15 protein-coding genes and 1 pseudogene (1 of these 16 running past the window's edge) are annotated in these 57,671 nt (G+C 63.6%); 12 read left to right on the forward strand and 4 right to left on the reverse strand.

Going from position 1 to position 57,671, the window contains the following annotated elements:
* The 7 genes and pseudogenes from AC4ELH_RS30520 to AC4ELH_RS30550 form a co-directional block, all read left to right on the forward strand.
* Positions 1-9,117, forward strand: a 9,117-nt coding sequence (locus tag AC4ELH_RS30520; protein ID WP_498888524.1) for an amino acid adenylation domain-containing protein, incomplete at its 5' end; no start/stop codon positions are given.
* Positions 9,118-9,308: 191 nt separating this feature from the next.
* The gene (locus tag AC4ELH_RS30525; protein ID WP_498889488.1) at positions 9,309-21,362 is read left to right on the forward strand and encodes a non-ribosomal peptide synthetase; all 12,054 of its coding nucleotides are present in this window, start codon (positions 9,309-9,311) and stop codon (positions 21,360-21,362) included.
* A 119-nt stretch (positions 21,363-21,481) separates the two neighbouring features.
* On the forward strand, positions 21,482-22,822 hold the full coding sequence (locus AC4ELH_RS30530) for a wax ester/triacylglycerol synthase domain-containing protein (RefSeq protein WP_448449162.1): 1,341 nt from the start codon (positions 21,482-21,484) through the stop codon (positions 22,820-22,822).
* 28 nt (positions 22,823-22,850) lie between these two features.
* On the forward strand, positions 22,851-23,525 hold the full coding sequence (locus AC4ELH_RS30535; RefSeq protein ID WP_448449161.1) for a methyltransferase family protein: 675 nt from the start codon (positions 22,851-22,853) through the stop codon (positions 23,523-23,525).
* Between the two features lie 1,053 nt (positions 23,526-24,578).
* Entirely contained in the window at positions 24,579-24,707 is a 129-nt protein-coding gene (locus tag AC4ELH_RS30540; protein WP_269085853.1) for a hypothetical protein, read from the forward strand.
* Positions 24,708-24,835: 128 nt separating this feature from the next.
* Positions 24,836-36,949, forward strand: a pseudogene (locus AC4ELH_RS30545) (non-ribosomal peptide synthetase); the annotation flags it as partial.
* A 40-nt stretch (positions 36,950-36,989) separates the two neighbouring features.
* A complete protein-coding gene (locus AC4ELH_RS30550) occupies positions 36,990-37,655 on the forward strand; it encodes a methyltransferase family protein (RefSeq protein ID WP_064884550.1) in 666 nt (221 codons plus the stop codon).
* A gap of 16 nt (positions 37,656-37,671) precedes the next feature.
* Here AC4ELH_RS30550 and AC4ELH_RS30555 read toward each other — a convergent pair whose 3' ends face one another.
* The 4 genes from AC4ELH_RS30555 to pks2 form a co-directional block, all read right to left on the reverse strand.
* Complete coding sequence (locus AC4ELH_RS30555; protein WP_498888527.1) at positions 37,672-39,006, reverse strand: WS/DGAT/MGAT family O-acyltransferase; 1,335 nt, start codon at positions 39,004-39,006, stop codon at positions 37,672-37,674.
* Positions 39,007-39,086: 80 nt separating this feature from the next.
* On the reverse strand, positions 39,087-41,039 hold the full coding sequence (gene htpG / locus AC4ELH_RS30560) for a molecular chaperone HtpG (RefSeq protein ID WP_498888529.1): 1,953 nt from the start codon (positions 41,037-41,039) through the stop codon (positions 39,087-39,089).
* Positions 41,040-41,106: 67 nt separating this feature from the next.
* On the reverse strand, positions 41,107-41,925 hold the full coding sequence (locus tag AC4ELH_RS30565; protein WP_064884556.1) for a GAP family protein: 819 nt from the start codon (positions 41,923-41,925) through the stop codon (positions 41,107-41,109).
* A 453-nt stretch (positions 41,926-42,378) separates the two neighbouring features.
* Positions 42,379-48,651, reverse strand: coding sequence for a sulfolipid-1 biosynthesis phthioceranic/hydroxyphthioceranic acid synthase (gene pks2, locus AC4ELH_RS30570; protein ID WP_498889490.1), 6,273 nt, complete (start codon positions 48,649-48,651; stop codon positions 42,379-42,381).
* Between the two features lie 461 nt (positions 48,652-49,112).
* Here pks2 and AC4ELH_RS30575 point away from each other — a divergent pair, with 461 nt between their 5' ends.
* From AC4ELH_RS30575 to AC4ELH_RS30595, 5 genes are all read left to right on the forward strand, one after another.
* Positions 49,113-50,849, forward strand: coding sequence for an AMP-binding protein (locus AC4ELH_RS30575; RefSeq protein WP_498888532.1), 1,737 nt, complete (start codon positions 49,113-49,115; stop codon positions 50,847-50,849).
* Positions 50,850-50,871: 22 nt separating this feature from the next.
* Positions 50,872-51,669: an alpha/beta fold hydrolase gene (locus AC4ELH_RS30580; protein ID WP_498888534.1), complete on the forward strand. Its 798-nt coding sequence runs from the start codon at positions 50,872-50,874 to the stop codon at positions 51,667-51,669.
* Between the two features lie 363 nt (positions 51,670-52,032).
* Positions 52,033-52,452 carry an MmpS family transport accessory protein gene (locus AC4ELH_RS30585; protein ID WP_064884913.1) on the forward strand — a complete coding sequence of 140 codons (420 nt, stop codon included), beginning with the start codon at positions 52,033-52,035 and terminating at the stop codon, positions 52,450-52,452.
* Positions 52,449-55,367, forward strand: coding sequence for an MMPL/RND family transporter (locus tag AC4ELH_RS30590; RefSeq protein WP_064884562.1), 2,919 nt, complete (start codon positions 52,449-52,451; stop codon positions 55,365-55,367). The genes AC4ELH_RS30585 and AC4ELH_RS30590 overlap by 4 nt, the downstream gene beginning before the upstream one ends.
* A gap of 35 nt (positions 55,368-55,402) precedes the next feature.
* On the forward strand, positions 55,403-57,671 hold the 5' portion of the coding sequence (locus tag AC4ELH_RS30595) for an MMPL/RND family transporter (protein ID WP_064884564.1). 566 nt of this gene lie beyond the right edge of the window; only the first 2,269 of its 2,835 coding nucleotides appear in the window; its start codon is at positions 55,403-55,405; its stop codon lies beyond the right edge, outside the window.

A 57,671-nucleotide genomic window follows, 5' to 3' on the forward strand; every position in this document is an offset into this window, starting at 1 on the left:
ATCTACGCCCAGGTCCTCGGGTTGGAACGGGTCGGCATCGACGACTCCTTCTTCGACCTCGGCGGCGACTCCCTGACGGCGATGCGACTGATCGCAGCCGTCAACGCCGGCTTCGACGCCGAAGTCAGTGTCCGTACCTTGTTCGACGCGCCCACCATCGCCCAACTCGCACCGCACATCAAGGCGGGCTCGAGCGGACGTCAGCGGTTGGTCGCCCAACAGCGACCGGACGTCATTCCGCTGTCCTACGCGCAACAGCGGTTGTGGTTCTTGGAGCAGTTGCAGGGGCCGTCGTCGATCTACAACATGGCGGTGGCATTGCGGCTCGACGGCAACCTGGACGCGGCTGCGCTGGGACAGGCATTGGCCGATGTGGTGGGGCGGCACGAGAGCCTGCGCACGAAGTTCGGGGTCGCCGACGGGATTCCTCAGCAGTTGGTCGTGCCGGCCGCACAAGCAGAACTGGGCTGGCAGGTTGTCGACGCCACCGGGTGGTCGGCGGATCGGTTGGAGGAGGCGGCAGGAGTTGTCGGGCGGCGGCACTTTGACCTCACGCAGGAAATCCCATTGCGGGCAACGCTCTTCCGGATAGCTGAGGATCAACACGTTCTGGTGGCGGTGGTCCACCACATCGCTGCCGATGGTTGGTCGATCACGCCATTCGTGGCGGATCTGGGCTCGGCCTACGGAAGCCGCTGTGCCGGCCGGGCCCCGGAGTGGGCGCCGTTGTCGGTGCAGTACGCCGATTACACGTTGTGGCAGCACGATTGGCTGGGGTCGGCATCTGATCCGGACAGTGTGATTGCCACACAGCTGGCCTATTGGGAACAAGAACTGACCGATCTGCCTGAGCGTCTCGAGCTGCCGACTGATCGGCCGTATCCGCCGGTGGCCGACTACCAGGGTTCCAGTGTGGTGGTGGATTGGCCTGCCGAACTGCAGCAACAGGTGGCACGCGTCGCCCGCGAGCACAACTCGACGAGCTTCATGGTGGTCCAGGCCGCGCTGGCAGCGCTGCTCTCAGAGCTGAGTGCCAGTTCCGATGTGGCGGTGGGAATCGCAACTGCCGGCCGAAGCGATCCGGGCCTCGATGAGCTGGTCGGCTTCTTCGTCAACACTCTCGTGCTACGGCTGGACCTGGGCGGTGACCCCACAGTTTCTGATCTGTTGGACCAGGTACGCCAACGCGGGTTGGCAGCGTTCGAGCATCAGGACGTGCCGTTCGAGGCACTTGTCGAGCGACTCAACCCGACCCGGAGCCTGACCCACCACCCACTCGTGCAGGTGATGGTGTCATGGCAGAACTTCGCCGCCGAGCAAGCTTCTAGTCTGAACCTGGGTGACGTGCGAGCCACACCGATGGATGCAGAAACCCGAACCGCCCGTATGGATCTGGTGTTCTCGCTGGCTGAACGCTTCAACGACGCGGGCGCCCCGGCCGGCATCGGCGGCGTGGTGGAGTTCCGCACCGACGTATTCGACGCGGCGAGCGTTCGCACACTCGTCAAGAGGCTGCAACGTGTATTGGCGGCGATCACGGCTGACACTGCTCAGCGGTTGTCGGCTGTGGGTGTGCTTGATGCTGCTGACTGTGCTCGGTTGGATGAGGTTGGTCATCGGGCGGTGTTGATGCGGCCGGTGGTGGAGTCTTCGATTCCGGCAGTGTTCGCAGCCCGTGTGCAGAGCGCACCCGACGCGGTGGCGGTGCGTTTCGAGGGTCGCGCGTTGTCGTATCGCGAGTTGGATGAGGCGTCGAATCGGTTGGCACGCTTGCTGACCGAGTATGGTGCTGGGCCCGGTGAGTGTGTTGCCTTGATGCTGGAACGCTCGGCGCAGGCTGTGGTGGCGATCTTGGCAGTGCTCAAGTCTGGTGCGGCGTATTTGCCGATTGATCCGGCGCATCCTGATGCTCGGGTTGAGTTCATGCTGGCTGATGCGGGGCCGGTGGCTGTGCTGACCACGGCTGTGTTGGCGGGGCGGCTTGGCGGATCCGGTGTCGCGGTGGTCGAGGTCGACGATCGGCGTATCGATGCGCAGTCCTCAGGCGCGTTGCCGGGTACATCTGCTGATGATGTGGCGCACATCATTTACACGTCGGGCACCACGGGGACGCCGAAAGGTGTTGCGGTTACGCATCAGAACGTGACGCGGTTGTTCGACGGTATGGATGTGGGTGTCGAGTTGGGGCCGCAGCAGGTGTGGTCGCAGTGTTCGTCGTTGGCTTTTGATTATTCGGTGTGGGAGATCTGGGGTGCGCTGTTGCATGGTGGGCGTCTGGTGGTGGTGCCTGAGCAGACCACGCGTTCGCCGCGGGATTTGGAGGCGTTGGTTGTTGCTGAGGGCGTGACGGTGTTGAGTCAGACGCCTTCTGCGGTCGGAATGCTCTCACCGGAGAAGCTGAAGTCGGTGTCGGCGTTGATGGTGGCGGCTGAGGCGTGTCCGGCCGATGTGGTGGATCGGTGGGCGCCGGGTCGGGTGTTGATCAATGGGTATGGTCCGACCGAGACGACGGTGTATGCCACGATCAGTGCCCCGTTGCAGCCCGGTTCAGGGGTCGTCCCGGTGGGTGTGCCGGTGCCCGGCGCTGGTTTGTTCGTTCTGGACCGGTCGCTTCGTCCGGTTGCTCCTGGCGTGGTGGGAGAACTTTATGTGGCCGGTCGCGGTGTAGGTATCGGCTATGTACGGCGTGCGGGCCTGACCGCCGCTAGGTTCGTGGCGTGCCCGTTCGGCGCACCCGGTGCTCGGATGTATCGGACCGGGGACCTGGTCTCGTGGGGTCCGGATGGGCAGTTGCGGTATTCCGGGCGTGCCGATGAGCAGGTCAAGATCCGCGGCTACCGCATCGAACTCGGCGAAATTCAAACGGCGCTGGCCGGTCTCGATGATGTGCAGCAAGCCGTGGTGATCGTCCGCGAGGACCGTCCCGGGGACAAGCGGTTGGTCGGCTACATCACCGGTTCAGCTGATCCCGTGGTGGTCCGCGCACAGCTGTCGCAGCGGCTGCCGGCCTACATGGTGCCCGCGGCCGTGGTGGCTCTTGATGCGTTGCCGTTGACGGTCAACGGCAAGCTGGACAAGCGGGCCCTGCCCGCGCCGGAATACACCGGCACCGATCACTATCGGGCTCCGAGCACGGCTACCGAGGAAATCCTGGCCGGTATCTACGCCCAGGTCCTCGGGTTGGAACGGGTCGGCATCGACGACTCCTTCTTCGACCTCGGCGGCGACTCCCTGTCTGCCATGCGGTTACTCGCCGCGGTGAACAGTCACCTTGACGTCGATATGGGTGTGCGTACCTTGTTCGACGCACCGACCGTCGCCCAACTCGCGCTGCGCCTCGTTTCGGGCTCGAGCGGACGTCGGCCGCTCGTGCCTCAACAGCGCCCGGACATCATCCCGTTGTCGTATGCGCAACAACGCCTGTGGTTCCTCAACCGGTTCGAGGGCGGGGTGGCGACATACAACATGCCGATCGCGTTCCGGATCAACGGAGCGGTGGATCTCGGGGCGCTCGAATCGGCTCTCGACGACGTGATCGATCGCCACGAGTCGCTGCGCACGGTGTTCCCCGACATCGACGGTGTGCCCTCACAAAAGGTTCTGCCCGCACAACCGGGGTTGTGGCGACGCGGAGGACCGGCAGTGGTGAAGGTGGCTGCGGACCAAGAAGCTGCCGTCATGGGCGAGTTGGTCGCCTTGGCGGGGTATCGGTTCGATCTGGCAACCGAGATCCCGATCCGGGCCCAGATCTACTCCGTCGGCCCCGAACAGTACGTCCTGGGAATCGTCCTGCACCACATCGCCTTCGACGGATGGTCGATGGCTCCCATGGTCAAGGATGTCGGTGCCGCGTACGCGGCCCGCTGCGCGGGAAAGGTTCCGGCCTGGACGCCGCTGCCGGTGCAGTACGCCGATTACTCGCTGTGGCAGCGCGAGCATCTGGGCGACCTGGAGGATCCGGGCAGCCGGATCGCAGAGCAGTTGTCCTATTGGCGTAAAGAGCTGGCGGGTCTGCCAGAGGTGGTATCGCTGCCCACCGATCGGCCCCGTCCTCCGGCGCCGAGCTACCGCGGCGACGGCGTCGATCTGCGCATCGATCCCGATACCTGGGCGGGTATCAAAGCGGTTGCCGCAGAACACAACGTCACTACCTCGATGGTCTTGCAGGCCGTCATGTCCGTCGTACTGCACCGGGCCGGTGTCGGTGAGGACATCGCATTGGGGACACCGATCGCCGGACGCAACGATCAGGCCCTACAGGAGCTGGTCGGGTTCTTCGTCAACACCTGGGTGTTGCGGGTCGGGCTGAACTCGCAGCAGAGGTTCAGCGATGTTCTCGATCAGGTGCGGCAGAAAGCGCTGGACGGTTACAGCAATCAGGACGTGCCCTTCGAGTTGCTGGTCGAGCAACTCAACCCGACCCGGTCCACATCGCACCACCCACTGTTCCAGGTGGCCCTGGTGTTCCAGAACAACGTGCGTCCCGAGGTGGCCTTGGAAGGCGCCGGCATCGAGCCGATGTCGATGGTCACCCGCACCGCCAAGTTCGACCTCGACGTGGACATCAGGGAGGTTCCCGACGAGCTTTCGGGTGCCCCGATGGCTGCAGGTGTGCTGACCTACGCGACCGACCTGTTCGACCGGTCCACCATCGAGCGTCTGGTGGGCTGGTTCGGCAAGGTGGTTTCAGCCGTGGCGGCTGACTCGTCGGTCGTGGTCGGCGAGGTGGGCTTGCTCGATGGCGCCGAGCGTGATCTGGTGCTGCACCGGTGGTCTGGTGCCAGTGTCGACGCGCAGGTGGGCCTGGCTCCGGAGTTGTTGGCGACGGCCGTCGCGGCGGATCCTGACGCTCTGGCAGTGGTGGACCACCCGCGGGAGTACACGTATCGCCAACTCGACGAGATCTCCAACCGGCTGGCACGGGTATTGATCGAGGCGGGCGTTGGCCCCGAGCGCGCGGTCGGCGTGGCGTTGGGCCGATCTGCCGAGTTGGTGATCGCCTGGTGGGCGGTCCTCAAGGCCGGTGGAGTGTATGTGCCGGTCGATCGAACCCACCCTGCTGAGCGGATCGCCACGGTACTGGACACCGTCGAAGCCGTGTGTGTGCTGGCTCGTGGTGATGATCCTGTGGCCGGAACGGGGACGCGGCCGGTAATCGATATCGACGCGCTGGATCTTTCGAGCAGCTCCGCAGAGCCGGTCACCGACGCTGACCGCTTGGCGCCGTTGAGTGTTGACGATGCCGCGTACGCGATCTTCACCTCAGGATCCACCGGTACGCCGAAGGGGGTGGCGATCAGCCACGCCGGTGTTCTGGGAGTGGCTGCAGCTCATCGTGAGTTGTTCGGTGTGACGCCGGGGGCTCGAGTGCTGATGGTGGCCGCGCCGACGTTCGATGCCTCGGTCTTCGAATGGCTGTGGGCAGTGGCCTCGAGGGCGGCGCTGGTGGTGGCTCCGCCGGATTCCTACGCTGGCGACGCGCTGGCGGCCGTGATCGAGGAACAGCAGGTCGAGGCCGCATTGATCACCCCGACCGTGGTGGCCACTCTGGACCGGAGCCGTCTGTCCGGATTGACGACGCTGGTGACCGGTGGCGAGGCGTGCCCGGCTGAGTTGGTGGCCGCGTGGGCCCCCGGGCGGCGGATGTTCAATGCCTATGGGCCGACCGAGGTGACGATCTGGGCCACCTGGAGTGCGCTGTCGGCCGGACAGCCTGTGCGCATCGGCGCCCCGGTGCCGGGCACGTGCGCGTTGGTGTTGGATGCCCGGCTGAACCCGACGCCGGTCGGAGTGGTTGGCGAGCTCTACCTGGCCGGACCGGTGCTGGCTCGGGGTTATGTGGGACGGCCCGATCTGACTGCGGATCGCTTCGTGGCCAATCCTTTTGGGGTTCCGGGGACGCGGTTGTACCGCACCGGTGACCTGGTGCGCTGGACCGAATCGGGCAGCCTGGAATACCTCGGACGCGCGGACGCGCAGGTCAAGCTGCGTGGCCAGCGCCTGGAACTGGGCGAGATCGAGAACACCCTATTGGCCTGCCCGCAAGTCAATCGGGCTGCCGCCGCGGTATTCCACACCGATGCGGCGGATCACCTGGTCGCGTATGTCGCATTGGAGCGGGCCAGCAACGCTGACCACGATGCGGAAGTCGTCGATCAGTGGCAACACGTCTACGACGAGCTCTACGACGCCGACCTCGACGTGGTTGAATTCGGAAGCGATTTCCGAGGCTGGAACAGCAGCTACACCGGCGACCCCATTCCGCTGGATCAGATGGAGGAGTGGCGCTCTGCGGCGGTGAACCGGATTCTGTCACTGCGGCCACAGCGGGTGCTGGAGCTCGGCGTCGGTTCGGGTCTCGTACTTTCACAGATCGCTCCCAAGTGCGGGGAGTACTGGGGCACAGACTTCTCCGCGCCGACCATACGGACGCTCGAATCGGCAGTGGCCGGACAACCGTGGGGAGACCGGGTCCGGTTGCGGGTGCAGGCCGCAGACGTGGTCGACGGGCTGCCTGCCGGGTACTTCGACACGATCATCATCAACTCGGTCATCCAGTACTTCCCGAATTCGGCGTACCTCACCGAGGTGATGGACAACGCCATGGGCCTGTTGGCCCCCGGCGGAACACTGTTTGTCGGTGACGTGCGAAATCACAGCCTGCAGGGCGCCTTCCAGACCGGTATCGCGTTGGCGCGCATCGGGTCCGATACCGACACCGACGATCTTCGTCAGCGAGTTCAACGCGCAGTCCTCGGTGAGCCGGAGTTGCTGCTGGCCCCCGAGTTCTTCACGATCTGGGCAGCTGAGAACCCCGCGGTGGGCGGGATAAGCGTCCAGGTCAAGCGCGGTGAAGCCGACAACGAGCTGACCCGTTACCGCTATGACGTCACCGTCCACAGGTCATCCGACGGAGTCCTTTCTCTCGAGGAGGTGCCCACCTGGGATTGGGCCGAGTGCGCGGGGCTGAGCGGATTGCACGCCGAGTTGACGGCCCAGCGGCCGGCAACCGTACGGGTCACCGCGATCCCGCGTGCGGGTGTGATGGCCGATGTGATCGTCGAACAAGCTCTTGCCGACGGACATTCGGTGACCGATGCGTTGGTAGAGGCGGAGATTGCGGCCAACCCCGCGAACGTCGTCACACCCGAGGTGCTGTACCGGCTCGGTGAGGACGCGGGGTACCGGGTGGCGGTCACCTGGGGGCCCGACCCCGGCACTGTGGACGCAGTGTTCGTTGCCGGCACTGAGGACGGGGAGATTCCGGTACTGACCGATCTGTATCTGCCCCCGGCCGGTTCACACAAGCGCAGCGCTTACGCCAATGATCCCGATACCAACAGCAAGGTGAGCGAGGTGCGCCAATGGTTGGCCGCGCGTTTGCCCGAATACATGGTGCCGAGCCAGATCGTGGTGCTCGACGAGTTCCCGCTGACTTCCTCTGGCAAGACCGACCGCAAGGCCCTTCCAGAGCCGGTGTTCACGGCGACCACGTTCCGGTCACCTCAGACGCCGACGGAGAAGACGGTCGCCGAGGTCTTCGCCGAGGTTCTGGGTCTCGATCAGGTCGGGCTCGACGACGATTTCTTTGCCCTCGGCGGCGACTCGCTCATCGCGATCCGCGTCAGCGCACGCCTTCAGTCTGCGCTCGGCAAGGATGTCCCGGTCCGCTACCTGTTCGATGCGCCGACCGTAGGGCGGCTGGCTGTCTGCCTGGACCGGCAGCAGGGCGACGCAGCCCGCCCGCCTCTGCAGGTGATGCCACGTCCGCAGACCATCCCCCTGTCGTACGCCCAGCAGCGGCTGTGGTTCTTCGACCAATTGAACGGCCCTTCACCGGTTTACAACCTGGCCGTGGGATTGCGTCTGAGCGGAGATCTCGACACCGCTGCGCTCGGCCAGGCGTTGGTCGATGTGGTGGGTCGACACGAAAGCCTGCGCACACTGTTCACCCTCGCCGGTGAGGCACCCCAGCAGTTTGTGGTACCGGCTGAGGACGCCCGCATGTCCTGGGAGGTGGTGGATGCAGTTGGTTGGGCAGCCGACCGCCTGGCCGATGCAGCCGGCGCGGTAGCGCGTCATTCGTTCGATCTGTCGACGGAATTGCCTTTGAGGGCAAGCTTGTTCCGCGTTGCAGAGAACGAGCATGTGCTGGTGGCCGTGGTACACCACATCGCTGCCGATGGCTGGTCGGTGACCCCGCTCGTGGCCGACCTCGGCGCCGCCTACGCCAGGCGCAGCGAGGGCGAAGCACCTGATTGGTCACCTTTGCCCGTGCAGTACGCGGACTACACACTTTGGCAGCGTTCGTATCTGGGTGATCTCACAGACCGCGACAGCCGCATCTCCGGGCAACTGGCGTATTGGGAAGAGGCGTTGGCCGGACTGCCGGAGCGGTTGGAGTTGCCGACAGATCGGCCGTACCCGCCGGTCGCCGACTACCGGGGCGCGAGCCTGGTGGTGGATTGGCCGGCCGACCTGCAGCAGCGCATCGCCCGGCTGGCTCGGCTGCAGAACGCGACCAGTTTCATGGTGGTACAAGCCGGGTTGGCGCTGCTGCTGTCGAAGCTAGGCGCGACTTCGGATGTCGCGGTAGGTATTTCGATCGCCGGTCGCAATGACCCCGCGTTGGACGACCTGGTGGGATTCTTCGTCAACACCCTGGTGCTGCGGGTCGACTTCTCCGGAGATCCGACCATTGGTGAGCTGCTTGAGCAGGTAAGACAACGAGGTCTGGCAGCCTTCGAGCACCAGGATGTGCCGTTCGAGCTTGTGGTGGACCGGCTCAACCCGACTCGCAGCCTGACCCATCACCCGTTGGTGCAGATCATGTTGTCCTGGCAGAACCTGGCCTGGCAGCACAGCGCGGACACCGCAGGCGGTCTGACGCTGGGCGACGTCCGGGTGACACCGCTGCCCGCGCAGACCCACACCGCACGTACAGATCTGACCTTTGCGTTGGGAGAACGCTGGACTGAGACCGGCGAGCCGGCCGGGATTGGAGGGACTGTGGAATTTCGCACCGACGTTTATGACGAGGCCACCGTTGTGCGGTTGATCGATCGGTTGCGAAAAGTCTTGGTGGCGATGACGGCCGAGGTGGAGGCCTCATCGTGACTGCCGACCTGAGCCGGCGGTTGTCGTCGATGGATTTCCTCGATGAGGACGAGCACGTTCAGCTGTATGCATGGGGCAATCGCGCGGTACTGAACGAACCGGTGGCGGTGTCGGCGTCGATTCCTGGGTTGTTCGCGGTGCAGGTGGCCCGTGCACCGGAGGCGGTGGCGGTGGTCTTCAAAGGCCGATCGATGACCTATGCGGAACTTGACGAGGCATCGAACCGCCTGGCACAGAGGTTGGTCACTCTCGGGGTGGGCCCGGGTGAGCGGGTGGCGTTGTTGTTCCCTCGCTCCATCGAAGCGATCGTTTCCATTGTCGCGGTGTTGAAGTCGGGGGCTGCCTATCTGCCGATCGACCCGATGCATCCCGATGCGCGCATTCAGTTCATGCTCGCCGACGCCGAACCTGCCGTGGCGATCACGAACACGGGCTTGATGGACCGATTTGCAGAGTGCGATCTGGAGGTCCTTGATTTCGACGATGTACATCAGCACAACGGGGAGAGGCAGGAACTGCCCGCACCGACGGCTGACGGCGTCGCGTATTTGATCTACACGTCGGGGACGACGGGCCGCCCGAAGGGTGTGGCGATCACTCACTCCAATGTGGTGCGGTTGCTGGAGACGCTGGACGCGGAGGTCGGCCTGGCGGGTCAGGTGTGGACGCAGTGTCATTCGTTGGCTTTTGACTACTCGGTCTGGGAGATCTGGGGGGCGTTGCTGTATGGCGGCCGGTTGATCGTGGTGCCGGAGTCCGTGACGCAGGCACCAGAAGATCTATATGCGCTGCTGGTTGCCGAGCAGGTCACCATGTTCAGCCAGACGCCGTCGGCGTTCTACGCGTTGCAGGCTGCGGATGCGTTGCAACCGGAGCCGGGTGGTCAGTTGAAGCTGGAGACGGTGGTCTTCGGTGGGGAAGCTCTTGAGCCACAGCGGCTTCGGGGGTGGTTGGATCGTCATCCGAGTTCGCCGCGGTTGATCAACATGTATGGCATCACCGAGACGACGGTGCACGCGTCGTTCCGGGAGATCGTCTCCGGTGATGCTGAGGGCAGTGTCAGCCCGATCGGTGTGCCGTTGGCTCATCTAGGGTTCTTTGTGCTGGATTCGTCGCTGCAACCGGTGCCGGTGGGTGTGGTGGGTGAGTTGTATGTGGTCGGCGCGGGTTTGGGATGCGGTTATTGGCGCCGTGGTGGACTGAGTGCGACAAGGTTTGTGGCGTGCCCGTTTGGTGGGGCGGGTGCGCGGATGTATCGGACCGGCGATCTGGCGTCGTGGGGTCCCGATGGCCAGTTGCGGTATGGCGGGCGTGCTGATGAGCAGGTCAAGATTCGTGGCTATCGAATCGAGTTGGGGGAGATCCAAACCGCGTTGGCGGAGGTCGACGGGGTAGGCCAGGCGGCGGTGATCGCCCGGGAAGACCGCCCCGGCGATAAACGTCTGGTCGGCTACATCACCGGCAGCGCAGACCCGGTCGAGGTTCGTGCGGCCCTGTCGGAGCGGTTGCCCGGCTACATGGTGCCCACCGCGGTGGTGGTACTGGACACCTTGCCGCTGACGGTCAACGGCAAGCTCGACCGCCGCGCGCTACCGGCACCTGAGTACGTCGATGTCGATCGGTACCGGGCTCCGAGTACACCCACCGAGGAAATCCTGGTCGGGATCTACGCGCAGGTATTGGGTCTGGAGCAGGTCGGGGTTGATGACTCGTTTTTCGACCTGGGTGGGGATTCGCTGTCGGCGGCGCGGTTGATCAATGCCATCAACGCCAGTTTGGATGCTGAGCTGGCGGTGCGGGCGGTGTTCGAGACCCCGACCGTGGCCGGGCTTGCGGCGCGTGTAGGTGAGAGTTCGGGTGGGCGTGAACCGTTGGTGGCCCAGCTACGCCCCGCAGTCATTCCGCTGTCGTATGCCCAGCAGCGGCTGTGGTTCCTCGACCAACTAGAGGGTCCATCACCGATCTACAACATGGCGGTGGCACTACAGATCACCGGACAGCTGAACACTGACGCACTCGGTGCGGCGCTGGCCGATGTGGTGGAGCGCCACGAGTCTCTGCGCACGGTGTTCCGGTCGACCAAGGGCATCCCGGAGCAGGTGGTGATACCGGCAGAGGAAGCCGATTGCGGTTGGCGAGTGGTCGACGCCGGCGGGTGGTCGGTGACCGAATTGCGTGAAGCCATCGGCGAGATGGCAGGCCACGCCTTCGATCTGGGCAGCGAGGCACCTTTGCGGGCCGCGCTTCTAAGGGTGAACGAGGACGAGCACGTCCTGGTCGCCGTGGTGCACCACATCGCTGCCGACGGCTGGTCCGTGGCCCCGCTTATCGCCGACCTGCAAATGGCGTATGCCTGCCGGTCCGCGGGACAAGCGCCGGGCTGGACGCCGTTGCCGGTGCAATATGTCGACTACTCCCTATGGCAACGCGCGTATCTGGGCGACCTGAGCGACACCGACAGCCGCATCTCGGGGCAGGTGGCGTATTGGGAAAACGCGTTGGCCGGGCTTCCCGAACGCCTGGAACTTCCCACCGACCGCCCCTACCCGCCGGTGGCCGATCACCGCGGCGCCAGCATGCCGGTGTCATTGCCGGCTGAATTGCACAAGCGGATACGTCAAGTTGCGCGGGAACACAATGCCACGACGTACATGGTGGTCCAGGCCGCGCTGACGACGTTGTTGTCGAAGCTCAGTGCGACTTCTGATGTGGCCGTGGGAGTTCCGATCGCAGGTCGTGGCGATGCGGCGCTCGATCAGTTGGTGGGATTCTTCGTCAACACGCTGGTGCTGCGAGTGGACCTGTCCGATGACCCGACTGCTGCCGAGTTGCTGGCCCAGGTGCGCCAACGCAGCCTGGCCACGCTTGAGCATCAAGACGTGCCGTTCGAAGTACTCGTTGATCGGCTCAAGCCGACCCGGTCGCTGGCCCATCACCCGCTGGTCCAGGTGGCGCTGGCCTGGCAGAACTTCACCACCGACACCGCGACCGAAGCCACTCTGGGGGAGGCGCAGGTCAGTCCGCTGCCGGTGGACACCCACGTGGCCCGGATGGACCTCACGTTCTCCTTGGCTGAACGGTGGGACGACGCCGGCAACCCCGCAGGGATCGGCGGCACGGTGGAGTTCCGGACCGACGTGTTCGACGCGGCCGGTATCGAGACCATGATCGAGCGGCTGGCGCGCGTCGCAGAGGCGCTGATCGATGATCCGACGCGGCGGCTGTCGTCGGTCGATGTGCTGGATGTCGTCGAACATGCTCGCCTCGACGAGGTCGGTAACCGCGCCGTATTGGCCGAGTCCCCGGTCCCTGTGCTGTCGATTCCGGGGCTGTTCGCCGCTCAGGTCGCCCGCGCACCTGAGGCGGTGGCCGTGAGTTTCGATGGTCGTTCGATGACCTATCGCGAGCTCGACGAAGCGTCGAACCGGCTGGCGCACTGGCTGGTTGACTTTGGCGCCGGTCCGGGTGAATGTGTGGCGGTATTGGTGCCACGGTCGGTTGAGGCGATCGTCGCGATTCTGGGAGCGTTGAAGTCGGGGGCGGCATACGTGCCGGTCGATCCGATGCATCCCGATACGCGAATCCAGTTCATGCTTGGCGATGCGGCTCCGATTGTCGCGGTGACCACCGCCGGATTGCGGGCGCGGCTGGAAGGAATCGACCTGACCGTCGTAGACGTTGCCGACCCAGCGATCGATGCGCAATCCAGTACCGCACTGCGGGGACCGGTTTCAGATGATGTCGCGTATTTGATCTACACCTCGGGGACGACCGGTGTTCCCAAGGGCGTGGCGATCAGCCATCGGAATGTGGCTCGGTTGTTGGGGACCTTGGACGCCGAGTTGGGGCTGGCGGGTCAGGTATGGACGCAGTGCCATTCGTTGGCATTCGACTATTCGGTGTGGGAGATCTGGGGAGCGCTGCTGTTCGGCGGCCGGCTGGTCGTGGTGTCAGAGTCGGTGACACGATCTCCGGAGGACTTGCTCAGCTTGCTTGTTGCCGAACAGGTGACGGTATTGAGTCAGACACCGTCGGCGTTCTATGCCTTGCAGTCGGTAGACACGTTGCAGCCTGAACTGGGCCGTCAGTTGAAGTTGGAGACGGTGATCTTCGGTGGGGAAGCGCTTGAACCACAGCGCCTTCGACCGTGGTTCGAGGGACATTCAGGTTCCACTCGGCTGATCAACATGTATGGCATCACCGAGACGACCGTGCACGCCTCGTTCCGGGAGATCGTGGCCAGTGACGTCGAGGGCAGCGCGAGCCCGATCGGTGTGCCGTTGGACCACCTCGGGTTCTTCGTGCTGGATTCGTCGCTGCAACCGGTGCCGGTGGGTGTGGTGGGTGAGTTGTACGTCGTCGGCGCCGGGCTGGGATTCGGTTACTGGCGCCGCGGCGGACTGAGCGCGACGAGATTCATGGCGTGCCCGTTCGGCGGGACAGGAACCCGGATGTATCGGACCGGCGATCTCGCCTCGTGGGGCCCTGACGGCCAGTTGCGCTATCTGGGGCGTGCTGATGAGCAGGTCAAGATTCGCGGTTACCGCATCGAACTGGGCGAAATCCAATCTGCCCTGGAAGATCTGGACGGGGTGAGACAAGCCGAGGTCATAGCCCGAGAAGACCGCCCCGGCGACAAGCGCCTCGTCGGCTACATCACCGGGAGCGCGGACCCGGTCGCGGTTCGTGCGGCATTGTCGGAGCGGTTGCCCGGCTACATGGTGCCCGCGGCGGTGGTGGTACTCGAGGCGTTGCCCTTGACGGTAAACGGCAAACTCGACAAACGCGCTCTGCCGGCCCCCGACTACGCCAACGGTCAGGAGTACCGCGCTCCGGCAACTCCCGTCGAGGAACTGCTCGCCGGAATCTATGCGCAGGTGCTCGGTCTGGAACGGGTCGGGGCGGATGACTCCTTCTTCGACCTGGGCGGTGACTCGCTGTCGGCGATGCGGTTGATCAATGCGGTCAATGCCGGTCTGGAAACAGATCTCGCAGTTCGGGCAGTGTTCGAGGCGCCCACGGTGGCACAGCTTGCGTCGCGTGCAGGCCAAAGTTCGGGGCGGCGTGAACCGCTGGTGGCCCGACAACGCCCCGAAGCCCTCCCGCTGTCATTTGCCCAGCAGCGACTGTGGTTCCTCGACCAGCTCGAGGGACCGTCACCGATCTACAACATGCCGACCGCGTACCGGATCACCGGCGGACTCGACGTTGATGCGCTCGCTGCGGCACTGACCGATGTGGTCGAGCGCCACGAGGCTCTGCGCACGGTGTTCCCGGCGGTCGACGGTGTGCCTCGACAGGTCGTGGTGCCGGCGGGACAGGCCGATCCGGGATGGCAGTTCGTCGATGCGGAGGACTGGTCCGCGGATCAGCTCCACGACGCGATTCGTGCGACCGTCGGATACAACTTCGACCTGTCCGCTGAGATCCCGTTGAGAGCAACCCTTTTCCGCACGGGCGAGGGCGAACATGTGCTGGTTGCGGTGGTCCATCACATTGCCGGGGATGGCTGGTCGATCGGGCCGCTCGTGCGTGACATCGGGATGGCCTACGCGAGCCGGTGTGCGGGACTGGCTCCCGACTGGGCGCCGTTACCGGTGCAATATGCGGATTACACGCTGTGGCAGCGGTCGTATCTGGGTGATCTGACTGATCCGGACAGCCGGATTTCTGGTCAGTTGGCCTATTGGGAGCAGGCATTGGCCGGGCTGCCCGAGCGTCTGGAGCTGCCCACCGACCGGCCGTATCCGCCGGTGGCCAACTACCACGGGGCCAGTCTCGCGATGGAGTGGCCGGTCGAGTTACAGCAGCAGATAGCGCGGGTGGCGGCCGAGCACAATGCCACCAGCTTCATGGTGGTACAGGCTGCCCTGGCTGTGCTGTTGTCAACTCTCAGCGGGAATTCGGATGTTGCAGTGGGATTCCCCATTGCAGGGCGTACCGATCCAGCATTGGATGAGTTGGTCGGCGTCTTTGTCAACACACTGGTGTTACGTGTCGAACTCGACGGTGATCCGTCCGTCGGTGACTTGTTGGCCGAGGTACGGAAACGTAGCCTGGCTGCCTACGAGCACCAGGATGTGCCCTTCGAGATGGTTGTCGACCGGCTCAACCCGTCTCGCAGTTTGACCCACCACCCACTGGTCCAGGTGATGATGGCCTGGCAGAACCTGACCGAGCAGGACGGCGACCGCGCAGCGTCGACGAGCTTGGGCGGCATGCAGGCCACCCCGCTGGAAGCGGACACTCAGACGGCCCGCATGGATCTGATGATCTCGTTGGCAGAACGCTGGAGCGCCGGTGAGCCCGCCGGCATCACCGGGGCCGTGGAGTTCCGCACCGATGTGTTCGATACCGCCACCATTCAGCGCTTCGCCGAGCGACTGACCCGTGCGGTCCAAGCCCTGACGGCCGATCCATCAGCGACGTTGTCGTCAGTGAACTTGCTCGAGGCAGGTGACCACGCCCACCTCGACGAATGGGGCAACCGGGCGGTGCTGTCCGAGTCGGTGGTCGCCAGGTCGATTCCGGCAATGTTCGCCGAACAGGTGGCACGGGACCCCGCCGCAGTCGCGGTGGTGTGCGGCGAGAGTTCGTGGACGTATCGCGAGCTCGACCAGGCGTCGAATCGCCTGGCACACCTGCTTGTTGGCCATGGTGCCGGCTCGGGCGAATGTGTGGCGCTGCTGCTCAACCATTCGGCCGAGGCGATCGTCGCGATCCTGGCAGTGCTCAAGTCGGGGGCAGCGTACCTGCCCATCGACCCGATGGTGCCGGACGCGCGGGTCGAATTCATGCTGACCGACGCCGGCCCGGTCGCGGCGGTCACCACATCCGAGTTGCGGACACGGTTGGATGGGTGTGACCTGAGTGTCATCGACATCGCGGACGCGCGGATCGAGACGCAACCAGACACAGCGTTGCGAGGACCGAAGGCAGATGACCTCGCCTACCTGATCTATACCTCGGGAACCACCGGCGTTCCGAAGGGCGTGGCGATCACTCACCAGAATGTGACGCAGTTCCTCGGCGCCGTGGACCCGGCCCTGGTCGGTCCTGGAACCGTTTGGTCGCAATGGCATTCGCTGGTGTTCGACGTCTCCGTGTGGGACATCTTCTGCGCCCTGCTGCACGGCGGCCGGTTGGTGGTGGTGCCGGAGGAGGTGGCCCGTTCGCCGCAGGACTTGCACGACTTGTTGGTGAGCCAGAAGGTCAGCGTGTTGAGTCAGACACCGTCGGCGGCGGGGATGCTCTCACCGGACGGCTTGGAGGCCACCACGTTGGTGGTCGCCGGGGAAGCCTGCCCGACCGAGTTGGTGCAACGTTGGGCACCGGGACGGGTGCTGATCAACGCGTATGGGCCAACCGAGGCCACGGTGTACGCCGCGATCAGTGCGCCCTTGAAAGCCGAAGGGGCGGTGCCGAACATCGTTCCGATCGGTTCGCCGGCACCCGGCGCCGCGTTGTTCGTCCTTGATCGCTGGCTGCGGGAGGTGCCCCCAGGCGTTGTGGGGGAGTTGTATGTGGCCGGCCGTGGCGTCGGGGTGGGTTACGTCGGTCGGGCCGGGTTGACCGCATCGCGTTTCGTCGCTTGCCCGTTCGGCGGCGCGGGGACGCGGATGTACCGGACCGGCGATCTGGTGCGCTGGGGCAGTGACGGGCAGATGCAGTATCTCGGTCGCGCCGATGAGCAGGTAAAGATCCGCGGCTACCGGATCGAACTAGGCGAAATCCAGGTCGCACTGGCTGATCTGGTTGGCGTGGAACAGGCTGTCGTCGTCGCCCGCGAGGATCACCCCGGCGAGAAGCGACTCGTCGGCTACGTGACAGAGACGGCGCCGGGACTGGTCGACCCGGCTCAGGCCCGAGCCGAGCTGGCTGAGCACCTTCCGACTTACATGGTGCCTGCCGCCGTGGTGGTGGTCGACGCAATACCGTTGACCGTCAACGGCAAATTGGACAGGCGCGCGCTGCCGGCACCGGAATACATCGATGCCGACAGCTATCGTGCCCCGACCACCCCGGCCGAGGAGATCCTGGCCGGTATATTCGCTCAAGTATTGGGTTTGGATCGGGTCGGAGTCGACGACTCGTTCTTCGATCTCGGCGGTGACTCCTTGTCAGCCATCCGGCTGATCAATGCCGTCAACACCGCATTCGACACTGATCTGGCAGTCCGCGCGGTATTCGACGCGCCGGCCGTCGCGCAGCTCGAACCGCGAATCGCCATGGGTGTGGGAGGACGGACGCCGTTGGCCCCCGTGCCTCGGCCTGCTGTGGTGCCGTTGTCGTATGCCCAGCAGCGGTTGTGGTTCTTGGACCAATTGCACGGTCCTTCCCCGATTTACAACATGCCGATGATGTACCGGGTCACCGGATTGGACGTCGATGCGCTCCACCTTGCCCTGGCCGATGTGGCGGCCCGGCATGAGAGTCTGCGTACGGTCTTCCCCGAGGTCGACGGTGTCCCCCGGCAGGTGGTCATTCCAGCCGACCAGGCCGATTTCGGGTGGCAGGAGGTTGACGCCGCGGATTGGCCCGCGAAGGAGCTCGCAACCGCCATCGATGCGGCGATACGGCACCCCTTCGATCTGAACAACGAGATCCCGATCTGGGCAAGGCTTTTCCGCGTCTCTCACGATGAGCATGTGCTGGTTGCGGTGGTGCACCACATTGCCGGGGACGCTTGGTCGTTCGCACCGCTGGCCCGTGATGTCGCCGTCGCCTACGCCTCGCGCTGCAGCGGCCAGGCGCCGGAGTGGTCTCCTCTGCCGGTGCAGTACGTGGATTACACACTGTGGCAGCGGGAGCAGCTCGGTGACCTGTCCGACCCCGAGAGCCGCATCAGGGGGCAACTGGCCTACTGGCAGGACGCGCTGGCCGGCCTGCCTGACCGCCTCGAGTTGCCTACGGACCGCCCGTACCCGGCGGTCGCCGATCACAGCGGAGCTGTCGTCGAAGTGGAGTGGCCGGCGGAACTGCAGCAGCGGGTGGCTGCGGTTGCGAGGGAGCACAACGCGACCAGCTTCATGGTGGTGCAGGCTGCGTTGGCGGTGCTGTTGTCGAGTTTGAGTGCCAGTTCCGATGTGGCGGTCGGTTTCCCGATTGCGGGGCGTAATGATCCCGCCTTGAATGATCTGGTCGGGTTCTTCGTGAACACTTTGGTGCTGCGGGTCGACCTGGCCGACGACCCCACCGTAGGCGAACTGCTGGGGCAGGTACGTCAGCGCAGCCTGGCAGCGTATGAGCATCAGGACGTGCCGTTCGAGGTGTTGGTAGACCGGCTCAACCCGAGCCGCAGCCTGAGCCATCACCCACTGATCCAGGTGATGTTGGCCTGGCAGAACCCGGCGAATGCGTCCGGTTCCGAGCCGGCGGTGGGTGATGTGCAGGCTGCGGCACAGATGGCCGAAACCCATACCGCACGTATGGATCTGGTTTTTGCTCTCGGAGAAAGGTACGACGCGGAGGACGCCTGGGCCGGGATCGGTGGTTCGGTCGAGTTCCGCACTGATGTGTTCGACGCCGGCACGATCGAGGTGATCGTGGGGCGGTTGGAGCGGATTCTGGCGGCGATGACGGCCGATCCGGACCAGCGCTTGTCGTCCATCGATGTGTTGGACACCGACGAGCATGCCCGTCTCGATGAGCTCGGAAACCTGGCCGCGCTGACCGCACCGGCGAGGATCGCGGGCTCGATTCCGGAGGTGTTCGCCCATCAGGTGGCTCGGGTGCCGGATGCCGCAGCCGTCACCTTCGAGGGCAGGTCCATGTCGTATCGAGAACTCGACGAAGCCTCGAATCGGCTGGCGCACCTCCTTACCGGTCATGGTGCCGGCCCCGGTGAGTGTGTGGCGTTGGTGCTGAATCGTTCGGTTGACGCGATTGTGGCGATCTTGGCGGTGTTGAAGACAGGTGCGGCGTACTTGCCGTTGGATCCGGCGTACCCAGACGCACGGATCGCCGTGGTGGTCGGTGATGCCCGGCCGGTGGCCGCGGTCACTGCAGGTGCGTTGGCGGCGCGGCTGGACCAGCTGGGTGTGGCCGTTGTCGATGTGGCGGACCGGCGGATCGTCATGCAACCGAGCAGCGCGCTGTCAATGCCGGCTGCCGATGATGTGGCGTACGTGATCTACACGTCGGGCACGACGGGTGTGCCGAAGGGAGTGGCCGTCCCGCACAGCAACGTCACCGGGTTGCTGACGTCGTTGGATGTGGGGTTGCCGACCGCGGGGGTGTGGTCACAGTGGCACTCGTATGCCTTTGACGTGTCGGTGTGGGAGATCTTCGGTGCGCTGCTGAGCGGTGGCCGATTGGTGGTGGTGCCTGATGCGCTGGTGGGTTCACCGGATGAGTTGCACGACTTGCTGGTTGCAGAGCAAGTGACGGTGCTGAACCAGACGCCGTCGGCTGCCGCGGCGCTGTCGTCGGAGAGTTTGGAGTCTGCGGCGTTGGTGGTGGCCGGTGAGGCGTGCCCGGCCGAGTTGGTGGATCGGTGGGCACTGGGCCGGTTGATGATCAACGGTTACGGCCCGACGGAGACGTGGTACACGTCGTTCAGTGCCCCGTTGGCGGCAGGGTCGGGTGTGGTGCCGATCGGAAGGCCGGTGCCGGGTGCGGCGTTCTTCGTGTTGGACCGGTGGTTGCGTCCGGTGCCCGCCGGTGTCGTCGGGGAGTTGTATGTGGCCGGGTCCGGCCTGGCCGCCGGGTACCAGCGTCGGGGTGGGTTGACGGGGTCGCGATTCGTCGCGTGTCCGTTCGCCGCGGGGGAGCGGATGTATCGCACCGGAGATCTGGTGCGTTGGGGTGTCGACGGTCAGTTGCAGTATCTGGGCCGGGCTGATGAGCAGGTCAAGATTCGCGGGTATCGCATCGAGTTGGGTGACGTGCGCGCGGTGCTGGCCGGTCTGGAGGGGGTGGAGCAGGCGGCCGTCATCGCTCGAGAAGATCGCCCCGGCGACAAGCGGCTGTTCGGGTACATCACCGGTAAGGCAGACCCGGCCGAAATCCGGGCTGCCATGGCGACACGGTTACCGGCCTATATGGTGCCTGCGGCGGTAATGGCGGTCGACAGTTTGCCGTTGACGGTCAACGGGAAGTTGGATCGTCGCGCCCTCCCGGTGCCGGAGTATGTCGATGCTCGGCAGTACCGTGCCCCGGAAACGCTCACCGAGGAGATCCTGGCCGGCATCTACGCCGAAGTCCTGGGCCTGGAGCGAGTCGGGGTCGACGATTCGTTTTTCAACCTCGGAGGGGACTCGCTGTCGGCGATGCGGGTGATCGCGGCCGCCAACACCAGCCTCGACGCCGAGTTGGCGGTGCGGGTCATGTTCGATGCGCCGACGGTGCGTGGTTTGGCCCAGCAAGTGGGTCGCGCCGAGAGTTCGCGGGAAGTGGTCCCGGTCGAGGTGCTCAAGCCGGGCAATGGCGTGCCGTTGTGTTGCGTGCATGACGGATTCGGGTTGAGTTGGTCGTACCGGGCGTTGGGCCAGTACGTGGAGGGCCCGATCGTCGGAATCAACCGGGCGCCGGCCGATGGCGAATCCGAGGCACAGTCGATCCACGCCATGGCGGAGAGCTACGCCGATCGGCTTCAGAAGCTGTATCCGGTTGGGCCATACCGGATTCTGGGCTGGTCGTTTGGTGGAGTGGTGGCTCATGCGTTGGCCGTCGAGCTTCAGCGGCGGGGGTGTGAGGTTCAGCGTCTGGTGCTGCTCGATGGCTTGTTGAACCCGAACAGGTTCTGGAAACGCATCACCAGGAGGATCGCGAAGAATCAGGCAGTGGCTGAAGGATGGGTGCTGGATTACATCCTGCGGACCAACAAGGTCCGGGTGCCTGTGCATTTCGGGCTGCTGTCCTATTCGCGGGTGGCCGACATCATTGCCCGGCACGGGGCCAGTCCTCCGTCCCGGCAGTTGGTGAAGTTCATGGCCCGCAGCGTGAGTGCGGGGCAGTTGTTCCTTCTCGATCATCAGCCCGAACTTTTTGACGGTGACGTCGTGATGTTCTCGGCTGCCCGACCTCGATGCGAGGAGGCCGACGGGAACGGAATCATGCCGAGGTTGGCGCGTCTGCGTAACCGCAGGGCAGCCGGAGCGCTGCTGCACAGTTGGCGCCCTTATGTTTCCGGGAGGATCACGGTGCGACCGGTTGGCTGCACCCACTTCGAAATGTTCACCCCCGAAGCACTGGGTGAATATGTCGAACAGCTGAGGTCTGTCCTGGAAAGTGATTCGGACTAGATACGTGACGATGCTCTTGCGCACCAGCGTTGAGCGGCTGACGTGGGGACGGTGATCACCAAATGGGTACCACTTACAAGCACGAGGCGCGCGAATCCGACACGGATACGGTTCCGAAAATGAGCAACGTCCTCGACGTGCTCGATCAGCGTACGTTCGATCTCGGGTTGGCGATCGGGGTCAACAGTCTCCTGCAGAGCGCCTGGATATATGACCGCCCGGTCGATATCGAAGGTCTTCGCCAGTTCCACGACCATCTTCGGCGGGGACGGTTGTCCCGCGTCATCGAGCGTTCACCACTGCCCTTCGGCCGACACCGCTGGGTGGCGTCGGACAATTCGTCCGAGCTCGAGATCGTCGAGACACCCAGACCGCGTGAAGAATTCGATGACTGGCTCAGCGAGCAGATCAACACTCCTCTCGATTGCGAGGGTGGACCCGGCTGGCACCTCGCAGTGCTCCCGTTCACCGATGGCGGCTCAGGCGTGAGCTTGGTCGTCTCACATTGCCTCATCGACGGAGTCGGTCTCTGTGAGGCGCTGGCTGATGCCGCACTCGGCCGTGACGATCCGATCAGCTGGCCTGCTGCCGAATCGCGCGGTCGTTGGCGAGCTGTGAGTCAGGACGCCTGGCAAACCGTGCGCGACATTCCCGCCATGGCGCGGGGTGTTGTCGCCGCGATTCGGCTGGCCCGGCGCAGTCAGGAAGGGGCAGCAGCTGCAACCCCGGCCACTTCGCCGACCACCGACTCACCTGCGCCGGCCGCTCTCTCCGGCGAATCGGTACCGGTCCCGATGGCAACGGTCCTCGTCGATGCCGACGAATGGGATTCTCGCGCAGAGGCGCTCGGCGGGACCAGTAACACCCTTCTTGTGGGATTGGCGGCTCGGCTGGCCCATCGCGCAGGACGCGTCGGCGCAGACGGGTCGGTGGTCGTCATGATGCCGGTGAACCAGCGCGCCGACGGAGATACCCGTGCCAACGCGCGAAGTAGCGTCGCCGTCACGGTTGATCCCGCACTGGCGACCACGGATCTGCGGGAGATCCGGGCTGCGGTCAAAGAAGCGCTGACCCGTCACGGGCAGGTGCCTGATGAGGAACACGCAGTGAATGCCATCATCCCCCTGCTGCCGAAGCGGTTCCTCGGAGCCACATCTCGTGTCGGTTCACCCAACCAGGTCGGTTCGTCCAACCTCGGTGTGGTCAACCCGGCCGCCAGCCGGGTGGATGGTACGGACGCCGACCACTTCGCCGTAAAAGTTCTCCCGTACCTGGGGCTGACAGAGGCGATGCTCCATCGGTTCGGCGGGACCCAGTCATTTTTGTCCGGGAGGGCGAACGGACAGGTGTTCGTATCGGCGCATTCCTACCTCCCTGGCGGTACCAACTCGAATGAGTGCTTGCAGCAGAACCTTTCGAGTGCGTTGAGCGACTTCTCCCTTATCGGAACACTTTTCTGAACACTGGATCAACTTTCAGGAGGATGGCATGAGCACCGATCTTCGGGTGGCGATTCAATCTGTACTCGGTCTGGCCGTGTTGGGCGCGCTGCTGTTCATACCGGCGGGGACCCTCGACTACTGGCAGGCGTGGGTTTTCCTGTCGGTGTATGCGGTACTGGCAATCGCCTCCACCGTCTTCCTGCTGAGGAAAGACAAGGCGATCGTCGAGCGGCGCATGCGGGTCGGACAGAAGGCCGAATCACGACCGGTGCAAAAGGTCGTGGTGCTCGTCATCGTGAACCTGTCCATCGCGCTGCCGGTGTTCTGCGCCCTGGACCACCGCTTCGGCTGGTCTCCGGTGCCCACCGGGGTATCGCTGATCGGTAACGCGATGTTCGCCGTCGGCCTCGGCATCACGATGTTCACCATGCTCCAAAACAGCTATGCGTCAGCCAACATCACCGTGGAGTCGGAGCAGAAACTGGTCTCCACCGGGCTCTACGGGCTTGTGCGACACCCCATGTACATGGGGGCGCTGATCATGGTGGCGGGGATGCCACTGGCCCTCGGATCATGGTGGGGCCTGGCCTTTCTCATTCCCGTACTGGCCCTTTACGCCTTCCGCATCCACGACGAGGAGGAGCTGCTGGGACAGCAACTCGCGGGATACGGCGAGTACATGCAAAAGGTGCACTATCGGTTGGTGCCGCTCGTTTGGTGACGATCCCAGCTGATCGTCACCGCGGCTGACTCTTCCTAGACCGCCAACTGTTGAGAACTACCGCACCGAACTGGGTCCAGCCGGTGCGGTAGTTCTCTGTTTCTGGCCGGTCTGCACGCGGACCCGTTCACAGAATCCGCTTTCCGGCCAGCGACAGGATCCGGTGACCGCCGTTGCAATCGCACCGGCGGTCGTTGTCGTTCGGATGCGTTTTTCGCAAGATCTTGAAAATTCGCTACTCATTGCAATCGCAAACTAATAGGCCTTGACCGGAGACTGATTACCCTCTAGTTCGGTGGGTATGACCAGGAGTCATTCCTCGTCACCTCACACGCGGGCGTGCCGTGCGGAGCGGTTTCGCAAGATCATTTGCTGAAATTGCAAATACCTTGCGTTGTCGGTCCTTGCCATCTCATGCCAACGGAGTGCGGTCCTGTGATTCTCGGTATCGGCGCGGTTTACTTCGCTGGAGTGAACTACATCAGCGTCATGCGTCAGTGGGCGTCCACCGCCGGATCGATACTGCTTCTAAGCGCAGACTTGCTGATCAGAGCACTGTGACGGTTCTCGTGACGGCGGCAAGGGTGTGGGTTCCGCCAGGCGGGAGTCGCCGGGGTCGGCCAGGGGAGTCCGCCGGTCGTCATGCTGTCCGAGTTTGCCAATGACATTTGCTGAAACTGGTGATTACGGCCACCGTGGTGCGACGTCGCCGGACCGCGGTCGGTTCTAATTCCTGGATTCACAATTTATGCGTCCACTCGACGCCAAGTGGATATGCTGACTTTCTGCAATTACTCAATCCATAGCTGGAGTAGGCCACAGGAAACAGATCGCATGGGGCAGGTCGCGGGGGGATGGGCCCTGCTCCGGATTCCTGAACGTTTTTCACTGGGTCGACTCGACGATGGGGGGCCGGGTGAACGTTGACGGACAACGCAGCCTGTCGGTGACCGCCGCCGGGATCCCGCAGGGCGGGCAACCGGCCAACCTGTCGAGATCCTGTCAGCCGGGCGGACACAGGGTCAGCAGTACGCCACGCGGTGGGAGATTCCAATGAAGATCGATGAACAGTCACTGCCGGTCGAACGCGTGCAGCTCGACAAGTACCACTCGGCCAAGAGCCGCCACCGCATCGGTTTGTCGGTCGGCGTGCCGACGGCGCTGGGGGAGGCGTCGTCGTGACTGCACACCTGACTCGACGCTTGTCGTCGATCGACTTCCTGGATGAGGATGAGCACGCTGAGCTGTTCGACTGGGGCAATCGGCCTGTTCTGACCCGCCCGGCGCGCGCGTCGGCTCCTGTTACGGATTTGTTCGCCGGCCAAGTGGTCCGTTCGCCGGAGGCGGTGGCCGTGGTATTCGAAGGTCGGCAGATGTCGTATGCCGAACTCGATGAAATGTCGAATCGTTTGGCGCACCACCTGGTTGGCCTTGGTGCTGGGCCGGGGCAGTGTGTCGCGGTGTTGTTGCCGCGATCGGCTGACTCCATCGTGGCTGTCCTGGGTGTGTTGAAGTCGGGGGCGGCCTATCTGCCGATCGACCCGTTGCATCCCGATGCGCGGGTTCAGTTCATGCTTGCTGATGCTGAACCGGCTGTGGCAGTGACGACTACGGAATTGGCGGATCGATTGGCCGGTTGCGACATCCACGTCGTTGGTCTCGGGGAGGTGAGTCAGCACAGCGGGCAGACTGCCGCTCTGCCTGTGCCGTCTGCTGATGATGTGGCGTATTTGATTTATACCTCGGGGACGACGGGTCGTCCGAAGGGTGTGGCGGTGACGCACGCCAATGTGGTTCGGCTGTTGGAGACGTTGGATGCGGAGTTGGGTCTGGCGGGTCAGGTGTGGACGCAGTGTCATTCGTTGGCGTTTGACTATTCGGTGTGGGAGATCTGGGGTGCGTTGCTGTTCGGCGGCCGGTTGGTGGTGGTGCCGGAGGCGGTGACGCGGGCTCCGGAAGACCTGCTGGCCTTGCTGGTTGCCGAGCAGGTGACCATGTTCAGTCAGACCCCATCGGCGTTCTATGCTCTGCAAGCTGTCACAGGGTTGCACCCTGAGCTGGATCGCCGGCTCAGTTTGGATACGGTGGTATTCGGCGGGGAAGCGCTTGAGCCGCAGCGGCTTCAACCGTGGTTGGACAGCCATTCGGATTCCCCGCGGTTGGTCAACATGTACGGGATCACCGAGACGACGGTGCATGCCTCGTTCCGGGAGATCACCGCACGCGACGTACAAGGAAACATCAGCCCGATCGGTGTGCCGCTAGGTCACCTCGGGTTCTTTGTGTTGGATGCGTCGCTGCATCCCGCCCCGGTAGGCGTGGTCGGTGAGTTGTATGTAGTCGGTTTCGGGTTGGCATGTGGGTATTGGCGTCGCGGCGGACTGAGTGCGTCACGTTTTGTCGCGTGTCCGTTCGGCGGTGCGGGTGCGCGCATGTATCGGACCGGCGATCTGGCGTCCTGGGATGCTGATGGGCAACTGCGATATGCAGGCCGCGCCGACGAGCAGGTCAAGATCCGCGGATATCGGATCGAACTGGGGGAAATCCGTTCTGTGCTTGCGGAACTGGACGGAGTGAGACAAGCCGAGGTCATAGCGCGCGAGGACCGTCCGGGGGACAAGCGGCTGGTGGGTTATGTGACGGGTTCGGTGGATGCCGGGGTTGTGCGTGCTGCGTTGTCGGAGCGGTTGCCTGGTTATATGGTGCCGGCTGCGATCGTGGTGCTCGACAGTTTGCCGTTGACGGTGAACGGCAAGCTGGACAAGCGTGCTCTGCCGGCTCCGGATTATGTCGAGGGGCAGCAGTATCGGGCTCCGGTCACTGCTGTGGAGGAGGTGTTGGCCGGGATCTATGCGCAGGTGCTGGGCTTGGATCGGGTGGGGATTGACGATTCGTTCTTCGATCTGGGTGGAGACTCCCTTTCTGCGACCCGGCTGGTCAACACGATCAACAGCGACATGGATTCTGCTCTCGCGGTTCGTACGGTGTTCGAGGCGCCGACGGTGGCGGAACTGGCGACGCGCGTCGGTGATGGTCCGGGCCGGCGGGAACCGTTGGTGGCTCAACGGCGGCCGGATGTCATTCCGTTGTCGTATGCCCAGCAGCGGTTGTGGTTCCTGGAGCAACTCCAGGGCCCGTCGCCCATCTACAACATGGCGGTGGCGTTACGGATCAGTGGGAATCTGGACACCGACGCGCTCGGTCAGGCTCTCACCGATGTCGTGGGCCGCCACGAGAGTCTGCGCACCCTGTTTGCGGCACCCGCTGGTGTGCCGCGGCAGGTGGTGGTGCCGGTGGAGGATGTTGACTTCGGTTGGCAGGTTGTCGATGTGAGTGGTTCGTCGGCAGCTGAGGTCGCCGAGATCATTGAAGGTGTGGCGGGTCACGCGTTTGATCTGAGTTGTGAGATCCCGCTGCGGGCGGTGCTTTTGCGCACTGGTGTTGATGAGTTCGTGTTGGCTGCGGTGGTGCATCATATTGCTGCTGATGGTTGGTCGGTGGCTCCGTTGGTGGCGGATTTGCAGTCGGCGTATGCCGCTCGTGCGGTAGGGCGGGAGCCGGAGTGGTCTCCGTTGCCGGTGCAGTATGTCGATTACACGTTGTGGCAGCGTGAGTGTCTGGGTGATCTGACCGACCCGGACAGTCGCATCTCCGGGCAGGTCGCGTACTGGGAGCAGGCGTTGGCGGGGTTGCCTGAGCGCCTTGAATTGCCTACTGATCGTCCTTATCCTTCGGTGGCTGATCATCGGGGTGCCAGCGTCCCGGTGTCGTTGCCCGCCGACCTTCATCGGCTGATCCGCCGGTTGACTCGTGAACACAACGTCACGACGTACATGGTGGTGCAGGCAGCGCTGGCAATGTTGTTGTCGAAGCTGAGCGCGAGTTCTGATGTGGCGGTGGGTGTTCCGATCGCCGGCCGCGGAGACGTGGCTCTGGACCAACTGGTGGGGTTCTTTGTCAACACGTTGGTGTTGCGCGTCGACCTGACCGGCGACCCCACTGCAACCGAGGTTCTGGCACAAGTACGGCAGCGGAGCTTGGCTGCTCTTGAGCATCAGGATGTGCCGTTCGAGGTGTTGGTGGATCGCCTCAACCCGACCCGGTCGCTGGCTCATCATCCGTTGGTCCAGGTCGCCCTGGCCTGGCAGAACTTCACTGCAGACTCGCTGACCGAGTCGGCGTTGGGTGAGGCGCAAGTCAGCCCGCTGACGGTGGATACCCATGTCGCCCGGATGGATCTGACGTTCTCGCTTTCGGAACGCTGGGACGACGCCGGCGAACCCGCAGGCATCGGCGGCACTGTCGAGTTCCGCACCGATGTATTCGACACAGTCGGCATCGAAATGCTGGTGGAGCGGTTGCACCGCGTGTTGGATGCCGTCACCGCTGATCCGCGGCGGCCGTTGTCGTCGATCGATCTGTTGGATGCCGTCGAGCACGCCCGCCTCGACGAAGTGGGTAACCGGGCTGCCTTGGCCGGGCCGACCACCGTGTCGTCGGTTCCGGCGATGTTCGCACAGCAGGTCGTCCGCACCCCGGACGCGGTGGCACTGGTCTGCGGACAGAGTTCGTTGACCTACCGCGAACTAGACGAGGCGTCGAACCGCTTGGCGCACTGGTTGATTGGCCTTGGCGCCGGGCCCGGCCGGTGCGTGGCTCTGTTCCATTCACGTTGTGCCGAAGCGATTATCTCGATCGTCGCGGTCCTGAAGTCCGGAGCCGCGTATGTGCCGATCGACCCCATGCATCCCGATGCGCGGATCCGGTTCATGCTCGACGATGCTGCACCTGTCGCCGTCTTGACCTCGGCGAGTTGGGCCAACCGGCTATCGCGATGCGATGTGCGTGTCGTCGATGTCGGGGATCCGCGTATCGAGACGCAGCCCAGCACCGCATTGCCGACGCCTGCCGCCGATGACATCGCCTACCTGATCTACACATCGGGAACCACCGGTGTCCCGAAGGGCGTCGCAGTCCCACACCGGAACGTCGCACAACTGCTGGTCCCCTTGGACCGAAACTTGTCGCCAGACGTGTGGTCACAATGGCATTCCTATGCCTTCGATGTTTCGGTGTGGGAGGTGTGGGGCGCTCTTCTGCACGGTGGACGACTGGTGGTGGTGCCGGAGACGGTGGCCAGTTCACCGGACGATTTCCATGACCTTCTCGTGGCTGAGAAGGTCAGTGTGCTGAGCCAAACCCCTTCTGCGGTGGGAGTCCTTTCGCCAGAGGGACTGGAATCGACGGCGCTGGTGGTGGCAGGCGAGGCCTGCTCCGTCGAGGTGATGGACCATTGGGCATCCGGTGGACGGGTGATGATCAATGCCTATGGACCGACCGAAGCCACGGTGTATGCCTCGATCAGTGCTCCGTTGCAGGCCGGTTCGAATGTCGTTCCAATAGGCTCGCCGGTCCGGGGCGCCGCGTTGTTCGTGCTGGACAGGCTGCTTCGGCCGGTGCCTGTCGGTGTGGTCGGGGAACTGTATGTTGCCGGTCAGGGCGTGGCCTACGGATACGCCCGTCGTGCGGGGTTGACTGCCTCGCGATTCGTGCCCTGTCCGTTCGGCATGCCGGGCTCGCGGATGTACCGGACCGGAGACCTGGCGTTGTGGGGTCCGGATGGGCAGTTGCGGTATTTGGGGCGTGCTGATGAGCAGGTCAAGATCCGTGGATATCGGATCGAGCTGGGTGAAATCCAAACGGCGTTGGCTGCCCTGGAAGACGTCCAGCAAGCTGCCGTCATAGTGCGGGAAGACAAGCCGGGCGACAAGCGTCTGGTCGGATATGTCACTGGGGCAGCGGATCCCGCGGCTGTCCGGGGGGCGTTGTCCGAACGCTTGCCCGGCTACATGGTCCCGGTAGCGGTGATGTTGGTCGACGCTCTGCCATTGACCGTCAACGGCAAGCTCGACCGGCGAGCGCTACCGGCACCGGAGTACGCCGACGCCAACACCTACCGTGCCCCGAGCATGCCGAAGGAAGAGATCCTGGCCGGGATATACGCCCAAATCCTGGGATTGGAACAGGTAGGGATCGATGACTCGTTCTTCGATCTGGGTGGCGATTCGCTGTCGGCCATGCGACTGATCAATGCGATTCACGCAAGCTTGGATGCCAGTCTTCCAGTTCGCGCCGTCTTCGATGCGCCTACTGTGGCTGAACTGGCGGTGCGTCTCGGTGAGAATGCGGGCGGACGCGATCCATTGGTGCCCCAGCCTCGCCCAGAGGTCCTCCCGTTGTCCTATGCCCAACAACGGTTGTGGTTCCTCGACCATCTGCAGGGACCCTCACCGGTGTACAACATGCCAGTGGCGCTGCGGCTGCGCGGCCATTTGGATACCGATGCGCTCGGCCACGCCCTGATGGACATGGTGGGCAGGCACGAATCGCTGCGCACTGTATTCGCAGAGTCCGACGGGGCGCTTCGACAAGTGATCATCCCCGTGGCGCAGGCTGACTTCGGTTGGCGGGTAGTTGATGCCACCGGTTGGACCAGCGCCGAATTGGCCGAGGCGATCGAACGTGTGACGAGCCACGCCTTCGACCTGGCCAGCGAGATTCCCTTGCGGGCAGAGCTGTTCCACATCGGAGAGGGCGACAACGTCCTGGTAGCGGTGGTGCATCACATTGCGGGTGATGGCGCTTCCGTCGGTCCGCTGTTGGCTGGTCTCGGTGCGGCCTATGCGTGTCGCTGCCAGGGCCTTGCACCGGATTGGTCGCCTTTGCCGGTGCAGTACGTGGATTACGCGTTGTGGCAACGTTCGTATCTGGGTGACCTGGCCGATCGCGACAGCCGGATATCCGGCCAGGTGGCGTACTGGGCAGATATGTTGGCCGGTCTGCCGGAGCGGTTGGAGTTGCCAACGGATCGGCCGTATCCGCTGATTGCCGGTCACGAAGGCGCCCGGGTGCCAGTCTCGTGGCCGGCCGGCCTGCAGCGCCAGATCCGCCGCGTCGCCCGGGAATATCGCGCGACTCCGTTCATGGTGGTCCAGGCCGCCCTGGCTGTTCTGCTGTCGAAACTCAGTGCGAGTGCTGATGTGGCTGTGGGCTTCCCGGTCGCAGACCGGGTGGACCCCGCCTTGGACGAACTGGTCGGTTTCTTCGTCAACACTCTGGTGTTGCGGGTGGATCTGTCCGGCGATCCGACAGTCGGGGAGGTGCTGGAGCAGGTTCGCCATCGCAGCCTCACCGCACTCGAGCATCAGGACGTGCCGTTCGAAGTCTTGGTAGATCGACTCAACCCGACTCGATCGCTGGCCCATCACCCGCTTGTGCAGGTGGAACTGGCCTGGCAGAACTTCGCCAGAACAGAGGGTGCCGAATCGGCGTTGGGTGATGTCGAGGCAGTTCCACTGGAAGCCGAGACCCGAACCGCGCGTATGGATCTGACATTGTCGATGTCGGAGCGGTGGGATGCGACCGGCGAACTCGCCGGAATATCAGGAATGGCGGAATTCCGCACGGACGTCTTCGATACGGACAGCATCGAAACCCTGATCAGTCGGTTGGAGCGCGTGCTCGCGGCGATCACTGCCGATGTGGACCAGCGGCTGTCGTCGATGGACTTCTTGGGCGAGGATGAGCACACGGAGCTGTTGGGATGGGGTAATCGAGCGGTGCTGGACGACTCGGTCGCCGCGTCGGCTTCGATTACGGACTTGTTCGCCGCACAGGTCACGCGCTCACGCGAAGCGGTCGCACTGTCGTTCGACGGCCGTTCGATGTCTTATGCGCAACTCGATGAGTCATCAGACCGTTTGGCCCGCTTGCTGGTAACCAAAGGTGCCCGACCCGGCACGTGCGTCGCGGTGTTGTTGCCGCGATCGGCTGACTCCATCGTGGCGATTCTGGCGATCTTGAAGTCGGGAGCGGCCTATCTGCCGATCGATCCACTGCATCCTGATGCGCGCGTCGAATTCATGCTTGGTGACGCGTCACCTGTTGTCGCGGTGACCACTGCGGGATTGGCGGCCCGGCTGTCCGGCTGTGATTTGGAGCTTGTTGAACTCGATCATGTGCATTCCGTGGGGGACGACGGGGCGACGTTGCCTGTGCCGTCGGCTGATGATGTGGCGTATTTGATTTATACCTCGGGGACGACGGGTCGTCCGAAGGGTGTGGCGGTGACGCACGCCAATGTGGTTCGGCTGTTGGAGACGTTGGATGCGGAGTTGGGTCTGGCGGGTCAGGTGTGGACGCAGTGTCATTCGTTGGCGTTTGACTATTCGGTGTGGGAGATCTGGGGTGCGTTGCTGTTCGGCGGCCGGTTGGTGGTGGTGCCGGAGGCGGTGACGCGGGCTCCGGAAGACCTGCTGGCCTTGCTGGTTGCCGAGCAGGTCACTGTGTTGAGTCAGACGCCATCGGCATTCTATGCATTGCAGTCCGTTGATTCCTTGCTGCCGGGGGCAGGCCGTCAGCTGAAGGTGGAGACGGTGGTGTTCGGCGGGGAAGCGCTTGAGCCGCAGCGGCTTCAACCGTGGTTGGACAGCCATTCGGATTCCCCGCGGTTGGTCAACATGTACGGGATCACCGAGACGACGGTGCATGCCTCGTTCCGGGAGATCGTGGCCGACGATGCTGAGGGCAGCGTCAGCCCGATCGGTGTGCCATTGGCTCATCTCGGGTTCTTTGTGTTGGATGCGTCGCTGCATCCCGCGCCGGCCGGTGTGGTGGGTGAGCTGTATGTGACCGGAGGTGGCCTGGCATATGGCTATTGGCGTCGTGGTGGATTGACCGCGTCGCGTTTTGTCGCGTGTCCGTTCGGCGGTGCGGGTGCGCGCATGTATCGGACCGGTGACCTGGCGTCCTGGGGTGCCGATGGCCAGCTGCGTTATCTGGGGCGTGCCGATGAGCAGGTCAAGATCCGCGGTTACCGCATCGAATTAGGTGAGATCCAAACAGCATTGGCCGATCTTGATGGGGTGGACCAAGCTGCGGTGGTCGCCCGGGAGGACTGTCCGGGGGACAAGCGGCTGGTGGGTTATGTGACGGGTTCGGTGGATGCCGGGGTTGTGCGTGCTGCGTTGTCGGAGCGGTTGCCTGGTTATATGGTGCCGGCTGCGATCGTGGTGCTCGACAGTTTGCCGTTGACGGTGAACGGCAAGCTGGACAAGCGTGCTCTGCCTGCTCCGGATTATGTCGAGGGGCAGCAGTATCGGGCTCCGGTCACTGCTGTGGAGGAGGTGTTGGCCGGGATCTATGCCCAGGTGCTGGGCTTGGATCGGGTGGGGATTGACGATTCGTTCTTCGATCTGGGTGGAGACTCCCTTTCTGCGACGCGGCTGATCAATGCCGTTAATGCCATTCTGGACAGCAATTTTGCGGTTCGTGCGGTGTTCGAGGCACCTACCGTGGCGGCACTCGCTGAGCGGGCCGCGGAAAGTTCAGGACAACGCCGTCCGTTGGTGGCTCAACGGCGGCCGGATGTCATTCCGTTGTCGTATGCCCAGCAGCGGTTGTGGTTCCTGGACCAGCTGCAGGGTCCGTCGCCGATTTACAACATGCCGGCGGTCTATCGGATCAACGGACACCTGGATGCCGATGCCCTGGGGCGCGCGTTGTCCGATGTCGTGGAGCGCCACGAGTCGTTACGAACGGTGTTCAGATCGGTTGATGGTGTGCCGCGGCAGGTGGTGGTGCCGGTGGAGGATGTTGACTTCGGTTGGCAGGTTGTCGATGTGAGTGGTTCCTCGGCAGCTGAGGTCGCCGAGATCATTGAAGGTGTGGCGGGTCACGCGTTTGATCTGAGTTGTGAGATCCCGCTTCGGGCAGTGCTTTTGCGCACTGGTGTTGATGAGTTCGTGTTGGCTGCGGTGGTGCATCATATTGCTGCTGATGGTTGGTCGGTGGCTCCGTTGGTGGCGGATTTGCAGTCGGCGTATGCCGCTCGTGCGGTAGGGCGGGGGCCGGAGTGGTCACCGTTGCCGGTGCAGTATGTCGATTACACGTTGTGGCAGCGTGAGTGTCTGGGTGATCTGACCGACCCGGACAGTCGCATCTCCGGGCAGGTCGCGTACTGGGAGCAGGCGTTGGCGGGGTTGCCTGAGCGCCTTGAATTGCCTACAGATCGTCCTTATCCTTCGGTGGCTGATCATCGGGGTGTCAGCGTCCCGGTGTCGTTGCCCGCCGAACTGCACAAACGCGTCCGTGAAGTCGCGCGGGAGCACAATGTCACCACGTACATGGTGGTGCAGGCAGCACTGACGACGTTGTTGTCGAAGCTGAGCGCGAGTTCTGATGTGGCGGTGGGTGTTCCGATCGCCGGCCGCGGAGACGTGGCTCTGGACCAACTGGTGGGGTTCTTTGTCAACACGTTGGTATTACGGGTCGACTTGGCCGGTGATCTCACTGTCGGTGAGTTGTTGGACCAGGTTCGCCGGCGGAGCTTGGCTGCTCTTGAGCATCAGGATGTGCCGTTCGAGGTGTTGGTGGATCGCCTCAACCCGGCCCGGTCGCTGGCGCATCATCCGTTGGTCCAGGTCGCCCTGGCCTGGCAGAACTTCATCGACGACTCTGCAGCCCGCTCTACCTCGGGTGGCATTCAGGCTGCGCCGTTGGAAACGACGACGCGAACTGCCCGGATGGATCTGACGTTCTTGCTTTCGGAACGCTGGGACGACGCCGGCGAACCCGCAGGCATCGGCGGCACTGTCGAGTTCCGCACCGATGTATTCGACACGGCCAGTATCGAGGTACTGGTCGAACGGTTCAATCGAATGCTGGCAGCGATGGCGGTGGATCCCAACCGCCGCTTGTCTTCTGTGGACTTCCTGGACGAGGACGAATACAACCGGTTGGATGCCATGGGCAACCGATCGGTGCTCGCGGAGTCGGTGGTGCCGGTGTCTGTTCCGGCGGTGTTCTCGCGGCAAGCAGCATGCACACCCGACATGGTGGCGGTGAGTTTTGAAGGCCGCTCGTTGACGTACGGGCAGCTGGATGAGGCGTCGAACAGGCTGGCGCATCTCCTGGTCTCTCAAGGCGCACAGGCTGGGCGATATGTGGGTTTGTTGATGGGCCGTTCTGCTGATGCGATAGTTGCGATCCTTGGTGTGCTCAAGTCTGGAGCGGCGTACTTGCCGATTGATCCGGCGGTACCCGACGACCGGGTGCAGTTCGTCCTGGCTGATGCCGAGCCTGTGGTGATGCTGTCCTCAGGTGGTTCTGTCGGCCGATTGGCCGAATGCGATGTGCCTGTCATAGACGTCTGCGATCCGCGTATTGCTGATCAGCCCTGTACCCCGTTGCCGGCGCCCGCACCTGATGACGTTGCGCACGTCATCTATACGTCGGGAACGACTGGAGTTCCGAAAGGTGTTGCGGTCACCCATCAGAACGTGACGCGGTTGTTCGACGGGCTGGACGTCGGTGTCGAGATGGGGCCCCAGCAGGTGTGGGCCGCGTGTTCTTCTCTGGCATTCGATTATTCGGTGTGGGAGATCTGGGGGGCTCTCCTGCACGGTGGACGGCTGGTGGTGGTGCCCGATTCGGTCACCCGGTCGCCCGAGGAACTGCAGGCGCTGCTTGTTGAACAACAGGTGTCGGTGCTGAGTCAAACACCCTCTGCGGTAGGCATGTTAGATCCGAGTCTGTTGGGTTCAGTGACGGCGTTGATGGTGGCAGCCGAGGCGTGCCCGCCGGATGTGGTGGATCGCTGGGCGCCGGGCCGGGTGATGATCAACGGGTACGGTCCGACGGAGACGACTGTCTATGCCACGATCAGCGCGCCGTTGAAGGAAGCTGGGCCAGCCGGTCCGGCTGTCGTTCCGATCGGGTTCCCGGTTCCCGGTGCGGCATTGTTCGTCTTGGATCGATGGTTGCATCCGGTGCCTCCAGGCGTGATGGGTGAGCTGTACGTGGCCGGTCGTGGTGTGGGTGTGGGTTACGTGCGCCGGCCAGGTTTGACCGCATCGCGGTTTGTGCCATGCCCGTTCGGGGCCCCGGGTTCGCGGATGTACCGGACCGGAGATCTGGTGTCGTGGGGTCCGGATGGGCAGTTGCGGTATGCTGGGCGAGCCGATGAGCAGGTAAAGATCCGCGGTTATCGCATCGAATTGGGCGAGATCCAAACAGCGCTCATCGATCTTGACGGTGTGCGTCAGGCAGCGGTGGTCGTCCGGGAAGATCGGCCGGGCGACAAACGTCTCGTCGGCTACATCACCGGCACGGCAGATCCGGTAGATGCCAGGGCGATCCTGGCAGAGCGATTGCCCGGCTATATGGTGCCGGCCGCGTTGGTGCTGCTCGACTCCCTGCCGCTGACCGTCAACGGCAAGCTGGACAAGCGTGCCCTGCCTGCGCCTGAATACAGCGACAGTGACGGATACCGCGCCCCGACGAATCCTGTCGAAGAGATGCTGGCCGCAATTTACGGCCAGGTGTTGGGGTTGGAGCGCGTTGGTGTCGACGATTCCTTCTTCGATCTGGGTGGCGATTCTCTGTCCGCCATGCGGTTGATCAATGCGATCAACGCCGGCCTCGATGCAGACCTGGCAGTAAGCGCCATATTTGACGCACCGTCGGTGCGGCAGCTCGGCCAACGAGTGGGTAAGGCGAGCAGTGCCGAGCAGGTGGTACCCGTTGAAGTGCTCAAGGAAGGCAGCGGCGTTCCGTTGTGGTGCATCCATGACGGTTATGGCCTGAGTTGGTCCTATCGGGCGTTGGGTGAGTTCGTGGACCGCCCGATTATCGGCGTCAACCAAATTTCCAGAGTCGGTGAAGCCGCAGACTCAACAATTCGGAGTATGGCGGAAAGTTATGCCGACAGGCTCCAGGCCCTTCATGGACGTGGGCCGTATACGCTTCTTGGTTGGTCTTTCGGTGGCATCGTCGCGCATGCATTGGGAGTAGAACTCCAGCGCAGAGGTTGCGAGGTCCGGCGACTGGTGTTGGTAGATGCGGTACTGAGCACAAGCAAATTCAGAGCCAGCGTAGTTCGGGCAATCGCCAATAATCGAAACGCCATCGAGGGCTGGGTTCTGGATTACCTTCTACAGACCAACAATATCGCCGTGCCGTTGCACTGGGGGCCGCTTACATACCGACGGGCTGAAGAACTTGTTCGGCGCCAGAACGCCTCTGGTTTCACCCTGCCGCCGAAGGCGCTGATCGAGTTCATGGCGCAGAGTGTCAGCACTGACCAGATGTGCCTCTTGAAGCACATGCCCGAGGTGTTCCACGGAGATGTGGTCGCCTTCTCTGCACTGCGGCGGGTGAGCCACGGAAACGCGGGTACTCGCTCGCGCTCGGGATGGAGCAGGTTCCGCAGTCGGGCGGCCATTCGGTCCTGTCTGAAGAGTTGGGGACCGTTTGTCGACGGTGATATCGAGGTGACCACTGTCGACTGCACGCATTTCCAGATGTTCAATGCCGAGTCGCTGAGCGAGTATGGCGGGCACCTTTCGACTTCACTGGACTGCTGACGTAGCCGGTCCAAGTCTCGCGTTTAACCCAGGAGGGGTGATGAGGAACATTTTGCGAATGCTGTTCACGGGCACGCTGGGGCTGGTGTCCTACGCACTGTTCGTGTTTGTGCCGGCCGGCACGCCGAACTACTGGCAGGCCTGGGTTCTTTTGGCCGTGATCGCAACCACCGGATGGGTCTCGAGCATCTATTTCCTGCGGACGAATCCCGAGGTCTTGGAGCGACGAATACCGACCGCGGAGACCCGCCCGTTTCAAAAAGTGGTCGTGAGCGGAGTGTTTCTGCTCGGCGCGGCAATGCTGATCGTCAGCGCCCTCGACCACCGATTTGGCTGGTCCGCAGTGCCGACAGCGATGTCCATAGTCGGAAACATCCTGGTCGCAATTGGAATCACCATTGTCCAAGTGGTGCTCGTCCAGAACAGCCATGCCGCGGTCACGGTGCGGGTGGAAGCCGGCCAGCAACTCGTCTCTACCGGTCTCTACGGGCTGGTGCGGCACCCCATGTACACGTGCAACGCATTTCTGCTGGTAGGTGTGCCTCTGGCGCTCGGATCCTACTGGGGGTTGATCTTCATCATCCCGTCTGTACTCGTCTTCGCGTTCCGCATCCACGATGAAGAAGCGCTGCTTCAAGAAGAGTTGGCCGGCTATCGCGAATATATGCAGAAGGTTCGCTATCGCCTGGTGCCAGGCGTTTGGTAAGTGCTGGCGTCGCCCTTCACAGAAAAGTGCCGGTGAGCGAGAACTCCTTCAAAGCGGTCGAAAGATCAAGGCGCAGTTCATCGTTAGAGTTGGCGCGTCCAGGCAGGTAAGAAATCAGCGAGATGAAAAACTGTCCGTTCACAGTTCCCGAGAGCATGGTCTGAACACCGCCGTACCGGTGCAGCGTCGACGCGGACACCCCGAGGTGGTGCAACCTCAAGGCGAACAATGCGGCGTCCGTCCCATCTGCCCGGCCGGCGGCGGGATCGACCTCTCCGACGTTCGACGCGCCGACGAGATTGAAGGGGTTGCCTCTGGTCGCTCCCCGGGCGGCGTTGAGGACCCTCTCGGACATGAGAGGTACCAGGGCATTCAGGACCTGCTGAGGGTCGGGCTCTTCCGAGTGCCGAATGAGTTCCTGCTTGACTGCTGCTCGGATACTGCGTAGGTCAGTCGTCGCCGATGCGGGATCGACCGTGGCACGTACGCCGCCGATCGCGTTGGCGCGGGTATCGCCCGGGGTGCGTTCGTTGACTGGGAGCGTGACGACCACCGAACCGTCTGTCGCAACACGTCCGGCACGTTGGGCGAGACGAGCCGCCAGCCCCACCAGCAGCGTGTTTCGGGTACCGCCGAGTGCGTGGGCGCAGGCGTCCCATTTGTCGGCATCGATGAAGATGGTTGCCGTTGGGAGAAGATGAGATTCGTCGGATTCCGGCGGCGCAGGCGAAGCAGTGGTGGGCGGCGCGGCAGCTCCGGTGCCTTTGTGCCCTTGCTGCCCCAGTCGTATCGCGCCGACGATCGCACGGCCTATGGCCGGAATGTCCCTCACGGTTTGTCCGGCATCTTGCCGGATGGCCTGCCAGCGTCCGCGTGACCCGGCAGGCGGCCAGTTGATCGGGTCGTCCTGGCCGAGCGCGGCCTCCATCATCGCCTGCCACAACCCGACGCCATCGGCCAGACAGTGCGAGATGACCAAACTCACGCCCGCCCCACCCTCGGTGAACGGCAAGGTCGCGAGATGCCAACCGGGTCCGTGCTCGGAATCCAGTGGGCTGGTGACCTGCTCGTTGAGCCAATCATCGAATGCCGCACGCGGGCGCGCCAACTCGACGATCTCCAGCTCAGATGAGTTTTCGGGCTGCACCCACCGGCTGCGGCCGAACGGCAAGGGTGACCGGGCGATGCAGCGAGAAAGCCGCCCTCGCTGGATATGGCCGTGAAACCGCTGTAGACCGACGATGTCGATCGGACGGTCGTACTCCCAGACGCACTGCAGCAGAGTGCTCGATCGGGTGGCTTGGTTGATGTCGTACATGGTCTGATCGAGCAGGTCGAGTACGTTGCTCATTTTTGTACGGTACGAGGCCGAACGCCGATTTACCTGACAATTGCAACGAAATGTTCCGGAATCTGCTGCGATAGCACCTTTTACACAGTGTTGGCCAAGCGATCGGCGAGAATTCCGGCGAACCTGGCCGGATCGTCGGGCAGCCCGCCTTCGGCAAGAAGAGCTGTGCCGTAGAGCAATTCAGCGGTCTCGGCGAGCCGATGGGAACCGGCATCATCGACGCTCGTCGAATGTGCCTGACGCAAGCCGATGACCAGCGGATGGCTCGGGTTGAGCTCGAGGATCCGCTTGCCGATCGGAACGGTCTGTCCGGACGCCCGGTACATGCGCGCCAATGCCGGCGTGATTCCGAATGTGGGGGTGATCAGACAGGCCGGGGATTCGGTCAAGCGACTGGACAAGCGCACTTCGGAGACCCGTTCGCTCAGCGTCTCCTTCAGCCAGGCCATGAGTTCGGCGAACTCCTGCTTCTGAGCCTCTCGTGCGGCCTCATGCGCGGCTTTGTCTTCCTCGGAGTCGAGATCGACCTCACCCCTGGCGACCGACTGCAGTGGCTTGCCGTCGAATTCAGGTACCGAGCCAACCCAAACCTCGTCGACCGGGTCGGTGAGCAGGAGCACCTCGTAGCCTTTGGCCTTGAACGCCTCCAGATGTGGTGACTTTTGGAGTTGCTCTACAGAGGGCCCCGTCGCGTAGAAGATCTGTTCCTGCCCATCCTTCATACGTGCGACGTACTCCGGCAGCGTCGTCACGCCCCTGTCGTTCTCGGGGTCGGAGAACGTGGTGGCGAAGGACGAAATCCGCAGCAGCGTGTCCTGATTGTCCACGTCCGACATCAGACCCTCTTTGAGGACGGCGCCGAATTGTGTCCAGAAGGTGCGGTAGTCCTCGGGCTTGCCGGCCTGCAGATCCGCGATGGTCGACAGGACCTTCTTGGTCAGCCGGCGGCGAATCGCGGTGACCTGCCGGTCTTGTTGCAGGATCTCGCGAGAGACATTGAGTGACATGCCCTGTGCGTCCACGACGCCCTTGACGAAGCGCAGATAGCCGGGCATGAGCTCTTCGCAATCTCCCATCACGAAGACGCGCTTGATGTAGAGCTGGACGCCGGTCTTGGCGTCCCTGGTGAACAGGTCGAACGGGGCATGCGACGGAATGAACAACAAGGCCTGGTATTCGAAACTGCCCTCGCCCCTCATCGAGATGACGGCGAGCGGATCGTCCCAGGCATGGGCGATGTGCTTGTAGAACTCGTGGTATTCCTCTTCGGAAACCTCGTCTTTGGGCTTGGCCCACAACGCCTTCATCGAGTTGAGCGTCTGGGTTTCCACGGTGACGGTGTCTGGACCGCCTTCCTCGGCAGCCGGCGTGTGTTGCTCGACCTGCATGCGGACGGGCCAGGCGATGAAGTCGGAGTACTTCTTGACAAGCTCTCGGATCTTCCACTCAGCGGTGTAGTCGTGAAGCTGGTCGTCGACGTCCTCGGGTTTGAGGTACAGCGTGACCGACGTGCCCTGCGGAGCGTCATCGACGGACTCGATGGTGTAGGTACCGTCGCCGCTCGACACCCAACGGGTCGCCCCACTCTCCCCGGCCTTTCTGGTGAGCAGTTCGACCTTGTCCGCCACCATGAACGTGGAGTAGAACCCGACGCCGAACTGTCCGATCAGTTCCTCGGAGTCGGCCGACTTCTTGGCTTCCTGTAGTTGCCGGCGCAGCTCGCCGGTGCCGGATTTGGCGAGGGTGCCGATCAGGTCGACTACTTCTTCGCGTGTCATCCCGATACCGTTGTCGCGCACGGTCAGCGTTCGCGGATTCCGCCCGACCTCGATATCGATGTGGAGGTCAGAGATGTCAGCGGTCAGGTCCTTGTTCCGCAGCGTTTCGAGGCGGAGCTTGTCCAAGGCGTCGGACGCGTTCGAGATCAGCTCTCGAAGAAACGAGTCCTTGTTGGAGTAGACCGAGTGGACCAGCAGATCCAGGAGTTGGCGTGCCTCCGCCTGAAACTCCAACTGTTCGACAGGTGCAGACATGTGATTCCATCCCCACAGATCAACCTACGTTGGCTAGCAACGAGGAGAATACCGAGCCGCCGCAATCTCAGAGGCCTCCCATGCCCCTGGCCATGAGTGACAACCCCACAACGGCGAGGATGGCCGCGACGAACTTTCGGCGGTGGGTGTGTGCCCATTCGTGCAATCGACGGAGTACCGCTTGAGTTCTCGCCGGTGCGACGACGTTGCTGATGAGGATGAACTCCTCCACGAGCAGTACGCCGAAGACGAAGGCGATCAGCGCGATCAACTGGACTTCGAACGAGGCACCCGAGGCGACGACGATGGCGAGCGCGAACAGAATCCCGTCGAGCGGCGGGACCACGATGACCCCGATGACGAACGGGATCCAGGGGGAGCCGTTCTGCCAGGCTTCGCGAAATCGTCCGATCAACCGCCGTGATTTCGGATCAGCATCGCCGTCGGAATCGGCTGGGGTGGAGTACAACAGCCGGGTGATGGCCGGCGGTGCGCCCGAGTCGTCCACGAGTGTCGAGGTGGCGCCGGCGCCGTCTCCTGCCACCCTCCGATGACTGCCCACGGCGACCGGTTTGCGCATCAATCCGCGGGCCACCATGAACGCGGCGATCGCCAGGAGCAGGACCCCTATGCCGATGGTGATGCGCTGCGTGAGCGGGTCGGCGGTGGGATGAGCGAATTTTCTCGCGAACGCGGACGACGCCGGAGTGGAGTGGAGCACGATCAGCGGAATGACGAGGCTGGCCATTCCGATCAGCACTGCGCCGGCCCAGTAGGCGAGCAGATTCTGCACGGGCCGCGGACGCGAGAGCACCAAGAGGATGATTCCGAGGCGTACCGGATTGATGGTGGTCAAAAGCGCTAGTACTACCAACGAGCCCCACATGACCGGAATCCTACCTTGGTTGTTATTTGCTGTTTGGGTTCTTGAAACTTCATCCTGTCTATTCCGAGCTCGATTGGCCATGCGAATCCATGGGGCTGCGCAAGTTGTGATGTGTGGTTCCTCTCGGCTGCGCGCGCCCCTCGGGATCGGCTCCCGTCGCTCTCGGTGCTATTCTGCTGTTCTTCCCCGCTCTTTCAGCAACGTGTACTCCAAATTGACTGCTACATAGTCTATTTAAGCCACTTTGTGCACGTGTCCACTGAATCGTGAAGTGGTCGATACCGAACGGCTCGGGGGCTCCCGCGGACCGAGTAAGCGAGCGTTGACGGACGTGTCCGACCCACCTCAAGGGGTTCGGCCCCAGGCTTCGTGGGCCGCTGGGCGCAGCGATTCATATGCCGGTTGCAGAATTTGCTGTAGAGAATCTGGCTCAACCGCTTCCCGCCCGGCATGTCAGGCAGCCCCTGCGGGCAGGAGTTTTTCGCACAGCAGGTCTGCCAAGCCGTGTACGGTCGTGATCCCTGTTGCCGAGATGCGTATTCCGGTTTCGTTCTCGATGCGGGTTCGTAATTCGAGTGCTCCCAGTGAATCCATGCCGTACTCAGAGAGCGGGCGGTCCGGGTCCACACTGCGCCGCAGGATCACGCTCACCTGATCGGAGATGACGTGCCGCAACTTGCCTGCCCACTCTTCCGGGGGAAGCTCGTCGAGCTCGGCGTGCAGCTTGCTTGTGCCCGTTGAACTGTGGCCGGTCGACCGGAATGCCTCGGCGAACGGGCTGCGTTCGGCGAACAAGCTCAGCCACGGCGCGCCGATGATCGGCGCGTAGCCGGTGTACGCCCGGTCGTGGCGCAGCAGTGCTTCGAACGCATACGCACCTTCGTCGGGCGCGATGGCGATGCCGGCGTTCTCGGCCAGCGCGGTGCCGCGGCCAATCTGCCCCCACGCCCCCCAGGCGATGGCGGTGCCCGGTAACCCCTTGGACCGGCGCCACAAGCTGAACGCGTCCAGCCAGCTGTTGGCCGCGGCGTAGGCTCCCTGCCCGGGGGACCCCACCAGTGCTGCCGCCGACGAGAACGAACAGAACCAGTCCAAAGGCTGGTCGGCGGTCGCGGTGTGGAGATTCCACGCGCCGTAGACCTTTGGTGCCCAGTCCCGCTCGATGAGCTCGTCGGTGATGTTGGTCAGCGCGGCATCCTCGATCACGCCGGCTGCGTGCAACACCCCCCGCACCGGGAGCCCGTCGGCGGTTGCGACTGCCACCAATCGTTCCGCGGTACTCGGTTCGGCGATGTCGCCGCACTCGACCAGTACGTCGACGCCGGTCGCGCGAATGCGATCAATGATCTTCGATGCCGGTTCGCTCGGTTGTGATCGAGAGGACAGCACGATACGTCCGCACCCGTTGGCCGCCATTCTCTCGGCCATGAACAATCCGAGGCCTCCGAGACCACCGGTGACGATGTATGCGCCGTCCGGCCGGTACACCCGCACCTGAGACGGCGGAACCACAAGGCGGGTGGAGCCGGTATGCGGGATGTCGAGCACGAGCTTGCCGGTGTGTTGTGCACCGCTCATCATCCGGATGGCGGTGGCCGCATCGGCGAGCGGATAGCGGGTGAACTCGGGCCTCGGCAGGTCGCCTTCGGCGGTCAGCAGATACACGGTGGACAGCAGTTCCCGTAGTTGATCCGGGTGGCTGACGGACATCAGCGCCAGGTCGACGGCGTAGAACGACAGGTTGCGCCGGAAGGGGAAGAGCCCCAACCGGGTGTCGCCGTAGATGTCCCGCTTGCCGATCTCCACGAATCGCCCACCGAATGCAAGCAATTCGAGCCCGGCGCGCTGTGCGGCACCGGTCACCGAATTGAGCACGATGTCCACCCCGTATCCCTGGGTGTCCAGGCGAATCCGATCGGCGAACTCCAGGGTCCGCGAGTCGTAGACATGCTCAACGCCCATGTCCCGCAGCAACTGCCGGCGCTGCTCACTGCCGGCCGTGGCGAAGATCTCCGCGCCGGCGGCGCGGGCGATGGCCATGGCGGCCTGGCCGACCCCGCCGGTCGCCGAGTGGATCAGCACCTTGTCGCCCGCCTTGATCCGGGCCATGTCATTGAGGCCGTAATAGGCGGTCGCGGTCGCGATGGTCAATGCCGCTGCCTCGGCGTCGGACAACCCGGCCGGCAAGGTGGCGGCCAGGCGCGCGTCACAGGTGACGAACGTACCCCAACAGCCCTCGGCACACAGACCGCCGACGTGGTCACCGACCTTGTGGTCGGTGACACCGAGTCCGACTGCGGTCACCACCCCCGCAAAGTCGATGCCGAGCTGGGGAAGCCGGCCGTCAAAGGCGGGATAGCGGCCGAAAGCGACCAGCACATCGGCGAAGTTGATGCTGGAGGCCGTGACTGCGACCTCGATCTGTCCCGGCCCCGGCGGAACATGTTCGCAGGCTACGAGTTCCATCGACTCCAGGTCCCCTGGCGTGCGGATCTGCAGCCGCATCCGGTCGCGTTCGTGATGGGCGATGGTGGTCTGCCGCTCCTCGGGACGCAGCGGGGCAAGGCACAGCCTGGCCGTGTACCAGCGCCCGTTGCGCCATGCTGTCTCGTCCTCATCGGATCCGCTGAGCAGCTGTGCGCCCAACTGCTCCACGTCGACGGTCTGGTCCACATCGATCTGCGTGGCGGCCAGATGCGGGTGTTCGGTGCCGATGACCCGGATCAGGCCGCGAAGTTCGGCTTGATCCAGATTTGCCACATCTCCGGCCACCACCGTCTGCGCGTTACGGGTCACGACGTACAGGCGGGGCAGTTCGCCGCTTATCTCCGGCAATTCGCGGGTCATATGGACCAGATGACGAACGTATTCACGACCCAAAAACGGTGACTGCTCGGCATGTTCACCCTCATTCGGCGCGGTCACGATGACCACCCCGGTGAAGCGGCCGGCCCGTAGATGATTGCCGAGTTGCTCGCAGGTGAGTGAGTCATCGGCCTGGTTGGGCCAACTCATGCTGGTGCACAGTGCGCCACGATCTTTCAGGATGTCGCACAGCTTGTCGGCAACCACGTCCGGGCCCGCGGCGGCGCTGATCACCAGCCATGAACCGGCGTCGGCGTACTGCACCTCCGGCAATTCCCGCTGACGCCATTCGACGGCGAGCAGTCTCTCGCTGAAAACCTGGTCGTCGCGTGTGCCGGCGGACGCGCCGGCGCCCAGGCGCAAACCCTGCACACTCAGCAGCACAGTGCCATCGGTGTCCAGAACGTCGATGTCGGCCTCGATGCCCGTGGCGTCAGCGGCGGTCAACCGCGTATAGCAGTAGCGCGCGTTGCGGGCCGGGCCGTACGTGCGCAACCTTCGGACCCCCAGCGGCAGGCCGAGCACGTCTCCGCCGAGCGCTTGGACATCGGGGTGAGCCTCGACCGATTGGAAACAAGCATCGAGCAGCGCCGGATGTACCCCGTAGGCATCCTGCTGTGAGCGGATCGAACGGGGGAGCGCCACCTCGGCGAGCACCGTGCGCGCCTCTGCCTCGCCGGTGTACACGGTGACGAGACCGGCGAATGCCGGGCCGTACTGAATGCCATGCTGACCCACCCGATTACGCACCTCGGAGCCATCCTCGTCGCAGGGATGGGCCGTCAGGATCGCGGAAATGTCATAGCTGGGCGGAATCTCATCCGCCGCGGCCCGCAGGACAGCCGTTGCATGCCGCGTCTGCTGGCCCTCCTCGTCGGTTTCCACAGTGAAGTCGGCGACGCCGGGAGCCGATACCGTTGCCGATGCGCCGATCACCGTCTGTTCGTCCAGCAGCAATGCCTGCTCGAACCGGATGTCGCGAACTTCGGAGACCTCACCGATCACGGTTTCGGCGGCAGCCAGCGCCATCTCGCAGTACGCGGCACCGGGGAGCACCGCGACCGAGCGAACCTGGTGATCTTCGAGCCACGGTTGGGCTCCGGTGCCGACATCGGACTGCCACACATAGCGTTCCGGTTCCTCGTGCAACCGGACGTTGGCACCCAACAGCGGATGCACCGCGATGGTGCAACCGCCGTGGGTCGGGGCTTCCTGGCCACCGCCGCTGAGCCACAGCCGGCGGTGCGTCCAGGTCGGCAGCGGTGCGTCCACCAGCTGTCCACTCGGGCACAGCACCGAGAAGTCGACCTCGGCGCCGGCACTGTGAAGGTCGACCAGGAGCCCGCGTAGCCCCTTCGGCATCGGTTGCTGACGACGCATCGCGGCCAGAGCGGCCATCGGTGTCTCGCGGCCGGCGGCGGTCTGCTCCAAGGCTCGGGTGAGCAGCGGATGCGGCGAAAGCTCGGCGAAGACCCGGTGGCCGTCCTCCAGTGCAGCTTGTACCGCGGTGGCGAAACGCACCATCTTGCGCATGTTGGTCACCCAGTACTGGGCATCGCACACCGGCTGCTCCCGCGGATCGAACAGGGTCGCCGAATAGAACGGGATCTCCGGCGTCATCGGCTTGAGATCCGCGAGGGCCTCGGTGAGATCGCTGACGATCGGTTCCACCTGGGGCGAATGGAAGGCCACGTCGACAGGAACTTCGCGAGCCATGATGCCACGTTGTTCCCAGTCGGCCACCAGGTCTCGCACTGTCTGCGTGGTGCCGGCGACGACAGTGGACTTCGGCGAAGCGACAACCGCCACCACAACGTCGTTGATGCCGCGGCCCGTCAACTCCGAAAGCACCTGTTTGGCCGGAAGTTCCACGGCCGCAGTCGCGCCCTTGCCGGCGATCCGGGACATCAGCCGGGACCGGCGGCAGATGAGTCGCAGCCCGTCCTCCAGAGAGAGCGCCCCGGCGACGACAGCGGCTGCGCCTTCGCCCAGGGAGTGGCCGATGACGGCCCCGGGGTGCACCCCATGCGCCCTCATGGTGGCTGCCATGGCGACTTGCATGGTGAACAACGTCGGCTGCAACCGGCCCTGGCCGGTCACGATCTCCGCCGACGACATCGCCTCGGTCACAGAGAATCCCGACTCTGCCGCAATGATCGGTTCGGCCTGCGCCACGATGGCGGCGAACACAGGTTCGGTCGCCAGCAGATCGGCGCCCATTCCTGCCCATTGCGAACCCTGACCGGAGAACACCCACACCGGTCCTCGGTCGTCGCGCCCCACTGCGGCTTGATAGGGGGTGTCACCCTCGGCGACCTCGCGCAAGCCGGCAACAAGTTCCGGTCGGCTCCCGGCACTGACGGCGGTGCGTACCGGCCGGTGTACGCGGCGGCAGGCCAAGGTGTAGGCCAGATCCGTCAAGGCGACATCGCTGTGGGCTTCCACCCAGTCGGCCAGCCGGCCTGCTGTGCGACGCAGCTCTTCGGCCGAGGTGGATGACAATGGGAACAGCAAGGACGCAGCAGACGGGCCCGTCGCGGATTCCCGGAGTGGTGCGGGTGCCTGCTCGACGATCGCGTGGACATTGGTACCCGAGAGCCCATAGGAGGACACCGCCGCGCGCCGAGGGTGGTGCCCGTTGGTGCACCACGGTGTTGTCTCCTGCGGCACAAACAGATTGGTCGGAATCGCGGCGAGTTTGTCCGGCAGGCGGGTGAAATGGAGGTTCTGCGGAACCTCGCCGTGCTGCACGGCGAGGACCGCCTTCATCAGCCCCACGGCACCCGAGGCCGCCTGCGCATGTCCGAGGTTGGTCTTGACCGACGCGAGTGCGCAGGGACCGTCGATGCCGTAAACCTTGGCCAGGCTGGCGTATTCGATGGGGTCGCCCACCGGTGTCCCGGTGCCGTGCGCCTCGACCATTCCGACGGTCCCGGGATCCACCCCCGCTGCGGCCAGGGCCGCCCGATAGACCGCGGTCTGGGCGGCATCCGACGGCGTTGCGATATTCACGGTGTGGCCGTCTTGATTGGCGGCTGTGCCACGTACGACCGCCAGGATACGGTCGCCGTCCCGAACGGCGTCGGCCAATCGTTTGAGCAAGACCACGACACAGCCTTCACCACTTACGAACCCGTCGGCTGCGATATCGAAGGCGTGGCAGTGCCCGGTCGCCGACAGCATGCCCTCGGCCGAACCGGAAGCGAACTTGCGCGGATCCAATGCCAATGTGGCGCCGCCCGCAAGGGCGAAATCGCTCTCCCCCTCGTGCAGGCTTCGACACGCCAGGTGTACTGCCGTCAGGCCCGAGGAGCATGCCGTGTCGACCGTGAGTGCAGGGCCGTGCACCCCGAGCGCGTAGGCGATCCGACCGGATGCCAGGCTGAAGTTGTTGCCGCTGAAGCCATATGCGGCTTCGAGGACCTGAGCGTCAGCTGCCAGCATCTGGTAATCGGCGTGTGTCATTCCGACGAACACACCTGTCAGTGAATCGGCAAGCGCATCCCGCGTGAGTCCGGCGTGCTCCATCGCCTCCCAGGCGGTCTCCAGCAACAGCCGCTGCTGCGGATCGAGTGCGGCACTTTCACGTTCGTTGATGCCGAAGAACTCTGCGTCGAAGCCGGCAACGTCGTCGAGGAACGCACCCCACTTCGACACCGACCGGCCGGGCACTCCTGGCTCAGGGTCGTAGTATTCGTCGGCGTCCCAGCGGTCCGGCGGAACCTCGGTCACCAGGTCATCGCCCCGGATCAAGGCCTCCCACAGACGCTCGGGGGAGTCGATGCCGCCCGGGAGCCGGCAGGACATGCCGATGATGGCAACCGGGGTGACGTGTGCGGCGGGCACGTGGGCGGTGCCGATTCCGGACTCCGATCCCGGAAGCCCCCCGTGCACTATTTCGGATGCATTCAATTCGCACTCCTCCCGGCAAGCCTTTCCGCGGATCGTCCGCGATGAGACCAGAAACCTGCATTCGAACGCCGAGCCGCAGAATTTGATCGCCGGTAGCGAGCGTCCATTAGCGGCTCAACGCCCGTCGCGGGCGCTCACAAACGTTAACAGTATGTTCGCTGCGCAAAGTTGTCTCGCGATCTGTTCGATCCGCAGGTGAGATGTAGGCGATTTCAACTACTTCGGGGTCTTTTGCCTGCTCAAGCCCTAACAGTCAAGATCAGGGCCGTTTCGCCGCTTTCGCGGCACTGTTTCGCTCACTTTGGCCGGTTGGCGCGGAATGACGTGGATGTGATTCATAAGGCTACTCAAATTTAGTTTGCTGGCTGATCCGGATATCTCGGCGCGCTTACCGCGATACCCTGACTCCCGTGGGCGAGGCATCCATTTTGACGTTGTTGCAGGAGCGGGCGGGTCTGCAGGGCGACGACACGGCGATGACGTTTGTTGACTATGAACATAATTCCGAGGGGTCGGCAGAGAGCCTGACGTACTCGCAGCTGTACCGGCGTGCGTGCAACGTGGCGCGGGCGCTCGGCGGCTTCGGCTCACCCGGCGACCGCGCCCTCATCCTTGCGCCACAGGGGTTGGACTACATCGTCGCCTTCTACGGCGCGCTACAGGCGGGCCGGATCGCCGTTCCGTTGGCGGTTCCCATGGGAGGTGTCAGCGATGAGCGGGTCAGCTCGGTGCTGCAAGATGCGGAGCCCACGGTGATCCTGACCACCTCCGCGGTCTCCGGTGCAGTCACCGACTACCTCAGGGCCAATTCCCTGGCCGCACCGGCGATCGTCGAGGTCGACACCCTGGATCTCGACGCTGCAGGCGGGCTGGCATCACACAGCGAAAATCCCACGGATACCGCGTATTTGCAGTACACATCCGGGTCGACCCGGCAGCCGGCCGGGGTCATGATGTCGCACCGAAACCTCTTGGCCAACTTCGAACAGCTGATGTCCGGTTACTTCGCCGACTTCGGAAATGTCGTCCCAGAGGGCTCGGCCATCGTGTCGTGGCTGCCCTTCTATCACGACATGGGTTTGTACCTCGGAGTCTGCGGGCCGGTGCTGGCAGGAGTCCCCGCCGTCCTGATGAGCCCGGTGGCATTCCTGCAACGCCCCGCACGGTGGATGCAGATGCTCGCGACCAACGGCCGTACCTACACGGCTGCACCGAACTTCGCGTTCGAACTGGCGGTGCGCAAGACGTCGGACGCGGACATGGCCGGGCTCGATCTCTCTCAGATTCTTGTCATCATCACTGGTAGCGAGCGGGTTCACCCCGCAACGCTCGAGCGCTTCACCCAGCGCTTCGCCAAATTCAACCTGGACCCCGCGGTGATACGGCCTTCCTACGGGATGGCCGAGGCCACGGTGTACATTGCAACCCGCGAAGCGGGCGAACCGCCGGCGATCGTGCGTTTCGAATCCGAAACGCTGACTGCCGGCACCGCGCAGCGCTGTGAGACCGGAACGGGCACCCCGCTGGTCAGTTACGGCAGCCCGGTCTCGCCGACGATCAGGATCGTCGACCCCGAGACCAACGCCGAGTGTCCGCCCGGAACCGTCGGGGAGATCTGGGTATACGGCGACAACGTCGCAAGCGGCTACTGGAACAGGCCGGATGCAACCGAGTCGACCTTCGGTGCGAGGATTGCCGCTCCGGCGGTGGTTACGCCCGAAGGCCCGTGGCTGCGCACCGGGGATTCGGGATTCATTTTCGACGACGAGTTGTACGTCATCGGCCGGATCAAGGATCTGCTGATCGTGTACGGGCGTAATCACTCTCCCGATGACATCGAGGCGACCATCCAGGAGATCAGCCGGGGCCGGTGTGCGGCCATCGCAGTCCCGGACGGCGCTACCGAAAAGTTGGTCGTCATCATCGAATTCAGGAAGCCGTCGGAATCGGTCGATGGACCGGCCGAGCAAATCTCGGCGGTCAAGCGTGATGTCACCTCGGCCATCTTCAACACCCACAGTCTGGGAGTGGCCGACCTTGTTCTGGTGCCTCCAGGTTCTATCCCGATCACCACGAGCGGCAAGGTCCGGCGTGCGGCCTGTGTCGATCAGTACCGGCAGGGCGAATTCGCCAGGCTGGACGCGTGAGTGCCTGTTCGGGGAATGGAACGTGAACCTTGCCTACGCCGATCACGGCGGCGACGGGGAGCCAGTGTTGTTCATCGCCGGTCAGGGCGGGGTAGGGTGGACCTGGGATCTCCATCAAGTACCCGCATTCCGCGCCGCCGGATATCGGGTGATCACGTTCGACAACAGAGGAGTGGGCGCGACGTCGGACGCCGAGGGCTTCAGCTCGGCGACAATGGTTGCTGACACGGCCGAGCTGATCGAGCGACTCGATCTTGGACCCGTCCGGGTGGTGGCGGTCTCGATGGGCTCATATATCGCACAGGAATTGATGCTGTCCCGTCCCGAACTGATACGGCAGGCCGCATTGATGGCAACCCGGGCCCGTCACGACCGCACGCGGGAATTCTTCCGTACCGCCGAAGAGGATTTGGCCGGTGCCGGGGTGCGGTTGCCGGCCACCTATGATGCGAAACTACGCTTGCTTGAGAGCTTTTCACCGAGAACGCTGAATGATGAGGAAGCCGTACGTGACTGGATCGACATGTTCACCAGGTGGCCGGCGAAGGTGACACCAGGTATTCGCGCTCAATATGGCGTCGCGCCGCGAAGCGATCGGCGACCCGCCTACCGTACGATCACCACCGACGTCCTCGTCATCGGATTTGCCGACGATCTCGTGATGCCGCCGTACCTGGGAGCAGAGGTGGCAGATGCGTTGCCCAACGGGCGATATCTCGAAATCGCCGATACCGGACACCTCGGTTTTCTGGAGCGGCCGAACGTCGTAAACGAGGTAATTCTGGACTTCTTCCTGGTTGGCGCCTGCGGACGTGCGTAGAAATCGCGAAATGACCCCGACCCACAGCTGTCCCGCAGCGATTGCTCAGAGATGCGAGACTATTAGCTGCGTTAAATTCCGTTCCCACTTCGACGGTGTGCGATATGGATTACGATCCCGTATCACCTTGGGAATGGGCCGATATGGAGGTGGCCTGAATGATCTACTTGTCAGGTTCGAACTGTCCTGCCCGAGCTACCGTGTGTCTGCCGTGACCACAGCGCCCGGCTGGGTTCGAATGCCAACCGCATCAGTGTTGCCGATGCCTCGCCGAGGATCGCGGTCGATGTACTTCGCCGGCTCCTGTGGCGTGGATGGTCCGGACTAGACCGCGGATTCAGGGGGTACTTGAACGTGGGGGTTCTGAAGCGGGTTTGGATTCCGCTGTTGATATTGGTGGTCCTGGGTGCAGGAGGATTCACCGTCCTTCGGCTGCACAAGGTTTTCGGTTCCGAGACCCGCCCTGCTTATGCCGACACCGAGCTTGAGGAGCGCAAGCCCTACGACCCCAAGCAGCTGGTGTACGAGGTATTCGGCCCACCTGGGACGGTCGCCAACATCAGCTATTTCGACGTCGACGCCGAGCCGCAGTTCGTCGAAGGTGCAAGCCTGCCATGGTCATTGAAGTTCCCGATGAGCGAGGCCACCTCGATGGTCAACGTCATCGCGCAGGGCGACAGCGACAGAATCGGCTGCCGCATCATCATCGATGACAAGGTGAAGTCGGAAAGAGTCGAGAACGGCGAAAGTGCCTTCACCTACTGCCTTCTGAAGGCCGCATGAGCAGCCCGACGGCGAGCCCGAATCCGAACCCGACGGAGAGTCCGACGCCAGGGGCCAAACCGCCGTTCATCGCGAGGATGATCCGCACACTCGCGGTCCCGATCATCCTCGGCTGGGTGGTGATCGCATATGTCCTGAGCGCCGTCGTACCTCCGCTGGAGCAAGTGGAGAAGGAGCACTCCGTATCGCTGATCCCCGGCGACGCGCCGTCGTTCGAGGCGGTCCAACGCATGGGGAGGAACTTCCACGAAGCCACCTCGAACAGCGCGGCGATCATCGTGCTCGAGGGGGAGCAACCACTCGGCGATGAGGCGCACCGCTACTACAACGATCTGATCCGCCAGCTGAAAGCCGATCCGGCCCACATTCAGCATGTGCAGGATTTCTGGGGCGACCCGCTCATGGCCGGCGCGGCCCAGAGTGCCGACAACAAGGCCGTATACGTCCAGATGGGTCTCGCGGGCGATCTCGGCCAGCCGCTGTCGAACGAGTCCCTGGAAGTGGTCCGCGGCATCGTCGACCGCAGTTCACCTCCACCGGGGGTCAAGGCCTACGTCACCGGGCCGGCAGCGATGGTCGCCGACCTGAGCGCGAGTGGCAACAAGACCGTTCTGCTGGTGACGGGTCTGAGCCTTGCAGTGATCCTGACGATGCTGCTGTTCTTCTTCCGCTCGATCTTCACGGCCGTGATCCTGCTGTTCCTGGTGGGTATCCAATTACAGGTGGCCCGAGGTGTGGTGGCCCTTCTCGGCGATCAAGGGCTCATCGGCCTGTCCACCTATGCAGTCAACCTTCTGGTGACTCTCGGCATCGCGGCCGGAACCGACTACGGAATCTTCTTCGTCGGGCGCTACCAAGAGGCACGGCAGGCGGGCGAAGACCGAGAGTTGTCCTTCTACACCACGTATCGCAGCGTCGGCAAGGTGGTGTTGGCCTCCGGTCTGACCATCGCCGGCGCCGTTTTCTGTCTCAGCTTCACCCGGTTGCCCTACTTTCGGACCCTCGGCATCCCGTGTGCCCTCGGCATGATGGTGGCGGTGGCGGTGGCGCTGACGCTGATCCCGGCGGTTCTTGCGCTGGGCAGCCGATTCGGCCTGTTCGAGCCCAAGCGCAAGATCATCGCCCGGCGATGGCGCCGCATCGGCACGGCGATCGTCCGCTGGCCTGCGCCCATCCTCGTCGCCGCCTGCGCGGTGTCACTGATCGGCTTGTTGGCGCTGCCCGCCTACCAGGCCGGCTACAACGACCAGAAGTATCTGCCCAAGGACATACCCGCCAATGCCGGGTATGAGGCCGCCGGCCGGCATTTTCAGCAATCGCTGATGGCCTCGCCCGACGTGTTGCTGGTCGAGGCCGACCACGACATGCGAAACGCATCCGATTTTCTGGTGCTGAACAAGCTGACCAAGGGCGTGCTCGCCGTTCCCGGGGTGGCCCGCGTGCAGGCCGCGACCCGGCCGGAGGGTATTCCCCTCAAGCACACCACGATTCCGTTCATCATCAGCTCCTCGAATGCCGGCCAACTGCAGCTCTTGCCGTTCCAGAAGGCCCGCATGAACGACTTGCTCACCCAGGCCGACGAGATCTCGAAGACCATCGCCACGATGCAGCGCATGTACGGGCTCATGCAGCAACTCGCGCTCACGACCAACAGCCTGGTGGGCAAGACACACGAGCTCGAAGACACCACGCTCGAGTTGCGCGACCACATGGCGGATTTCGACGACTTCTGGCGCCCCGTCCGCAATTACCTGTACTGGGAACCACACTGCTTCAACATCCCGCTGTGCTGGTCCATCAAATCGCTTTTCGAGGCACTCGACGGTGTCGACAAGCTCACCGTCTCCATGCACCAGCTGATCGGCAACCTCGATCAACTCAACCTGCTCATGCCGCAGATGATCGCCCAGTTCCCGGCGATGATCGCCACCATGGAGAGCACCCGGACCATGATGCTGTCGATGCGCAGCACCATGGCCGGAATCCTGGCTCAGATGGACGAGATGTCCGATGGCGCAACGGCTATGGGCCGCGCCTTCGACGACGCCCAGAACGACGATTCCTTCTACATCCCGCCTGATGTGTTCAAGAACGCGGACTTCAAGCGAGTCATGGACGTGTTCCTGTCGCCGGATGGGAAGACGGCGCGTCTGCTCATCTCCCAGCGAGGGGATCCGGCCACCCCCGAAGGCATTTCGCGGGTCGAACCGATCCGAACCGCGGCCGAGGAGGCGCTCAAGGGAACACCGTTGGAGAACGCCCGGCTCTATCTCACCGGCAGCTCGGCGATGGCCAAAGATCAGGTGGACGGGTCGACCTACGACCTGCTGATCGCCGGAATCGCCGCACTGTGCCTGATCTTCATCATCATGCTGATCATGATCCGGAGTCTGGTCGCCGCGATGGTGATCGTGGGAACGGTCGCGCTGTCCCTCGGTGCGGCTTTCGGCCTGTCAGTCCTGATCTGGCAGCACATTCTCGGCATCCAGCTGAACTGGATCGTGCTCGCGATCGCCCTCATCATCCTGTTGGCGGTCGGCTCCGACTACAACCTGTTGTTGGTGTCCCGGATGAAAGAGGAGATCCCGGCGGGCATCAACACGGGCATCATTCGCGCGATGGCCGGCAGCGGCAAGGTCGTGACAATCGCCGGCTTGGTGTTCGCCTCGACCATGCTGGCGATGTTGGCCAGCGACGTGCGCACCATCGGCCAGGTCGGTTCGACCATCGGCATCGGTCTGCTCTTCGACACCTTGGTCGTACGTGCGTTCATGACGCCGTCCATCGCGGCTCTGCTGGGCCGGTGGTTCTGGTGGCCGTTACATGTCCGGCAGCGACCGGCCAGCGCGCTGCTGAGGCCCATCGGGCCCCGACCGCTGGTCCGCTCCCTGCTGCTCAACCCCGATGAACGCTGATCGTGGCGCGCAACGGTCCACCGCGTATTGCGAGGATGATTCACCGCTTGGCGGTGCCGATCATCCTCGGCTGGTTGGTGTTCGTCGCGATCGCGACCTTCGCCATTCCGTCGCTGGAACAGGTCGGCAGGCAGTATTCGGTGTCGCTGGTTCCCAAGGACGCGCCGTCCTTCCATGCGATGCAGCGCATCGGCAAGAATTTCGGCGAATCGGATTCCGACAGCGTGGCGATGATCGTCGTGGAGAGTCAACAACCTCTCGACGACGAGGCGCACCGCTACTACGACGACCTGATGCGGCAGTTGAAGGCCGACACCCGCCACGTGCAGCACGTGCAGGACTACTGGGGCGACCCCCTCACCGCACCGGCGGTCCAGAGCGCAGACGACAAGGCGGTCTATGTCCAGCTGAATCTGGCTGGTAACCAAGGCGAATCCCTTGCGAACGAGTCGGTGGAATCGATCCGCGACATCGTGGCGCGCACACCGTCTCCGGTGGGAGTGAAGGCCTACGTCACCGGACCCGCACCGTTGGTCGCGGACATGAACCACGCCGGGGACAAATCGATCATCAAGATCACCATCGTCACCCTCGTGGTGATCCTTGCCATGTTGCTGTTGGTCTACCGTTCGGTGGTCACCGCCGTCCTTCTTCTCCTCATGGTGGGTATTCAGGTCCAGGCCGCTCGTGGAGTGGTCGCGTTCCTGGGACTGCACCAGGTCATCGGACTGTCGACGTTCGCGGTCAATCTGCTGGTATCGCTGGGCATCGCGGTGGGCACCGATTACGGCATCTTCTTCCTCGGCCGATATCAGGAGGCGCGGCAAGCCGGCGAAGACCGGGAAACCGCCTTTTACACCACATATCGAAGTGTGGCCAAGGTCGTCCTCGGCTCCGGCCTGACCATCGCCGGCGCCATCTTCTGCCTGAGTTTCGCCCGATTGCCGTACTTCCAGACCATGGGTATTCCGACCGCCGTCGCCATGGTGGTCGCGGTCGCGGTCGCACTCACGCTCGTACCCGCCGTACTCGCGGTGGGGGGTCGGTTCGGGCTCTTCGAACCCAAGCGCAAGATCATCGTCCGGCGCTGGCGACGGCTGGCAACGGCGATCGTGCGGTGGCCGGCCCCCATTCTCGTCACCGCGTGCGCCATCGCACTGACCGGGTTGCTGGCGCTACCGGCTTATCAGACCAGCTACAACGACCGCCTTTACGTGCCCTCAGACATTCCGGCAAACATCGGGTATGCGGCTGCCGAGAGGCACTTCCCGCAGTCCCGAATGACCCCGGACATCCTCATGCTCGAGGCCGATCACGACATGCGTAACCCCTCGGATCTGCTGATCTTGAACAAGGTGGCCAAGGGGATCTTTGCCGTCCCGGGCATCTCGCGCGTGCAGGGGATCACCCGGCCCGAGGGCAACCCGATCGACCGGACATCGATACCGTTCCTGCTCAGCTTGCAGAGCGCCAATCAGAAACAGGTCATGCCGTTCCAGAAGGATCGCATGAAAGACCTGTTGAAGCAGGCGGACGACATGACCACGCTGATCAATATCACGCAGCGGCTCTACGGTGTGGGGCAGCAAATGGCCACAACGACACATCGGATGACGGAGAACACGCGCGAGTTGGAAGTTGTCACCGATGAGCTGCGGGACCACGTCGCAGATTTCGACGACTTCTTCCGGCCGATCCGCAACTATTTCTATTGGGAACCGCATTGTTTCGACATCCCGTTTTGCTGGTCGACGAGATCCCTTTTCGACTCGATCGACGGTGTGGATGCGGTCTCCGACAAGTTGCGTGAGCTCAGTCAGGAGACCGACAAGCTCGATGTGCTGATGCCGCAGTTGATGGCGCAGTTCCCGAAGATGATCGCGAGCATGAAGGCGATGAGAGCCGGGCTTCTGACCATGCACAGCACCATGGCCGGCACGCTGGCGATGATGGACGAGATGAGCGCGAACGCCACCGCGATGGGCCAGGCATTCGACGCCGCCCGAAACGACGACTCCTTCTACCTGCCTCCCGAAGTCCTTCAGAACGAGGATTTCCAGCGTGCGATGACCCTGTTCTTCTCGCCCGACGGGAAGTCGGCTCGTTTCATCATTTCGCATCGGGGTGACCCCGCGACACCGGAAGGTATCTCGCGGGTCGACGCGGTGGTCAAGGCGGCCGAAGAGGCGCTGAAGGTCACTCCGCTGGAGAGCGCCAAGATCTACCTGGCCGGCACCGCACCGACTTTCAAGGACATGCGGGACGGCTCGACCTACGACCTGCTGATCGCGGGGGTCGCTGCGC

It is taken from the genome of Mycobacterium shunyiense, assembly GCF_058270075.1.

Bases quoted from the DNA above. Each gene is read 5' to 3' on its own strand.
- AC4ELH_RS30525 (WP_498889488.1), top strand. From the start codon at position 9,309: ATGACCTATGCGGAACTTGACGAGGCATCGAACCGCCTGGCACAGAGG.
- AC4ELH_RS30530 (WP_448449162.1), top strand. From the start codon at position 21,482: ATGAGCAACGTCCTCGACGTGCTCGATCAGCGTACGTTCGATCTCGGG.
- AC4ELH_RS30535 (WP_448449161.1), top strand. From the start codon at position 22,851: ATGAGCACCGATCTTCGGGTGGCGATTCAATCTGTACTCGGTCTGGCC.
- AC4ELH_RS30540 (WP_269085853.1), top strand. From the start codon at position 24,579: ATGAAGATCGATGAACAGTCACTGCCGGTCGAACGCGTGCAGCTCGAC.
- AC4ELH_RS30550 (WP_064884550.1), top strand. From the start codon at position 36,990: ATGAGGAACATTTTGCGAATGCTGTTCACGGGCACGCTGGGGCTGGTG.
- AC4ELH_RS30555 (WP_498888527.1), bottom strand. From the start codon at position 39,006: ATGAGCAACGTACTCGACCTGCTCGATCAGACCATGTACGACATCAAC.
- htpG (WP_498888529.1), bottom strand. From the start codon at position 41,039: ATGTCTGCACCTGTCGAACAGTTGGAGTTTCAGGCGGAGGCACGCCAA.
- AC4ELH_RS30565 (WP_064884556.1), bottom strand. From the start codon at position 41,925: ATGTGGGGCTCGTTGGTAGTACTAGCGCTTTTGACCACCATCAATCCG.
- AC4ELH_RS30590 (WP_064884562.1), top strand. From the start codon at position 52,449: ATGAGCAGCCCGACGGCGAGCCCGAATCCGAACCCGACGGAGAGTCCG.